Genomic DNA, 57,671 nt, shown 5'->3' on the forward strand with positions numbered 1-57,671 from the left:
ATGTCGTCGTCTACAAGTTCTCGGAGTTTACGGGTAATCATTGTCCCCATATTGCGAGCATCAACAAATAAAACCTTGCCTTTCTGTTTCTTATTTCGATTTAAAAACCATAAAGAAACCGGAATCCCAGTTGTGTAAAACAGTTGAGCCGGAAGAGCTACTATTCCCTCAATCAGATCAGCTTTAATGATATTCTCTCGAATAGAGCCTTCTCCTCCTGTTTGAGAGGACAAAGATCCATTTGCTAAAACCATCCCAATTTTCCCATTTGGGGACAGATGATGAATCATATGCTGCAACCATGCAAAGTTGGCATTGCCGGCAGGAGGAGCCCCAAACTTCCAACGTACATCCTCTTGCAATTTGTCCGCTCCCCAATCACTGAGATTGAAAGGAGGATTAGCCATAACAAAGTCAGCTTTTAATGTTGGATGTTGGTCATCGAAGAAAGTATCTGCATAGAATTTCCCTAAATCGGCCTCTATTCCATGAATAGCCAAATTCATGTGAGCCATTTTCCATGTAGTAGGGTTGCTATCTTGACCAAAGACTGAAATGTCATTAATATTCCGTTTATGCTTTTCAATGAACTTGGCAGATTGAACAAACATTCCTCCAGAACCACAAGCAGGGTCATAAACTCGACCACTATAAGGTTTCAAAACTTCTACCAAAGTTTTAACGATACATGCCGGTGTGTAAAACTCTCCAGCTAATTTACCTTCTGCTTCTGCAAATCTGGAAAGACAGTATTCGTAAGTTCGTCCAAGAATATCTTTGTTATCGCCGTGTTCCTTCATATGGATGTTAGTAAACAGGTCAACAACATTACCAAGTCGTCTTTTATCTAATTCTGGACGTGCAAAGTTCTTGGGCAGAATCCCCTTCAATCGAAGATTCTCTTTCTCTATCATACGCATTGCATTGTCGATCGTTGTTCCAATCTCTGCGGTATGAGCAGCTTCTGCTATTATATTCCAACGAGCTTCTGTAGGAACAAAAAATATATTTTCTGAGGTGTATTCATCCTTGTCTTCTTCAAAACCATCTCCCTCCTCTATCAAAGTTTGGTATCTTGCTTCAAAACAATCTGAGATGTACTTTAAGAATATTAATCCTAATACAACTGACTTGTATTCAGAAGCATCAAGATTACCTCTTAGTAAATCTGCTGCTTTCCAAATCTCTTTTTCAAAGCCTATCTCTGCCGTATTTTTCTTAGCCATATTTTACTTTTCCTTTTTATTATCTACAATTAAATCCTTCACACTCACCTGTAGTAATTCCGCAATCTGGTGCAACATTTCCAAACTCGGTTGCTGCCGATTACAAGCATAAGCATTTATAGAACTGAAACTTTTACCGAGTTTTTCAGCTAACCACGTCTGCTTAATTCCTTTTTCGTCAAGCACTTCTTTTATTCTGTTTAATTCCATCGGATTGTTTTTCGGTGAAACATATAAAATGTAGCCACAAATATAGTGTAAATTTTGCTATAAAAATAAAGCAAGGACAAATATCCTTGCTTTATTGCTTCTCGTTTTCAGAATGTTACTTGTTTAGTTTCAATTTTTCGGCTTCGCGCCTTAGCCGTTCCGCCTCTTGCTCTTTCAACCTTGCTTGTTCCAATCGTTTGACCTCTTCTAATACTGCTTTCTCATACTGCTTTACTTGTTTTTGGATAACCTTCACCTATCTCTCTTGTAATCAAAGATAAAACTCAACCTACTTCCCAATACAAAACCTCCCAAATATATTCCCCAATATCTCATCGGTAGAAATTTGTCCGGTTATTTCTCCCAGGTAATGCATACATTCGCGAATATCCTGCGCAATGAAATCACCCGACAAGTTCAAATCCAGACCATCAGAAACACGCTTAATCGCCTCCAGCGCATTTTGCAACGCTTCATAATGACGCATATTAGTTACAATGACATCCTGGTCTCCGATATCGGGAATATTAGCAGCGTCTACCAGCATATCTTCGAGTGCATCTGTCCCCTTCTGATATTTAGCAGAAACAAAAAGGCGGTCGGGAATTTCATCCTCTAACAGCTTCTCCTTCTCCGTTTTCCTGTCTGACGAAATTGCATCCACTTTGTTGAACACAAGGATTACCTTTTTGCCCTCCGTGAGAGGTAAAATCTTCCGCCCCAATTCTTCTATATGGCCGTTTGCCGTTTCAGCATCCACTATCCACAACACAATACTCGCCTGTTCTATCTTTTTGAAAGTCCTTTCTATTCCTATACTCTCTATTTCGTCGAGAGTGTCGCGTATGCCGGCAGTATCGATCAACCTGAAAGTCAAACCCTTTATATTGATCGTATCTTCTATCACATCTCTGGTAGTACCGTGAATATCAGACACGATAGCCTTTTCCTCATGCAAAAGCAAATTCAACAAAGTCGATTTCCCCGCATTGGTTTCGCCTATTATAGCAACAGGAATACCATTCTTAACCGCATTGCCTATACTAAACGACTCGGCCAGCTTTGCTATATGCTTGCATAAATAGAAAGCTGTCTCTTTCAACTTCTCCCGGTTTGCAAATTCGACATCCTCTTCCGAAAAGTCTAATTCAAGCTCGATGAGAGACGTAAAATTCAACAATTCTGTCCGTATCTCTTTCAGCTTATCGCTAAACCCTCCCCGCATTTGGTTCATCGCCAGGCGGTGCGTGGCTGCCGACGACGATGCTATCAGGTCTGCTACCGACTCGGCTTGCGACAAGTCCATTTTGCCATTGAGAAAAGCCCGCTGGGTAAATTCTCCGGGCTTGGCCAAAACGGCTCCTTCCGAGATAAGCAATTGTAGAATGCTTTGCTGGATATAAATAGAACCATGACACGATATTTCTACCACATCCTCGCCCGTAAACGAATGAGGGGCTTTAAAAACACTAACCAAAACTTCATCCAAAACCGAATCATTGCCTACAATAGAACCGAAATGGACTGTATAGCCCTTTTGTTCCGATAGCTTTTTTCCTTCCGGCGATCTAAATACGGAATCAACCTTTTCTATACATCCTTTACCCGATACACGGACAACTGCAATTCCTCCCATGCCTGCCGGAGTAGAGATCGCAACTATTATATTACTTTCTTGCATAAGATACCTCTTGAATAATTATCAAAGATACTCATAGTGAAATTATCTTCGACCATCTTCACCTCAAAAAGTAACAAAAGTAACACTATTCCCACCTTTTCTCATTGTTACTTTTCCCTCTCCCTTCTCGTGGCTTTGCAGCTCTCTCCCTTTGGAGAGCAGGGGGTGAGGTGGAAAAAAAGTAACAAAAGTAACACCTATTACCCCATTTTCCATTGTTACTTTTCCTCTCCCTTCTCGTGGCTTGCGGCTCTCTCTCCCCTTGGAGAGAGCGGGGAGAGAGGTGAAAAAAGTAACAAAAGTAACACCTATTACCCCATTTTCAATTGTCACTTTTCCCTCTCTCTTCTCGTGGCTTTGCGGCCCTCTCTCCCTTTGGAGAGAGCGGGGAGAGAGGTGTAAAAAAGTAACACAAGTAACACCTATTACCCCATTTTCAATTGTCACTTTTTCCTCTCTCTTCTCGTGGCTTGCTGTCCTTTTCCCATGGAGAGAGCGGGGAGTGAGGTGGGAAGAGACAAAGCGACACCTATATAGATAAATTTTTTCGACTTCGATTGCTCAAAATATATTATTCCTTACCCCCTTTACCTGTCCGACGGTTCTACACCCGCAAACTCGTAAAGAAACTCCGCTATATTGCCATAACCACCCACACCCAGCTTCTTGCGGATGTTCGACTTCTTCATCTGCACAGTATTCAGGCTGTAGTTCAATATAACCGCCATCTCCGCATTGTTCAGCTTGGCAAACTCAAGGCAACATATCTTCACTTCTGTTTCGTCTAGTTTGGGATAAGCCTTCCGCAACCTGTCGGGAAAGCTGGCATACAAGTGGTTCATCGAGTCATAAACAAAGTTCCAGTCGAAAGACTTTTCTCCATACACTATTTGTTTCACCCTTTTCAATACACCTTGCCCCACCATTTTCTCGTCTTCGCGCAGGTAAGTCTCTATCAATGCCATCTTGGTGTGGATATCGAAATGTTGCAGCAGCGTTTTCTTAAACGAATCATCTTTCTGGCTGAAATCTTTCGTCATCTGCCTCATATCTATCACTATACGCTCGGCATCGGCCTTGGCTTTTGCCTTTTCCGCCAACAGCTTATAAAAGAGGATTATCAACAATATGAGGCACAGACCCAATCCCATAGCGGTCATATAAATCATATTCTTTTTTATCTCCAATTCGTTCTTCTGATTGCGCAAAAACTCGAAATTATACTTTTGTTGCACTTCATGGATCGCCTGGCTGTTTCTCTTCTCCAACACTTCGAATAGTTCTTGTGTATAGTCTTTATGATGCGCCAATGCTGCTTTATAGTTCCCCTCATTCATTTCCATCCGCGTCTGCAACTGATAAATTCCACACTTGATAGAATATTTATCCTCCTTATCCAGCAACTCTAAAGTCTTGTTTATATAATAATTAACGGAATCTTTATTCTTCTCTTTTTCAAAACAATAAGCCATAATAGAGTAATATCTTACTTTGTCCTCATCTTTGGAGTAAGGGAGGTATTCCCTAATATACTTTTTCGCTGAATCTGTATCTCCCTTCTTATTTAAAGAAACTGCGATATTGGGAATAATATGAGCCAGTTCGGAAGAATCGTTATGTATTTTCGTTAGTTCAATACTTTTGTCGAAATAATAAAATGCACTGTCAAGGTTATCCTTCAATACGTACACCATACCCAGCTTGTTAAGGGATATTATTTCATTTTTATGTTTTCCTGATTCCCGGAAATAATTTAATGCACCCTTAAATTGACTGATAGCTTTGTCTTTCATACGCTGCTTGTAATACAACTCTCCTTCATAATATTTTGCCAAGCCCGCCAGAGCATCGTTTTTTGTCTTTATTGCCAGATTCTCTGCCTCTACATACATCTCCATCGCATCTTTGTGTTTATTTTGCTGCATCATCAAAACCCCCGAATAGAAAGAGGCTAAAGCAGCATATTCGGCATCACCTTTGTCATTAAAATAATCCCTTGCGCCAAGGATCAGGATATCCAGAGTAAGCAAACTTTTATTATTCTTATCTCTCGCCTGGGCATACAACACAATATACCTGTTGTAGCCATCTTGTTTCAGCCGTGCAGGCTGAACATCTACTTCCAAAATATTGAGAGCGCTATCCGGATGCTGTTCCATAAGCTTTTCGGCTTTCTTCATAAGCATCTCTTCGTTGTTTTCTTTCGACTCACACGAAAACAGCAGCAACAGCAAACAAAATGTAGCCAATAAGTGTATTTTAATTACATTCATAACAAAAATTTATTTATTTTTTTGCGGATATCTTATTTTTCAAACGAAAATGCAAATAACAGGAAAAAAGTACAATTAAAAAATAAAATATAGAACTAAATTCATTAAAAAAAATCTATATAAAGCCCTCTGCGAATATAGACAAGATACTGCAAGCAAACAACTTACCCCTATCCGGGGGAACAAAAATCTATATCGGCAAAAAATCTATTGTTTTTCCTTTTTTTATGCTATAGTTTTGTCTCGGAAATGTACATCAGGAGTGGCTCTTACGTAGCCCATTGTCCTGCACTTTTTTAACTAACACGATCAAGAAATTATGAAGAAGACCTTTTTACTAATTGCATTGTTTGCCTTCCTTGGATTGGGCAATATAAGTATAGGCAATGCTAAAAATGTCGCCCCCGAAAACGACTGGATTGATACAATATTCGATATTAACGACGAATGGGATGAACTTTGGCCGGGAGAAATAATGACTAGCGGAAGGCCTACTCTTACTAAAATACCAATGTTTGTTACACTAAGGGTATTCCAAAACAGCTCGTACCTGAAAGTCAACTATCTGAAAGAAAAAGGATTGGGCATAACAATAAAAGATGCTGAAAGCAACATAGTTTATTTAGCTACATATACACAAGACGAATCAAACGAGATTTTAATAGAAACATTCGGATTCGATTCGGGAAAATATCTGATGATATTCTCCAACGAAGAAGGTACACCTTTTGCAAAAGTGGATGTGACAATACAATAAAAGATAAAAACTATTCCCTTTACTTAGCTTATTTACAATTTTTTAGGGAAGTCTTTTGCAACAGCTATTTCTTCATAAATAGCAAGGAAAAGAGCGAGTCGGGAGATTCGCTCTCTCTTTTTTTACAATGTGTTTATCCTGCCAATCCTACTCCTGCGAAGTGCGGGAAGTGCTATATATTTTAGAATTTATAGCCACCTTTATTTCGAAATACGAGTAATCATCAGGCACTTCCGATTTCACCGATGAAAGCGGCGTTTTCTCGTCTACATCTCCCAGTTGCGAAAGCAGAAAACCCAGCCTGTCTTTATCCACCAACAGCAAAGCATCTAGTTCGCCTGTGCGTACAAAACCCGCTAAGTGGTTTTCTACAGTAGTTTTGGTAAGGTTGCGTTCCGCCGCTATTTCGGCAATCGGCTTTCCTTCGTTGAATAGTGTGAGCGAAATCCGCTGGGTATCACCCTTTTGCATACGGGGTTTCTTTTCCGGTTCTTCGGGCGGAGTGCTCTTTTGAGGCTGTCTCTGCTCCGGTTGCAACCTATTGAATATCAATCCTTCGGTAAGCATGAGATCGCCATAGTACACCCGTTCCAGCTTTTCGAGCAGGCGATGCAATGTCTGACGGATTTCGTTCGCCTTCTTCAAGTATTGCTTCACTTTCGAGGCATTACGGAGCGAGTCGAGGTGTTCTTCTACAGGCAGTATAATATGTTGTTGCACATCGCGGTGAAAATAAGCGATTCCCTTCTGCACCCTCTCCCTCAGATGCTCTACATCGGGCACGGGAGCAGAAAGAATACGGTCGAGTTCTTTGACGAAATTTCCTGCAATCTCTTGTTGCTCTACGGCACGGCTGCACATCTGTGCCATCATGGCTTGCGTCTCTGCCTGACGCGGTATCTTCTTTTCCGACGCCAGTTCGTACAATGCGTGCAGTGTGCGTACAAACGGCGACCAGTCGAAATATCTCTTTAGCTGCTGCGCGCAATAGCGGGGTTTATCCTCTATCAGTATGTCGGAAAGAATGCCCTGTTCCTGCTCCATCTTGGCAAACTCGATAGCGAAGGGATCGGTAGATATACTTTGTGGGGTGATGGGCGAAAAAAGCACGATTCCATCGAGAGTTGTACACCTGCTGAGTGCCACATATACCTGTCCGGCGGCAAAAGCCTGCCCGGCGTCTATCACCACGCGGTCGAAGGTCAACCCCTGGCTCTTGTGTATGGTTATAGCCCACGCCAGGCGGATAGGGTACTGGCTAAACGAGCCGAGCTCTTCCTCCTCTATCTCTCCCGATTCGGCATTGAGCGTGTAGCGTACATTGCGCCAGGTGTCGCGCTCCAGGTCCATCAGGTGTCCATTTTGGAAACAGACCTCTATCTTGTCTTCTTTCAGGCGGGTGATGGTAGCCAGTTTGCCGTTGTAGTAGCGGCGTTGCTCGCCGGCATCGTTTTTCACGAACATCACTTGTGCGCCTTCTTTCAGCACAAGGTCGTGCTCGGTAGGGAGCGAATTTTCGGCAAAGTCGCCGGATATATTTCCTTTGTAGACAAATGCTTTAGACGACAGCCGCGCCAGTTCTTCGCTATTGATGCGCTCAGCCTTGTAGTTGTGTGTGCAAAGGACAATATATTTGCCGCCTTCGGGTAGGCGGAAGGAGGGATTGTATCGCCTGTTGAGCAAGTCGAGGTCGCTGCGGGAGGTGCAATTGTTGCGTATGCGGTTCAGTATGTCGATAAACTGCTGGTCTTGCTGGCGGTATATCTTTTTCAGTTCGATATACAGCAACGGAAAATCGGCCAGCACCTGTGCATGGAAGAAAAACGGCGACGGATAATAGTGTTTTAGCTGCTCCCATTCGGCAGCCTGTACTACCGGCGGCAACTGAAACATGTCGCCGATGAAAAGGATCTGCACACCACCAAAGGGCTTCTGATTGTTGCGGTAGCGGCGAAGCAGGTAGTCGATGGCATCGAGCATATCGGCACGCAGCATACTCACCTCGTCGATAATGAGCAAATCGAGTTCGCGCAGCATCTCTATCTTCGACCTGCGCAACTTGAAGTGGTATTCGAGTTTTTTCTTCCCTTCCATATCGGGAATAAACGGCTCGAACGGCAACTGCAAGAGGGAGTGCAGGGTGACGCCTCCCGCATTGATGGCAGCTACGCCGGTGGGGGCGGCTACAATGATATTCTTGTCGGAATGTTCTTTAATATAGTGCAGGAAAGTGGTCTTTCCCGTTCCGGCCTTCCCCGTAAGGAAAACACTGCGGGATGTGTAGCGTACTATATCGGCGGCAAGGTTGAAGACTGTATTTACAGAGGGCTGTTCCATCTTTTTAATTTATTAGACTTGCAAATATAAGGTTTATTTTCGTACATTTAGGGTGTACAAAAATAGTACTGCCATGAAGATTAAGCTGCTGTTTACGATTATCCCTATCATCATATTTTATTCTTGTGCAAGCACCCGGTATTTAACTATAGACATACGCGAACCGGCATATGTTTCGTTCCCTGCCGAGGTGACGAAGGTAGTGATAGTGGATAATAGTTCGCCCGACTTGCAGGGTAATAAAGACGATTCCCGGACGGGGATATTGCCGGTGGACAGCGCACGGGAGATATTGGTAGAATCGCTTACGCTATTTATGAATGAGGAGAACTATTTTTCGGAAGTTGAACTTTATCCTTATAAGACAAACCGCAACAGGGAGGTTACCCCGTTGACTAAAAGAAAGATAGAGCACATCTGCAAAGAAAAAGGAGCTAATGCGCTGATTTCGCTCGACTTGTTTGCTATTGCCGCAGAAATTGAAGCCGGAGACAATGCTTATTTCAGTTACTACAGCGTTTTGCAAACAAAGCTAGGCACTATATTCCGTGTGTTTTCGCCACAAGGAGAAGAGTATAGCACCGCTTTTGCCTATGTGGATAGCCTGTTCAGAACAGACGAGCGGGACTGGAGCCGCTTGAAAAGCAATTCTTCTGCCATAAACGAGCTTTTAGTAGAAACAGTGGTGACAGGAGCCGACAAGCTTACCAGCTATTTTATCCCTTCGTGGAAAAAACAGGAGAGATGGTTTTATACCGACAATTCATCGCAGATGAAAGCCGCACAAACCTCTCTGGAAAGTGGCGACTGGACAAATGCAGCCAAGATATGGGGAGACTTGCATGGCAAAGAAAGCAATGTTAACAAGAAGGTAAAGCTGGCTTCGAACCTCGCCCTTGCGAATGAATATCTGGACGATATAGGCAATGCCGTAGCCTGGATTAATACAGCTTTCGACTTATTGACGGGTAAGAATATGTCTTCCGAATTGCCCTTGCAAATACTATCATATAAAAACATTCTTGAAAACAGACAAAAAAACAGGCCCAAACTGCTTGAACAACTTGGGCTTGAGGAGGTATTTGAAGTAGAGGAATAACTACATTCTGTCGGGCACTTCGATGCCGAGCAACGACATTCCGCTTTTCACAGTTTTGCCTACTTCTTCCGATAGTGTCAGCCTAAAGCTACGGAGTGCTTCATTTTCTTCTTTCAGTATAGAGAAGTCGTGGTAAAACTGGTTGTATTCTTTTACCAGATCGTAAATATAATTCGCTATCAAAGCAGGATTGTATTCATCGCCCGCCTGTTTTACAATAGCGGCATAGTCGGCAACCATCTGGATAAGGCCTTGTTCCTTTGCTGTCAGGTCAGTATCGAGAGGAAGAACGGCAGGAACATCGAGCCCCTGTTCTTTTGCTTTGCGAAGAACAGAACAGATGCGCGCATGGGTGTATTGGATAAATGGCCCCGTATTGCCATTGAAGTCGATAGACTCCTTCGGATTGAAAGTCATATTCTTTTTCGGGTCAACTTTCAGGATAAAGTACTTCAAGGCTCCCATGCCTACAGTGCGGGATATATTGTCGGCTTCAGCCTCGCTGATACCATCTAGTTTACCCAGTTCTTTCGATGTCTCCTTTGCCGTAGCAACCATTTCGTCTACCAGGTCGTCGGCATCTACGACAGTACCTTCACGCGATTTCATCTTACCCTCAGGCAATTCGACCATGCCATAGGAGAAATGCAGAAGCCCTTTTCCAAATTCGAAGCCCAGTTTGTCGAGCAGGATGGACAATACTTGAAAATGGTAGTTTTGTTCGTTGCCTACTACATATATCATCTTATTGATAGGATAATCGTCGAAACGAAGCTTTGCTGTCCCAATATCCTGTGTCATATATACGGATGTGCCATCGGCACGAAGCAGGAGTTTATGATCGAGCCCGTCGCCTGTAAGGTCTGCCCATACAGAGCCGTCTTCTTTTTGGTAAAAGACACCCTTTTTCAGCCCCTCCAGCACAGTTTCTTTTCCATCGAGGTAAGTCTGCGATTCGTAATATATTTTATCGAAATCTACACCGAGCTTTTTATAAGTCTCGTCGAAACCGGCATATACCCACGAGTTCATCTTTTCCCACAGGGATACTACTTCCATATCTCCGGCTTCCCACTTGCGAAGCATTTCGCGGGCTTCGGCCATGATAGGGGCTTTTGCTTCCGCTTCTTCTTTCGACAAGCCCGAAGCCTGCAACTCTGCCAGTTCCGCTTTGTAATGCTTGTCGAACATTACGTAGTAATCACCTACCAGATGGTCGCCTTTTTTGCCTGACGATTCGGGAGTCTCTCCGTTGCCCCATTTCTGCCATGCCAACATGGATTTGCAGATATGGATGCCTCTGTCGTTTACAATGTTGGTCTTTACTATCTTATTTCCATTTGCCTTCAGCACCTCGGCCAAAGCAAAACCAAGCAGGTTGTTGCGCACATGCCCCAGATGAAGGGGTTTGTTGGTGTTCGGCGAAGAATATTCTATCATTACAAGAGGGGAGCTTTCGGTTACCTCCGTTATTCCGTAATTGGCAGTCTGATGTATTTCGTTCAATTTGCCAAGCCAGAAACCTGTAGCTATCGACAAGTTGAGAAATCCTTTTACTACATTATACTTAGCCACTTCCCCGGTGTTGGCTTCGAGCCACGCCCCTATTTCCTGCGCGGTTTGCTCAGGGCTTTTTTTCGACATTTTCAGAAATGGAAAAACAACTAACGTCAGGTGTCCTTCAAATTCTTTTCTTGTTTTCTGTATAGATACCTGTGCGGCATCTACTTCCTGCCCATATAATGCGGAAATAGCTTTTATTACCGATTCCTGTATTTTATTTTCAATATCCATATGCAATTTTATTCGTTTGTCTGCAAAATTATAAAAAAATGCCGGACAAAAACTTTGCCCGGCACTTTATATTATCAATATTGTAACTAATGCCCCCTGAATAATTAAGGGAAACTCTGTATTTCTGCGTTACGGGCTTGTATTTCCTGCAAGGGAATGTCTTTTTGCAGTTGCTCCAATTCTTTTTCCTTAATCAACAAATCGGTCGACATTGCGGAACGCCTTTCTTCGTTAGCCGAACTATAGTCGATACGCATCCGCGAAAGTTCTTCGTTCAGTTCTTTTTCTTTCGCCTTCAGTTGTATCACATTAAAGTAGATGTCGCGTGCCGCTTCGTTTCTGAAATCCGTAAACATATAATATGTATATTGGTCGTTGATAACAAATTCAAAGTCTCTCGCTTGTTTTGTCTCTTCTTTTGGCGACTTCCGTGCCAATGTAATCAACGAAGAATAATCGGCATCGGGTTGCCACGAATTTTTGATAGACGATATACGTGCCCGCCCTGCTATATACTTTTCATCCGTATTATCCAGTATTTTTACTATCTGATTGGGGATGAACGTATAAATGCAGACCTTGCCGTCGGGCTGATCCCGGTCTGTAGCAAACCATCCTACGCCTTTTTCTTCGTCGATCACCATCATATAATCGTTGCAGATAGAGTTGAACGGCATATTCAGGCGTTCGGGGGTAAGGAACGAATCGTTGTTCATATTGTAGCGCGAAACAAACAGGTCGTAGCCTCCGAGAGAATCTTCGTCTTTTGCTGCAAAGTAAATGGTAACACCATCGGCCATCATAAACGGATGATTGACATCGCCTGTCAATCCGAAATTGTTTGAGGAAAGTTTCTTCTCATTACCAAAGTCTTTCAATAGCTTTTCCATCGAAAAGAGGGTATATCCGGCTGTGCTATCGGGCTGCCCGTAATATATCTTGTTTTCTTTCTCGTTGAAATATACTGTAGAATTGACATTCCGGTTCGCATTGAACACTTTGTTGAAATACTCCAACCGCCCTGAGCTATGGCTCATTTTATAGGCAGACAGGAAGTCTGTTTTGTCTACCACAATACTGTCTATTATCTGGATGTCTTCGGTATTATAGGCCATACGGCGCAAGCGCGACAACCGGCTTCTTTTGCCTTCGAGGCGTTCCATAGCGGCATCGTATTTCGCAATATCATCCTTCTTTCGCCGTGGTTGCTTTTTGAACATGGTTTCATATTTATCGAAGGAAGAAGCGGCTTCTGTAAAGCGGAAATCCAGTGTATATATCTGCCCCAGATAGTAGAATGAGTCCTGTATGTTTTTTTGTGAGGCTACAAGCAGGCATTCTTCCGCCTTGGCCAAATTGCCTCCTGTTTCGAACAGGCAGACTCCATACCAGTGATTCAGGTTGGGGTCGGCAGGTTTTGCCTGATATTCGGTTTCGAATACAGGTAAAGCCTTGGCATATTCCCCTTTCAGGTACAACTGTTTGGCTTCTGCCAGTGTTTGCGAATATGCAGAAGATAAGACGCAAAACAGGAATGATATATATACAATTGCTAATTTCATATAATATGTTTTATACTTTAACGGTTTCAAAGATAAAAATTTATGTAATAGCAGGCTGCTCAAACCCTAAACAAATTTCACAAACAGGCACTCACCTTTTCTTAAAACCATTTTTGCCTCCTCATCCACAAATAGGTTGCCAAAGCAATTACAGCCAGGATAATCCACGATACCAGATAGCCATATTTCCAGTCCATTTCGGGCATAAACTTAAAATTCATGCCCCAAACACCGACCATAAACGTAAGAGGGATAAAGAGGGTGGAAACGATTGTCAGCCGTTTTATTATTTCGTTCATTTTCAAATTATTATTGTTATAATAAAGATCGAGAAGCGAGACTAGGGATTCGTGCAGCGACTCCAGGTCGCCCAGTGTAGCCCTCATACGGTCGTCGAAGTCGTTGAAATAAATAATATTCTCGTCAGCCACCAGCTTGTTTGTATTGTGGAGCAGGTTGTTAAACTCTTCCCTGAGCGAGACTACCGACCGTTTGATATGTGTATAACTAACCCTGCAACCGTGCAGAAAGCTTAGTGTATCGATCCTACCCTGTCCTTCTATCAACCGGGTTTCTAATTCTGCCATACGGTCTTCTATATCCATCACCGTATTCATATTGGCGTAATTGACAGCATTGAGAAGAACGTAGAGAAGATAATCGGCTCCTTTTTGCCTTATCACCCCGTTTTTTTCTTTTATACCATCCTTGGCTTCATCGAATATAGGGCAAACTTCTTCTTGAAAACTGACAACAAAGTCTTTGCCCAGAATAAATCCGATTTGTATATCATCGAGCGTACCGGTTGTCTTATCTTGATAAAAATATGATAGCAGTGCATAAGTAGCCTTATCATAAGTAACCATCTTGACTACTTGCTGGTCCGACAACAAATCTTTAGCATCGAATATATGCAAACCGAATTTCCGGCATAGCTGACTGATAACCGAAGCATCGGATATGCCGGTCACCCTGAACCAGTTGACTTTACCGGCGGCTATGTAATTGTTCAGAGTGGGGATACATTCGAGTGCGATGGGCTTTATTTCCGCTTGCGATGGGTCGTACTGTATCAATTCTATAGAAACCGGGACATCCTTATCTCCGAAATAAGCAGCCTTTCCCGATAAATAGCCGGATGAATGCTTCCTGTTCGATTTTCTGCGTACCTGCTTGTTCATGCTACTAGTGTTAAATCTTTTGGATTATAACAAATGATCAGGATGCTTTGTTCCAATTACATTTATAAAACAAACGTTATATATAGTCCGACAGATTACGGTTTAAAATAAAATACTATATTTGTAGTGATAAGAAACTGGTCTGGAATCGACAAATTTTTATAAACTAATAGGACTTGCACCGCCAATGAAAGAGGTTCTGGAAATACTTAAAAAGAAAAAACTACAATTCTTCTTCCTGTTTTATATTCTCCTTCTGGTTCCTATATTAAGCCCGATGGCTCAAAACCTGACCATAATGGACAATATAGGAATATTTGCCGTATGTGGGCTTCTGTTTGTCGCCATATCCATACTGTCTCTTTTTATCAGCTCCAAAAGCGAGAAAATCATTTATTCCATACTGCTGGCTATATCCATCATTCCGGGGTCTATCTATCTGGCATACTTGCTGTTTGCGGGAGTATTGCTAGAGCAGAACAGTGTTACCAGCCTGTTCGAAACCAATCCCGACGAAAGCAAGGAATTTGTAGCCTACTACCTTAGCATATGGGTTATCACGGGTGTGTTGATATACGCAGCCATACCGATAGTAATGATATGTTCGATGAAGTCTTTCAAACGCTTGCGGGTGAAAGATTATAAAGTATTATTTTTCTCGTCCATTATTATAATTGTTTCTATAATAAGTATAAATAAGCTATCGCAATCCGTCTATTTTATAAATATATACAAATCTTTCATTTCGTATAAAATACGGACAAAGAAAGAAATCGAAGCCATAAAAGACAGGCAAGACTTTGCCTACGAAGTAAAAACTATGCCCGGCGATACTGTGCCCAAAACCATAGTTGTAGTAATAGGCGAATCGCTCAACAAGTACCATATGTCGCTATATGGGTACGAACGAAATACCAACCCCTTGCTATCGGCATATGGCGACAGCCTGACCGTTTACAGCAATGTAGTATCGCCGCAGGTACACACTATTCCGGTAATGCGCTCGGTACTATCAATGGCCGACTTCGAACATCCTGAATATTTTACAAAGAAACCGTCGGTATTCGAACTGTTCAACAGAGCCGGATACAGCACTTACCTTATCAGCAACCAGGAGTTTAGCGACGAGTGCAGGTCGAGCTACGATATCCTGCTCACATTGGCTCAGAACAAATACAATGTGGCCAAACACAAACAACACGACGACATCTGCTTGCCGGTACTGGACAAAATACTGGCACAAAAAGACAACAAAAACAAACTGGTAATCATACACCTCATTGGCAGCCATATGGCTTATGAATTCAGGTATCCGAAAGAATATATCCGGTTCAATCACCTGAAAGACGGGTTGGTTGCCGACAAGCCTTTCTGCGACAAGAAAGCAAAATCGACTATCGACAAATATGACAATTCGGTGTTGTACAACGACTACGTTATAAACAATATCATTACCACCCTCAAGAAACAATGCGATAGGAACACCGCCATGATATACTTTTCCGATCATGGGGAAGAACTGTACGACTATCGCGAGTTTGCAGGTCATGCCTACGAAAAGGTGTCGCCGCCAATGTGCGAAATACCATTTATGATATGGATGTGCCCACTATTTAAGGCGATGAGAGAAGACCTCGTATTCGACGGCAACCGCCCATACTCGTCCGAAGACCTTGTTTATTCCATATCCGATATAGCAGGGCTGAACTATGAAGATTATAACGACACAAGAAGCCTTTTCTCGAAAGGTTTTACTCCTCGTGAACGGTATGTAGGAAAAAAGAAGTATGAAGCCATTGTCGAAAAATTCAGATAACAGCGATATTGTAATCATCTAAATTGATTATCTTTGCATCCGATATGGAAAAGCTGATAAAGAAAAGTATAATACTCGTTATTGCTGCCGCTGTGTTTTTTACAGGCGCGGGAATAACTATTATGCACTATTGCTGCTCTTCTATGTCGTATCGAGCCGTAACTGTGATACAGCAACATACATGTTGCGCACATACGGGCAACAATGCTGCAAATAGCTGTTGCGACGAAAGCCAAAAAGCTTGCGCACACGATAGCGACGGTGCACATAAGCATTGTACCTCTACCCGCCTTTCTATCGACATAGATGCGGCATCTTTCAGGCCACATATCGCCCTGCCTTTTGTCTGGGTGTTAGATGTATTGCCTGTGTTTACCCAATTGCTCAACTGCGATTTAGATTCGCATATACAACACCAACAAAAAGAAAATGCTCCCCCCAATATACCTCCCCGGGAGTACTTGTCTATTATCAGGGTTCTGATTATTTGATCCTTTAAGTTATTAATCCATTTTGTTGCAAGCTGCCAAAAGCCTGTAACGCAAAACTGTATTTAATAATTTAACAGCATACAAATAATGAAAACTCTAAAACTACTCATACTCTTGCTTATATTGCCATTATTAGCCTTTGGCAAAGACATATTGAAAGGATACGTTGTCGACCAGAACAAGCAGCCGCTGATTGGCGCATCTGTTCGCTGGGAAGACGAAAAAACAGGCGTCATTACCGACGAAAAAGGCTATTTTGAAATAGCCGGCGTTGTACATAAAAACCATATGCTATTGGTATCGTATGTAGGATTCAATGACAAATCGGTACACTTACACGATTTCTCCCACGAGCTGACTGTTGTACTCGAAGAAAACAACGAACTTGCCGAGGTGGTAATAGAAAAGACGCCTCCGGGAACCATCAAATCGCGTAAGCAACTGCTCAATACAGAAAAGATAACAACAAAGGAACTGCACCGCGCCGCTTGCTGCAACCTGTCGGAAAGTTTCGAAACCAACCCCTCTGTCGATGTCTCGTTTAGCGATGCCGTAACAGGCGCAAAACAGATACAACTGCTGGGGCTTGCCGGAACTTATGTACAAACCCTGACCGAAAACTACCCTAACTTCAGGGGAAGCGCCTCGGTCTATGGACTGGATTATGTACCGGGGCCGTGGATGGAAAGCATACAGGTATCGAAAGGGGCGGCATCGGTAAAAAACGGCTATGAGTCTATCACCGGACAGATGAATGTGGAATATAAGAAACCGGATCATGCCGACCCGTTGAGTCTCAATGTATTTACCAGCGATGCCGGACGCTATGAAGGAAATGCCGATGCAGCTTTCGCGTTAAGCGACAATGTAAGTACAGGGCTATTCCTGCATTATTCGAACGAGACTGCAACCCACGACGACAATGACGACAGCTTCCTGGACTCTCCCAAAAAGCACCAGTTCAATATGATGAACCGGTGGCACTACACATCCGGGAAATATGCAGGGCAAGCCGGATTCCGGTTCTTGCAGGATTACCGTACCAGCGGGCAAACCATGCACACTCTCAACGATGCTTCAGTAAACAAGGATAACCCGTTCGAGATATCTATAAAAGCCAACAGGGGCGAGTTTTACTCCAAGAACTCATATACCTTCGACGAAGAGCTAAACAGCAACATGGCATTGATAGTTACAGGCTCGTACCACGACCAGAAATCGCAGTATGCAGGACAAAGGTATAATGTATATGGCAACAACCTCTATGCCTCGCTAATGTTTGAGATAGAACCAACTCTGGAACACCGCCTTAGTGCAGGCTTAAGCCTGAATTGGGACAAGTATAGCCAGACTATCGACCTTTTCCAGCCGATAACTGTACAGCCTGACAAAGAGACTACCAGCGGCGGATATTTGCAATATACATTCAACAAGAACGACAAGTTTATTGCCCTTGCCGGCATCCGTGCCGACTATAGCACATTGCATAAGAAGACATTCGTAACCCCTCGCCTGCACCTTAAATATATGCCGTTCGAATGGCTGAATATGAGGGCTTCGGCAGGAAAAGGCTACCGCACTGTATTCGTTATGCCCGAAAACAGCTTCTATCTGGCAAGCAGCCGCAAAATAGAAATAGCAAACAACCTGAAACAAGAATCGGCCTGGAACTATGGTACAAGCATCTCTTTCCACATACCGATCGGCGGCGAAGAGCTTACCATATCGGGAGAATGGTACAGGACAGACTTCGACAATCAGGTAGTTACCGATGTAGACAGCGACCCGCATAAAGTTCAATTCTACAATCTGGATGGAAAATCGTATGCCAATAGTTTTCAGGTAGAAGTATCATATCCCCTGTTCAAGGGCTTTAACATATTGGGAGCGTATCGCCGAACAATAGCTAAAACCGAATATCAGGGAAAACTATTGAAGAAACCATTGGTGAGCGACTATAAAGCATTGGCTACCGCATCGTACGAAACTCCTCTGAGTAAATGGGTATTCGACCTCACCGCCCAGTTCAACGGTGGCGGACGCATGCCTGCTCCGGATGCAAATAACCCTTTGTGGAAAAACACATTTGGCTCGTACACTATAATGAATGCCCAGATAACAAAGAACTTCCGCACATGGAGCATTTATGCCGGGGCAGAAAATATTACGGATTTCAAGCAGAAGAATCCGATAGTATCGCCGGAAAACCCATTCGGAAACGACTTTGACGCAACAATGGTGTGGGGGCCTACAATGGGACGCAAGTTTTATGTAGGGCTTAGGTACACAATAGGAAAATAAGCGAAAGATCTGATATACAAGAAGAAGGTGTCCCAAATGTAATAAGGGGCACCTTCTTTATTGTCGGCTCGACTCTATATAGACTCATTGGTAATACTCAAATTCAAACGACAGGCTATCATATATTTCCCGTTTCAGTGGGTCTTCCTCATCTTTGAATGCAGCGAGTTTTTGCAGTATAGTATCGCCTTCTTCTTTCGATTGCCTGCCGATATGCTTAAGCGCAAGAATTGCAGCATTGCGCAAAAATATATCGGAAGAAATAATATCGTCGAGAATGTATTTAAACTCTTTTGCCTGCACAGGCTCTAAGGTTTTCGAAAGCGACAACCGGGCCAGTAGCCAGTATGCAGTAGTACGTATATTCTCTTCCCGGCTATTTTTCCAGTCATATATCAGTTTATTTGCAAAGGCTAGATTCTGGAAAAGGTTTGCGCACACCTGCTCTCTGATCTCCTGGTTCGGTATTTCCTTTACCCACATCTCTGCATCGTGCTCTGTAAAAGCCGATAGTGGATAAAGTATCGTTGCCAGAATCTTGAGTTCGCGCACATCTTCCTTCCATAAGGTATTCGCCAGCCGTGCATCAGCATCGTAGTGTCGGGCTATATCTTTTATTTGCTGGATAACAAGTCCGAAGTTCAATTTATAGGCCATCCCTTTCTGGCGCATACTCGAAGAAGTCACTCCATTCATTGCCAGACGGCAACGTTTGCGCATATCGCGTATAATATCTGTATGCATATTACTTATACTTCAAAGTCTACAGCCTTCCTATCCATTACAGCCTCTCTGATAAAGGGCAGCAAAGCCTGATGCAATGGGTGGTTTTGATATATATCGAGGTTTTTTCTTTCTGCCAGTTCCGAATACAGCACTACATCGAAATTGCCATTGCCCAGAAAATCTATACCGACTTCGATATGCAATAGGCCTTCTATTTTGCCTCTCAATGCTTCCAGCTTTTCTTTAACCAATAAGGCATTGGTTTGTTTGTTGTTTATATGTTTGACCATAATCTTGTTTGTTAGAATGTATTGGTAAATAGTAGAGCCTGTTTAAAGGATATCTAAACAGGCTCTAAGTTATAATGTGTCTTATTTGAGGAGTCCGGCTATTTTTTCACTTGCCTGCCCGGCAGTCAGTCCCCGCTCCAGTATTTTTCCGTCTTTATCCAATAGTACCAAATGAGGTATTGAATTAACTCCATACGCAGCTGAAAGGGCGCTATCCCATTTTTTCAGGTCGGATATTTGCGGCCACGTTATTTTCAGCTCTTTAATTCCGGCTATCCATTTCGCGTTGTCGTCATCTAAAGAGATCCCCACTATTTCCAGGCCTTTATTCTTATATGCTGCGTAAAGTTTCACCAACTCCGGCGTTTCTTCTTTGCATGGAGAACACCATGAAGCCCAGAAGTCGACCAATACATATTTTCCCTTACCTACATAGTCGGAAAGGGCAGCATCTTTTCCTTCAGGAGTTTTGCCTTTCAGGTCGGTATATACTTTGCCTATCGATGTAGCATCGAGTATAGCTATGCGGGCATCTATTTTTTGAATACTCTCACTTGTTTTATACTCAGGCTTTACATTGGCAGATAACTCTTTCATCTGGTCGAGTGAGAACATATACGAGCGGTTTGCCAAGAAATAAGCACCTAACTGGTTGCCTATATTTGCTTTCACAAAGTTGAAAGTAGCTTCTTTGGCTTTGTCGGTCAACTGCTTGCTTTCTTCTTTCAGCACTTTGATGTTAGCAGATGTAGTGTCTGCCTTAGCTCTTTCGCCCAACAATCTTCGTTGAAGGTTTAAATCCTGCAATGTAGATGCAAACAGTTGGTACGAATTGTTGAGAGACGTACCTTCTACTGTGTTTATAGTATCGAGCGACAATTTGATATCGCCGGCTTCGACTACAACAAGGGCAGGTTTTACAAATTCAGGGCTATTGTCCAATACTACAAAATGCACTGTCGGCCCTTCTTTAGCCAATCCTTTGAATATAAACTGGCCGTCTACAATATTGGCTGTGTCGATTGTTACTTTATCTTTCCAATTGGGAGCCAAAGTCTGTAAAAAGACTTGTTGCCCATCATATTTCCCGTTAGGAGCTTTTCCGGTGATGGTAAATGCTTCCTTTTCGGCACACGATGCAAGAAGCATTGCCGCAGCAGAGATAAATAATATAATCTTTTTCATATAACTTGCAATAAATAAATAGATTAATAAATACTTGTTTTTTTATCTTGTTAGTAGTTAGAACAACAAAGTCAAGCAAATTGTTTTTTGGGCGGCTTATTTTAGTATTTCGGTTACTTTGTCTGCCAAGTCTTTATCTTTAAGATCTTTACTTACAATTACTCCCTTCTCGTTTATAAGGATGGAATGAGGAATGGACAGTACATTGTAGATATCTACAGCCTTACCTAAATCGTCGGCCAATTGTACCCATTTCATATTGTAACTCTCTATGCCATTTAGCCATACCATGCGGTCGTCGTCTATAGATATGCCGATAATCTCCAGGCCTTTGTCGCGGTAGGCGTTGTATAGTTTATTCAGGGTTTCAACTTCCTTTGCTACATTCGGATTTCCCGCAGCCCAGAAATAAAGGATGACACACCTATTCCCTTGTATAAAGTGGGATATAAGACGCGGCTCACCGTTTATATCTACTAAAGATACATCGGCAAAAGAGTCTCCGATTTCCGGCACTACCCTGTTCAACTGCTCTTCTATTTTCATCATCACAGGATGGGCTTTAAATGTGCTGTCAGACAAAGCGTATAACTCCTTTATCTGCTCTATCGAAAACTTGCTGACGTCTGACAAGAACAATAGCTTACCTGCTTCGCTGTTTATATTAGATTTTACTACATCGAAATATGCCGACGACATTTCCTCCTGCAACTTGGCCATCCTGGTTACAGCATCTTGTCCGGCCGAGTCGAGTGGAACTGCTTCTACCGAGCCAGCGTCCTGGGCTTCCTGATACAATTTTGTAATATTGTTTTGTATTAAATGTACCTTGTTCAGCTTCTCATTACCAGTGCTTCCTGCCAGCGACAATCCGCCTCTTTCGTCGAAAGCTATTTCCAGTTTTCCCGGCTCTAATATCAATGTGCCGATAGGTGTATATTCTTCTACAGCCGGCAATTTGCCTATCGAGATAATGCCGAGAGTAGGTTCGCCGTTGAGAACTCCCTCAAAAGAGAATGCTTTATTTTTTATTATCGCAGAATCTACTACAGAAGTGGTTTCTGCGTTGAGGCTGTCCATCTTTTGCAGATAGATAGTTTTTCCATCGAAGATAGTATCGGCAAAGCTTCCTTTTATGGAATAGGAATCCTTACCTTGGCATGATATTAATATCACTATTGAAACAAGTGAAAAGGCTATAGCTAGTTTTTTCATTCAATAAAACAATTATCGTTATTACTACTGTATTCTTATCGCAAAGATAGACAATTACTTATTTAGACAAACCGGAAGCCGGGTTGTAATTAGGGTAAACCCATGAAATTTATTTGGACTCAATTCTGAACTTTGTAGGGCGAACTGAAAATCGACGGAGTCAATTATCATTCGCCTGCGGATTTTCTCTATTTCAGGCGAATGATAATTCGCCCCTACAGCAGCCAAAACTGAAATGTCATTTTTCAAGGGTTTGCCCGAGATTGTAATTCAACGAAATTCCACCTTGCCGTTTCCATTACCTGCGCTATATCGTCTTTGATAAAGGAAATCACAGGCTGCACCGAATCTATATTTATTTGTTGGTCGAAATACAAAGCGCCCCTCAAGAAATTAGAACGGTTGTCTGTCATATAAAATTGTAAGGGAGAAGCTACATCTCCTTCTATTGTGTACAATTTTCCATAAACTCCGGACGAAGGATTCTCATAATCTGTTTGCAATATGCCCGATGATTTTGCCATGTGGCTATATGCTAAGTGGCGGCTGTCTTCTATCAGTTCCGGCAATTTCGATTTTGGTGTTTGTATATAAGTGCAAAAGATTTTGGCGTGGAACTGACGGTATATAATATTGAACCATATCTCTTTCTGCCCTCCCTCATCTTTCCTTTGCTCCTCTTTTACAGTTGCATCCGAAGGATAATAAAAAGAAATATGGCCATTATTATAACTTACAGCAGATATGCTTTCTCTTTCTATACGGGGATAACCATTCGGCTTTGGCGTAGTATCGCTATTACACGAAAGAAGGATAATCATACCAATACAAAGGATGTATTTTGCCATAGGTTATACAACTGTTTTAGAATGGCAGGTCGTCATCGTCGTCCACATTGCTCTGAACCGGATAAGATGGCGCACCCTGATTGTTGGATTGCATTGGCGGCACATCGTTGTCTTGTTCGCGCCTTCTGCCTCCGAGCAACTCCATGTTGTCGGCATATATTTCATACACATAACGTTTCACGCCGTTAGCATCGTCGTAGGTACGCGAGCGGATTTTTCCCTCTACATATACTTGCGAACCTTTTCTTACAAATTGTTCGGCAACCTTAGCCAAGCCTCTCCAGCACACTATGTTGTGCCACTCCGTGCGGTCGGGTATCTGAGTGCCATTTGCAGCGGTATAGCCCCTTTCGGTGGTTGCCAGTGTAAAGTTAGCAACTACACCTCCGTTGTCGAAATATTTTACATCAGGGTCTTTTCCTACGTTACCTATAAGTACGACTTTGTTTACAGACATGTTTTTATGTTTTATGGTTGATCGTTATTTGCGCAAATATAGTGAAAAATCGGGTTCGAGTGTTCAATTCCTCAAACAAGAATGATGAAGCCTGTCCGGGTTTTCGAACAAGCTTCGATCGACATATTTCCATCTTATTTTTTTATATAATCTTGCAAAGCCTTCACATACTGTTCAAATGCGTCTATTCCAGTCTTTGTTATCTTGCACACGGTTTTCGGTCTTTTGCCATCTATAAACTTGTTGACATTTATATATCCTGCTTCGCTAAGCTTCTCTATCTGTACGCTCAGGTTTCCGGCCGTGGCTCCCGTTTTTTCCTTTATATAGACAAAGTCGGCTTCTTCGACAGACAACAGCAATGAGATTATAGCCAGACGCAGCTGTGAATGTAATAATGGGTCGAGCTCTTTAAACATCCTTTTCAGCCTTTTTATTCAACATATGCCCCGGAACCGACAAGCCTGCTACAGCACAAACAGCGAGGAGTATAAATTGGAAATTAGGGTATCCCAACAGGTAAGCCACTCCGCACAGCAACGCTCCTGTCCAGAAAACAGCAGCGCCATATATATAAGGGCGGTAGCGTGTGGCAATAGCTGTTGTATATTGTGCTGCGCCCATCATTATCAGCAATGTAGGGGTGATGACAATACCCAGATAGCTGGATTTAATCGCATAGGCAGTAACGAAGACTACTGCCAAGAATATGGCGACTGAAATAGGAAATGCTATCCATATAGCACTTACAATAGCATCTATATGAGTTTTCACAACCTCTTCTTTCTTTCGCTTGTAGTCGATAAAATTGGCTATTACAGCCATCGGAAACATCAGCATCCATACCCAAAACGACTGTAGAGGGTTGTCCAGAGTATAGATCAGTATGAAATTTAACAACGCTGTACAGGCAACAAAGTAACCGCAGAATATAGAGGAGTTAGCTGCTCCTTTCCTGAAATTGTTGCGTGCATGGCCTATCATTTCGTTAATGATTCTGAGGCTATCTTGTCCGGTAAAATTCTGTTCCATAATAGTAAGTCTTTCTTTTGTTTTGGCTTTCGGACTTTAACTCTTAGTAGTCGGAAGCCACAAAGTTAATTATTTATATCAATCGGCCGGTGAAAATTAATGTAAACATCCCTGTTACTTTTCCTACACTGACCCTGTTTAAAACCCGCATTCCCTTAACCTATTTTCACAATATATAGTTAAAAAGTAACACTTGTAACACATTTTCTTCACTTTCTCATTGTTACTTTTCGTGGCTTTGCCTATTTCCCTCTTCGGGGTAGAGCTGTTAAGTTCTGATTTCTTATTACACTGAGAAACATTGAGCATAACAGTGAGGTTCACTGAGATTTTTTCTCCCTCAGTGTTTCTCAGTGGCTTCTTCGTGTATCTCAGTGTCATATTTTATTTTTTTAAAGTATTATTTCGTTTAGAACTTAACAGCCCTGCCCTTTGGGGGGATAAAGGGGGGCTTATATAGATAAACTTTTCAGCTCTCGATCCACATTATTTAATTGCAGACATAAGGTTTATCTCTATCCTGCTGTCTCCTTTTACTTCAAATTTGCATTCCTCGAAGCTAGGCGGACGCTTGATTATTGCAGGGTCTACATTGTTGCTGAAACCATATTTCTCGGTCGGTATGCCCCATTGCCCCATATCCAGTTTTCCGTTTTGGTTTTCGTCCTGAAAGATTGCGATTGCATATTGTCCGTCTGCTACATTGTCGAGGCCGACTTCCATAATATTATTACTTATACCTACTATCTTGCCCGAATAATTGTTCTTGCCCAGAAATGGCGACTGAGCATCATACAGAGCTACGTATAGGCTTCCTGTAGGATTATCAATTCCACTTATTTCTAGTGTCAATTTACTTTGGGCATTTACACTGGCGATTGCTGCAAAGATTAATGCGATTGGTAAGAATACAAATTTTTTCATAACTGCAATATTTAAATGATTAATATATCGCAAATATAAATCAGTTTATATTATAAACCAAATTATTTTATAAATAATTTTACACAATCTTCAAGGCTTGTAGAATATCATTTTGCAAATCTTCCATATCTTCCAATCCGACTGACAAGCGAAGCAGATTATCTTCTATCCCCATCACCATTTTCATATCGGGCGAAAATGTACCGTAGATAGTCGATTCGGGATGTATAATAAGGCTTTTGTTATCGAAGAGATTGGTTGCGCGGCGTATTATCCGCAGGCGATCCATAAAGCTGTAGCAAGCCTGCTTGTCCTTTAGGCAAAAGGTAAGCATTGCTCCCGGATTGCCAATAAACAATTCGTCCGAAATAGCTTTGTAGGGCGACGACTCCAGCCGGGTATATCCCACTTTCATCACTTCGGCATGCTGTTCCAGCAGTTGAGCCAGATGATATGCCGACGCCGACATCTTTTCGAAACGCAGTTGCAATGTTTCCATCCCCAACGATTGCAAATAAGCGGCTTCGGGATCCATAGCCGCCCCTATATTGCGGGCGATCTCGCGTTTCAGTTTGAATGTAAATTGAGACACGCCATCCGTCTTTTTCACCGATTTCAGGCGTTGGTTATGCTCCCAGTCGAATGTGCCATAGTCGAGTATAGCACCGCCGATAGAGGTGGCACCGCCCGAAATATATTTGGTAGTAGAAACCACTTCGATATCGACACCGGCCTTGCGGGCATCGAAGCCACACCAGGGCACAATGGTAGTATCGACAATAAGAGGAATATTCTGCGCTTTCAATACTTTCGAGATTTGGGGCAGGTCGGCAACCTCAAGATGGGGGTTGGTTATCAGTTCGCAGAAAAAGGCACAGGTATTTTCATCAATAGCGGACGCTATTTCTTCGATATTGTCCGTATCTACAAACCTGACCTCTACGCCAAAAGCTTCGAGTGTAAACTTAAAGAATGAGAAAGTATTGCCAAACAGATGTGGGGAAGTTACGATATTGCTCCCGGCATAGGCCAACGCCAGAAATGTATTGGATATGGCTGCCATACCCGAAGCCACCATCTGCACATTTTCCGCACCTGAAGCTGCTTTTATCTTTTGCTCAAGATTCTCTACAGTGGGGTTTGTGATGCGGCTATAGGTATGGGAAGGAATATCTTCCCTGTACTGGAACGCGGCAGCAATGCTTTCCGAATCGGGAAATTCGAATGCGGCATTGCGATAGACAGGCATTGTGATAGACCGATGGGCATCTTCTTTGCCAAAACGCTCGTTTATTATGCGTGTAGAAAAACTTTTTTTCTGAAAATCCTTGTCAGCCATTGATATATGACATTATATGTTTTGAGATTCAAAGGTAGAAAGAGTTGATGAATAACACACATTTACATTGTGCAAAATACTATAAAATCACTCCCAGAAATCGAAAAAATGATGAACCGGGCCATGACCTTTCCCTATTTCGTATGCCGCTCCGGCAACAATGGACTTATTGATATAATCTTTTGCTTTTGTAGCGGCTTCGTTCAACGACAGTCCGTGAGCAAGGAATGCTGTTATAGCCGACGAGAAAGTGCAGCCTGTACCATGTGTGTTCTTTGTATCAATACGCTGAAATGGCAGTTCTATAATATCTCCGGTTTCGGCATTGTAGAATACATCGGTCAGCTTATCTTCTGTAAGATGCCCTGCTTTCAGCATCACAGAGACTTTATTCCCACACGACAAGTCTTTGATGACATAAGGTAAATCCTGCTGGCTTTTTATCTTCGCCCCAAGCAGTATTTCGGCTTCGGGTATATTAGGCGTAATGACGCGGACAAAAGGGATAAGCTCGTTTTTCAATGTGGAGATAGCTTCGTCCTGCAACAGTTTGTCGCCCGATGTGGCAACCATCACCGGATCGAGTACAATGTTCCTTATATCATATTTTGCCAGCGTATCCCTTACCGACAATATCAATTCCGATGAATGGAGCATACCTATTTTAATGGCATCTGCGCCGATATCGTCCAATACGGATTTTATTTGCCCTGCAACAAAAGACACAGGGATAGGATGCACACCTGTCACCCCTACTGTATTTTCGTCTACTACGGCCACAATAACCGTAGCCCCGTAGCAACCACAGGCAGAGAATGTTTTCAAATCGGCCTGGATGCCCGCGCCGCCGCTGGGATCGCTTCCCGCAATGGATAGTGCAGTTTTATAATGTTTCATTTTTCTAAATAATCTTTGTTTTTACACCGCCCACTCTTCCAATCTCCATGCACTATCCCAGAACAGCCATTCCATACGCGAACACATCACATAAGCTTCGGTCATGGCTTGTCGCTGTTCTTCCGTACATTTACCCGCCAGCTCGTCACATATGGAGATAGCCAGCTTAACAGATTGTTCAAAAGCGTCTCCACCATAGGTATCTATCCAACTTTGATACCGGTTTTCTCCTTTCGTCTGGTTTGTCAATATATAATCGCCAACCTCCTTGTAAATCCAAAAGCAGGGTAAAACCGCTGCTGCCATCACCTCAACCGGAGCGATAGCTGATTGCTTCTGCAGGAAAGAAGTATATAGTAAACAACTTGGCGACATTTCAGGTTTATCAGTCCGGGCGATTTGACTAACAAAAGTTTCGTGCAATGCTTTTTCCACAGCCATGCTATCGCCTGCGAAATGGATAAAGGCTTCGATATGTTCCGGCTTTTTTAGCTTTGATGCAATGCTTGTCAGCACTTTCCCATATTCGGCAAGGTACAAGGCATCTTGCTGAATATAGAATGTAAATTTTTCGCGGTCTAGCGAACCGTCCATTAATCCCTGTATAAAAGGTTGTTCCAATATCTTTCTATAAGTAGGCTCTGCTGCCAGCCATGCCTGTTCACTCCATTTCATATTTATTTCTTTTTGGTATTATCTACTATATTCTTCAACTCTCGTGCTGCTTGCTGTGGGTCGTTGGCCGACATTATTGCCGATACCACAGAAATGCCATCTGCTCCGGCTGCGATTATTGCATCTGCATTAGCTTGGTTAATACCGCCAATGCCTACCGATGGATGCCTGCTAATTCTTGCTATTTCCCTGATACCTTCCAAACCCAGGGCGGTAGCTGTATCTGTTTTTGTCAATGTGCTGAAAACGGGGGATATCCCGATATAATCGACATCTAGCTTATTTGCATCTATCGCGTCCTGCACGTTTTCTACCGATAGTCCTATAATCTTATCTTTGCCCAACAAGCGGCGGGCTACATCGTAAGGCATATCGCTTTGCCCGATATGAAGCCCTTCGGCATCGCAAGCCAAAGCAATATCCAACCTGTCGTTTATGATAAGAGGGACATTGTAAGGTTGCAGACAAGCTTTTAGCTGCATAGCCAGATTGTAAAATTCTAGTGTGGAAGCATCCTTTTCCCTCAGTTGAACCATCGTTACACCGCCTTTCACCGCGGCATGTACGACACCGACCAGCGGACGCCCCAAAGCCAGCAACCTGTCTGTAACCAGATATAAGCTTAAATCTGATGATTTCATTACTTGATATTATTCTTTATAGTCTCACCATTCAGGTTATATAATTCATCGAGGAAATTGACTTGCAAACTTCCATTACCCGACGACTTCGTGGCAGCAATCTCTCCGGCGATGCCCATCACAGCCATCCCGTGCGTTGCAGCTTGCAGCATATCGGGGTTTATGGCAGCAAAGGCGGCAACTACAGCCGTTGCAGTGCAGCCCATACCCGTAACACGCGCCATCATCGGGTTGCCATTTTCTACTGTGCTTACCCGTTCGCCGTCTGTTATGTAATCGGTTTGCCCACTGATAACAACCACCGCGCCGGTTTGTTTAGCCAGCAGTTTAGCCGAATCGAGGGCAGAGTCGGACGAATCGGTACTGTCTACACCTTTGGTCTGTACATTGCTATTGCACAGCGCTATTATCTCCGAAGCATTTCCCCTGATAATGGATGGCTTACATTCGTCTATTATTTGTGTGCAGACCCTGTTGCGATAAGGTGTTGCCCCTGCTCCTACAGGATCGAAAACGATGGGCGTGCCTTTTGCCAATGCTGTCTTTCCGGCTATCAGCATAGCTTCTACCCAAGCGGGTTCTAATGTACCGATATTGACGACAAGGGCAGAGGCTATACTTGCCATATCGGCTACCTCCTCCAGCGAGTGAGCCATTACGGGCGATGCGCCGATAGCCAGCAATCCGTTGGCTGTGTTGTTCATCACTACATAGTTGGTAATATTATGCACCAGTGGCGATTTAGACCTTACGGCATTCAGGTCGCGAATCAAATCTTGTGTATTTATCATTATTGAGTTTTTAGTTAATAGTTTACAAAAAAAAGCCGCTTCGCAGGATACGAAACGGCTGATATTAATATAATGTTTAAAACTTATATTCCTCTAAAAGCTACCGTTTCCCTACGATGTCAATTACAACATATCAGGTTCAAGGGTTTAATCTCAGCCCTCCATTCAGAAGGACACCCCTAACGAGCGATGCAAACTTACGAAAATTATTCTAATCGAGGAGTTTTATTTCTCAGAAATTTTGATGTGTTTGTCCTATCAGAAATTAGAGTTTCTTCCTTTTTCTATTCTTTATTTGCAACCAACACCGGCTTTATCTTTATTTGCAATACATGCACAAAGGGCAACCGGGATATGGGATTTAGGTTTGCTTCGGTAATTCTGAACAAGTAATATACATTGTTCATTTTATCTTCTACAAAATGGATCACCCTGTTGTCTACGGCAAACACATCGCTTTTAGAGCTTTCGGTAGAACAATAAACAGGTTCGGAATTATCATTTTCCTGTATTTGATAGATAGTACCTCTTGCCGAGTCCGTCACCTTCAGATAATAGGGGCATCCCTTCAGATAGTTCCCTTGCTTTGTCCATCCCGACGCCTGTTTTTCCCATTTTACTAAAGCATAGTCGCTCGATTCGGCCACAGCCTGGTCGATGGTATTGAAAAGCCCTGTCCCATCCAGCGACAATACAGCAAACCGGCCTACGGTATTGTTTTCTGATTTTAGATTAATAAATTGTTTCTGGGAATCTACATAGGGTGTTAACAATCTGGTGCTATCCACTATATTTGTGTCGGCGAGTGAAGCCGAACCAACCGCCTTCTTGTCGTATGTCAGAAATGCGAAATAAGAAATAACGGCAACCACAATCTCTATTATAAGCGCCAGAAACAATTTCTTTTTATACCATTCCGATATCTTTATCCAATCGGGAATACTCAATACAGCGAGGGCTGCGGTCAATCCAAAGACGACTAATATTGTGTATTTTAAAACCTCTTCAAAAACCATAGCATGAAATAGATTTACAGGTTAACGATACATTTGACTTCCACACCTACAATATTAATAAATTTTACTTAAATAGCCTACAATTATCATAATGTAAATCAGGGCAAAATTATCATTCGCCCGCAGATTTTCCCTATTCCGGGCGAATGATAATTCGCCCCTACAGTAGTCAAAACTGGAATATCATTTTTTCATGCGTTTGCCCTGTAATGTAAATCAATTTCTTTTGCCAAAACTGTCATTTTGGCAAATGGATCTCTTTGGCAAATATTTTGAACGAATTTTATTAATGAATTGTTATTGATAAAGAAAGGATTAAAGAGCTGAAATAAAATCGGATTACTTTATCTATAAGATTTGATGTGCCGGTATGCCAATGCGAAGAGGGAGAAAAAGTAACGATTGAAAATGGAGTAATAGATGTTACTTTTTCAACAGTAAAACATTATAAATAAACAACATATGAATTTCAATAATTTCACAATCAAATCTCAGGAAGCCATACAAAAAGCCGTTGAGATAACAAGAGAGAAAGGACAACAATCCATAGAGCCTGCACACCTGTTATTGGGAGTGATAATGACCGGGGAAAATATTGTCAATTTCCTTTTTCAGAAATTGGGTGCCAATCCGGGGCATATCACCTCCCTACTCAGCAAAGAGACTGATTCATTCCCCAAAGTTTCGGGTGGAGAGCCATACCTCAGCCGCGAAAGCAATTCGGCTTTGGACAAGGCTGCCGATTATGCAAAGAAGATGGGTGACCAGTTTGTTTCCATCGAACACCTGCTGCTCGGTATATTATCAGGTAAAAGTTCGGCTGCACAAATGCTGAAAGACGCAGGCATATCGGAGAAAGACCTACAATCAGCTATCGGCGAACTGCGACAAGGCAGCAACGTAACCAGCCAATCGACAGAAGATACTTACCAATCGTTGGAAAAATATGCCATCAACCTGACGCAGAGGGCACGCGACGGCAAACTCGACCCCGTGATTGGACGCGACGATGAGATACGCCGTGTATTGCAAATACTGAGTCGCCGCACCAAAAACAATCCGATACTGATAGGCGAACCGGGTACAGGTAAGACCGCTATTGCCGAAGGGTTGGCTCACCGTATCGTTCGCGGCGATGTTCCCGAAAACCTGAAAAGCAAGCAAATATACTCGCTCGACATGGGTGCTTTGATTGCCGGGGCAAAATATAAAGGAGAATTTGAAGAACGGCTGAAATCGGTAGTCAACGAGGTTACGAAATCGGAAGGCGAGATCATCTTGTTTATCGACGAAATACACACCCTTGTGGGAGCAGGAAAAAGCGAAGGTGCGATGGATGCCGCCAATATACTGAAACCGGCTTTGGCACGGGGCGAACTGCGTTCTATCGGCGCAACCACATTAGACGAGTATCAGAAATACTTTGAAAAGGACAAAGCCCTCGAACGCCGTTTCCAAACCGTAATGGTAGACGAGCCAAGCGAAATGGACGCTATATCCATCTTGCGCGGATTGAAAGAGAAGTATGAAAACCATCACAAGGTGCGTATCAAAGATGAGGCGATTATCGCTGCTGTACAGCTATCGAGCCGCTATATTACCGACCGCTTCCTTCCCGACAAGGCTATCGACCTGATGGACGAGGCTGCCGCGAAACTCAGGATGGAAGTGGACTCTGTACCAATGGAACTGGATGAGAAAAGCCGCCGTATAAAACAGCTCGAAATAGAAAGGGAAGCTATACGCCGCGAAAACGACAAGGCGAAGGAGGAAGACCTGTCGAAACAGATAAGCGCACTGAAAGAAGAAGAAAAAGACCTGCAAGCCAAATGGCAAGCCGAGAAAGATGTCATCAATAAGATACAACAAAACAAGATAGATATAGAAAATGCCAAGTTTGAAGCAGATAAGGCCGAACGCGAAGGCGATTATGGAAAGGTTGCCGAACTGCGGTATGGCAAACTGAAAGAACTGGAAGACGGCATAGAAAAACTACAAGTACAGCTTCGCGAAATGCAGGGCAGCCAGGCAATGGTGAAAGAAGAGGTAGACTCGTTCGATATAGCCGATGTGGTTTCCCGCTGGACAGGCATACCTGTAAATAAGATGCTGCAAAGCGAACGCGACAAGTTGCTCAATCTGGAAGATGAATTGCACAGGCGGGTAGTTGGGCAGGATGAGGCGATTGCTGCCGTATCGAATGCCATACGCCGCAGCCGTGCCGGATTGCAAGACCCGAAACGCCCTATCGGCTCATTCATCTTTTTAGGAACAACAGGGGTTGGCAAAACCGAACTGGCAAAGGCGCTTGCCGAGTTTCTCTTCGACGACGAGAATATGATGACGCGTATAGACATGAGCGAATATCAGGAAAAATTCAGTGCGACCCGCCTTGTTGGAGCACCTCCGGGATATGTTGGTTATGATGAAGGCGGACAATTGACCGAAGCCATCAGGCGGAAGCCTTATTCTGTTGTCTTATTCGATGAGATAGAAAAGGCTCACCCCGATGTATTCAATATCCTGCTGCAAGTGCTGGATGACGGGCGTCTGACCGACAATAAAGGGCGTGTGGTAAACTTTAAGAACACCATCATCATTATGACATCGAATATGGGTTCGGGGCTTATACGCCAGAACTTTATGGGCATCACCCCTAAAAACCGGGACGAGGTGGTTGAGAAAACGAAGAACGAGGTGTTGGATATGCTGAAAGTCAATATCCGCCCTGAGTTTTTGAACCGTATCGACGAGATCATTATGTTCGAACCACTCAATGTAAAAGAGATAGAACAAGTGGTACGGATACAACTGGACGGCGTTGTGAAGATGCTCCAAAAGAACGGCGTACAGCTAGAATTTACAGACGAAGCTATTGCCTGGATTGCCCAGATGGGATTCGACCCTGAGTTTGGGGCTCGTCCTGTGAAACGGGTAATTCAGCGAATGGTACTCGATACGCTGTCGAAACAATTGTTGGCTGGAACGATAAATAAGTCAACTCCGATTATTATTGATATGAAAGACGGGGAGCTGAGTTTCGGGAATTAACAGGTTTTGCACTTTTCTATGCCAGCACCATTAACTTTGCGTGTGGGGTATCCAGCCACCGAAAACGGCGTAGGATGAAAAAGAACATTTTATAGTTAGAGCCTATTTACAGCAATTTGCTATGTGCAATTAGCATTATTGGAGATATAATTGAATTTGACTACTTTTTCTATTATTTGTAAAAGATTGCTTCCTGCTTTTCAAATAAAAAATAGTACTTTTGCACTCTAAACGGATAAAATCAATTTTAGCAGTAATTTGCTGATAAATATGAAAATTCAGATCATAAACGGGCCAAATTTGAATCTACTGGGGAAGCGTGAGCCGGACATCTATGGCAACTCTTCGTTCGAGTCTTATTTTGCCCATCTTCAGCAAGAGTATCCCGAGTGCGAATTGTCATATTTCCAGTCGAACCACGAAGGAGCGATAATAGACAAATTGCACGAAGTTGGTTTTTATACCGATGGTGTCGTGCTGAATGCAGGCGCATACACACACACATCGATTGCTATCCACGATGCGATAAAAGCTATTACAACACCGGTTCTCGAAGTCCATATATCCAATATACATGCACGCGAAGAATTTAGGCATAAGTCGATAATCGCCCCGGCTTGTCAGGGCTCGATGGTCGGATTGGGGTTGTTGGGATATGATCTGGCGATAGACTTTTTTGTGAAAAGATTGAAAACAAAGTAAAAAAACGAAAACAGGAGGTTGCGATTATATCGCATATAAATATAAACCTGCTAACTTGCTGTTTTTTAACCGAAATAATTAGAAAGAACTATTATATTAAATAAATTTCCATTTATGACTCAGAAAAAGACGAAAATTGTAGCTACAATTTCAGATTTGCGATGTGATGTTGATTTCCTGCGTTCCCTTTACAACGAAGGAATTAATGTAGTAAGAATGAACTCGGCTCACATGACCGAAGAAGGCTTTGTTCAGGTAATGACAAACGTACGCGCCGTATCTCCTCATATCGGTATTATGATGGATACAAAAGGTCCTGAAATCCGTACTACCAAAACAGCTACAGATGCAAAGATAGCTGTTAAGACAGGAGATAAAATCAAGGTTGTGGGAGATTTAGATTTTCTTTCTACTCAGGAGCAAATAGGTGTATCTTACCCAAGCATCGTTGCAGATGTGCCCGTAGGCAGCATGTTGTTGATCGATGATGGCGAAACTGCATTGAAAGTTGTAGACAAGACTGCTGAGTACCTTCTTTGCGAGGTTCAAAACGATGGAACAATCGGAAGCCGCAAGAGTGTGAATATTCCGGGCGTAAGCGTAAACCTGCCTTCTATCACAGCTAAAGATAAAAGAAGCATCGAAATCGCTATCGCGAACAAGGCTGACTTCATTGCCCACTCTTTTGTGCGCCACAAACAAGACGTACTCGATGTGCAAAAAATCCTTGACGAGCACAACAGCCCTATCAAGATTATCGCTAAGATCGAAAATCAGGAAGGCGTTGACAATATAGACGAAATCTTCGAAACAGCTTATGGCGTGATGGTTGCCCGTGGCGACTTGGGTATCGAAGTACCACAAGAAAACATTCCTGCTATCCAACGCTTGCTTATCCGTAAAGCTGTAGAATATAAGAAACCTGTTATCGTTGCAACCCAAATGTTGCACACAATGATAGAAAACCCACGCCCTACCCGCGCTGAGGTTACCGATATTGCTAATGCAGTATATTATGGTACTGACGCTGTGATGTTGAGCGGTGAGACTGCTTATGGTAAATACCCAGTAGAGGCTGTTCGCGCAATGGCTCAAATCTGTGCTACTACAGAGCAATCTAAACTAGACGAAAAAGCTATTCCTGTTCCATTCAAAGATTCGGAATACGACACCACCTCTTTCCTTGCAAAACAAGCTGTAAAAGCAGCTACCCAATTGGGAATCTCTGGTATTATTACCGATAGCTACACCGGACGTACAGCACGCACTATTGCTGCTTTCCGCAGTAAATGCCCTGTATATGCTATGTGTTGCAGCGAAGAAGTTGCCCGTCAGCTTTCTGTATGTTACGGCGTAGAAGCTACATATCAGGAATCTACAGGTTACACTACTCACAAACACAAAGAGTATTTCCTTAAGGCATTGAACGGATTGCTCGACAGAGGTCTGATAAAGAAAGAAGATCAGGTTGCTTACCTTAGCGGATCATTCGGCGAAGGAAAAGGAACATCATTCCTCGAAATCAATCAAGTGGGCCGTGTAGTAGATGCTTCAGATGCATTTGAAGTTCCGGTAGACTAATTTCAGTTTTAAGGAATAAGACATAATTACTTTAGCAAAACTACAGCATGGATAATAGGATGTTGTAGTTTTGCTTTTTTCGCATATACACTTTTTACACAACAAATGGAAAATACTCAAACAAAAATCGGACAAGAAGGGGATACTATGAATTTCTCATATGCCACAAGGGCAATGAATATAAATCCAGACACAGAACAAATAGAAAAATACGATGAATATCCAACCAAAGGCTCCCCATTGCAATATACATTCATCTTTCTCACTGTGCTTATATTGGGTGGGGCAATATATCTTTTCGTCACCGGGCATTGGATATTGGGAATAGTAGGTGTATTGGCTACTCTCATCTTTACATTCCTGTCTTATGCCTTCAATAGCTCTCTGAGAAGAGAAGTTGCTTATAAAGACGGACTACTTATTCCGGCAATTATAACCTCTGTCAGCCCTCTCGAAATACTGGCTTTGGCAGATGTATCGGTCATCGAAACATCAGAACCTATATATGGGGTTCGCAAGATGAAGGTAAATAACCTTCCAAATCAAGAAATAGTAAAAGGCGAGAAAGTGCCTTGTGCGGCTCTTTTCGGAGCAGGACACAAGGGATACCGCCGGATGTTCGAGCCTCGTCCTATATGCTGGGGGTATAGTGATAAAGATTTAATAGCGCAAGCCACTCAGGCAATAACCGAAGACAAACCCGAGGGCAACTTTGATGACGAATGGGCTATGCTTAGCGCAATTGAAGCCAAATATGTTGATATAATAAAAGATGAAGATCTGACATTTTTCGATAAAGATTTGAATCTGAAAGAGATTTAAATCCCACTCCTACTTATATTTAGAGCCTGTTAAATATAGTATTTACACAGGCTCTTAAACTAATTATTATTTCTTAGGAGGCTGTTTTGCCCCGCTCTTTTTAATAGAAACCGAGCGTGAGGCTTTAGCCCGAGATTTAGGTTTGTTTGCAGCTACTTTTTGTTTGCCTACCCTTAAACCACTACCTGTTTTTTTCTTTTTCTTTGGTTTGCGGGCAACTTCATTTTCCTCAAAAGAATATTCCCCCTCATCATCGGGTTTATTTTTTACAGTATTCTTTGGTTTAGGATGCTTTTTCTCCATCTGGGCAGCAATGCTCGCTTTCCTGTAATCTGTCTTTATATCATATTCTTTCAAGGCTCTGTTGATAGCCTTATTGCTGTTTGCCGGCTTTTTGGCTGTTGCTGTTTTTTCCGAGTCTTCGAGCAGGTCGAACAATCCCTCTAACTCGGCAGGAGTAAGATCGCGCCAGTTCCCTTGTCCCAGATTGCCTAGTTTTATATTCATCACCTGTATGCGCTCCAGTTTGGTGACCTCATAGTCGAAATATTCGCACATACGCCTGATTTGCCTGTTCAATCCCTGAATCAGCGAAATCTGGAACATATACGGGTTTATCTGCTTTATTTCGCACCTTCGGGTTACACGGTCGAGTATCGGTACACCCTGCGCCATACGTGTGAGGAAATCTTCGGTGATGGGACGGTCTACTGTTACCAGATACTCTTTCTTATGGTTGTTGCCTACCCGTAGTATCTTGTTTACAATGTCGCCATCGTTGGTGAGCAGTATCAAACCCTGAGAATCTTTATCCAAGCGTCCTATCGGGAAGATACGCTGTTCGTGGCGGATGAAATTTACAATATTGTCTCTTTCCTGCGGGTCGGTAGTGCTTACTACGCCTACTGGTTTGTTCAGCATGATATATACCGGTTCTATATCGTTTACTATAAGTTCTCCGTTTACCTTTACTTTCTGTCCCGGAAGAACACGCATACCAATCTCGGCTCGCCTTCCGTTTACAGTAACTTTGCCGTTTTCGATAAGTTTGTCAGCCTCCCTGCGCGAACAAAATCCTGAAGCGCTTATATATTTATTAAGCCTATATTCCATTTTCTTTGATTGTCTAATTTGCTGCTAATTGCTTTTGTCACAATTAACAGTGCAAAGGTAATCACAAGTATGTCAATATCGTACAATTTGGCTGTTATATTTTAACGAGGGTGGCAAAAGTATGCACTAGCCTTATTCTTTTGATGCTGGAAAAGAAGATTTTAGAGTGAACGGGGAAAATTAGCCGGAAACAGGCTCTTAGAAGTCATCTCTACTTTTAATAAAACCACGGAGTTGTGGAAATATAAAAATAAAGCAATATCATTATATTCCACCAGACTCCGTGGTTAAGTGTTTAAATGGGTTTATTATCCTTACGCCTTACTGCAATGAATTACATATCTTTTGATTAATTTCCCTCATTCTGTTTTCTTCCACTTTAATCACTTTGCGGTCATACGTTATCAACCCGTTTATTTCGCCTTCTACATCAGTGGTTTGTGTGTAGACAGCACCCGATATGCCTCTTGGTATAAGTTTAAGAAGATCGTCACCATACTTAATATACTGGTCGGTAACTTCTTTTACATTTTTGAACTGAACATAGCCCCAGTTTTTATCGGTTTGCCACAAGTGCCCTTGTAGGGGAAGTCCTATTCCGCCATATTCGCCAATTACAGTAACGCGGTCGGCGTCATACATCATAAGCTCAGGGCCCGGATATTTGTGATAGTCAAGCATATCACCTACTTTCAGGTAATGATTCCCCCCGCTCGATGGGTTCACCAACCGTGAAGGATCGTAGTATTTTGTCCACTCCACTACTTCTTGTGTATTATGCTGTCCCCATGCTTCATTGAACGGTACCCATACAGCGATGGAAGGATAAGGCATCAGATAATCCATAATCTCTTTCCACTCTTTGCGGAAATTGGTTTCTGACTCAATAGAGTGCCTGACTTCTTTCCCATCGAAATAACGATGCATCACCCATTGGGGGCTTTCGTCTCCATTAGGCATATCCTGCCAAACGAGGATTCCTAAACGGTCGCAATGCGTGTACCAGCGTGCTGGCTCAGTTTTCACATGCTTACGGATCATGTTGTAACCCAAATCCTTCGTCTTCTTAATATCGTAGGCCAACGCTTCGTCGGTAGGCGCTGTATAAAGCCCGTCGGGCCACCATCCCTGATCGAGCGGGCCAAAGTGAAAGATGTCTTTGTTGTTTAACTGCATACGCACGATGCCATCAGAGTCGCGTTTCTTCGAAATTTTACGCATAGCCGCATAGCTGTTCACTTTATCTACCGTTTTGCCCTTTTCTATTAGTGCAACGTCGAGGTCGTAAAGGAATGGGGAGTCGGGAGACCATAACTTAGCATTCGGCACAGGGAGGTCTACACTTTCGCCTGCAACGCATTTTGCAGAAGCAATCACTCTATTGTTCTCTTTTAGAGTTATCTCTATTATATCGGATGGCGAAGTATTTTTAGTACACACTTTCACCCTCAGGTTATTCCTGTCTATATCGGCGACAGGTGTTACGCCAGCTATATACTTGTTGTTGACGGGTTCGAGCCAAACTGTTTGCCATATACCCGAAACAGGGGTGTACCAGATGCCGTTAGGATTAACATTCTGTTTCCCTCTCGGAATATAACTCTGGTCTGTAGGATCCCATACCTTTACGACTAATGTCTGTTCGCCCGTAGTGAGAAATGGAGTAATATCGAAACAAAAAGGAGTGTACCCACCTGTATGTGAACCTACCTTAATATTATTGACATAAACTTCGGTTTTCCAGTCTACCGCTCCAAAGTGGAGAAGGGTGTTTTTTCCTTTCCAGCCCGGAGGTACAGTAAAGGTTCTTTTATACCATAATTCGTTATCTTTTCCCAGTTCTTTTTGTACTCCTGAAAGACTCGACTCAATCGCAAACGGAACCAAAATCTTTCCATCGAACTGCCGTGGTTCGGTTTGTCCTGCCGGACGGATAGCATAGTCCCATAGTCCGTTGAGGTTCTGCCAGTCTTTTCGTTCCATTATAGGACGCGGATATTCCGGCAAAACATTATTAGGGTCGAGCGTTTCGGCCCACGGCGTCTTGATTTTATCACCAGCAGGACTCCATTGCCCAAAGAGGCAAGCAGTTTGCAGCAGTAGCAGAACTATAAGAATGTTCGTTTTTTTATAACACATTTTACTTACTGTTTTTTTATTAAAATATTTTATAATTGTCTCAATTTATGCTATTCAGCAAATCGGTTTTTCCTTCGTTCACAAGCTTTAGGACAAGTTCGCCGAACAGTGTGTTTTGCCATGCAAACCATGCGCGGGTAAAATTGTAATGATCATCCACGTTGAACGATTCGTGCATGAAGCCTGTTCCGGCATCCGTTTTCATCAGTAGCTCGATACATTGTTTTATTTCCGCATCGTTTTGGCTGGTAAATGCTTTCATCATTATGCTCATAGGCCATGCCATATTGTACCCGATATGAGGCCCGCCAATACCTTCCCCATCTTTGCCCCGGAAGAAGTATGGATTGTCTTTGCTCCATACAAATTTTCTTGTATTCTGATAGATAGGGTCATTCACATCTACATCGCCCAAGTAAGGCATTGCCAAAAGGCTCGGCACATTAGCATCATCCATAAGATACTGATTGCCAAAACCGTCGACCTCGAAAGCATAGATATCACCGTACTTCGGATGGTTGCATACTGCATATTTTCTCAAAGCAGCCTCTACTTCGTTTGCCAAATCGACACATTCTTTCGCTTGCGACGGCAGATTGCTTACTGCTGCTAATATTTCTGCAGCTTTGCGCAACGAGCTTACAGCAAAAAAGTTGGACGGAACCAAAAACTGAAAAGTTGTGGCATCGTCAGACGGGCGGAAGGATGATACGATCAGCCCTACAGGGTTTACGGGATTGCCCAAGCCGTTGTTGTTTAATGTATCGAGCTGCCTTTCGGTTTTGCGTTGAAATTTGTAAGGCGTGCTCCCATCTTTGCGTTGTTGTTCTTTAAACGTCTTGAGTATATTGGCTATAGCCTGCAACCATTCGTCGTCGAAGATACTGGTATCTCCTGTCGTTTTCCAGTAATGGTAAGCCAAACGAAGCGGATAGCAAAGAGAGTCTATCTCCCATTTATGCTCGTGGAGCTCGAGTTTCACATCCGTGAAGTCGCTCATCCACTGATGATCCGGGTTAGGGTCGTGCGGGTCGAGGAAAGCATTGGCGTAAGGGTCGATGTTGATGCACTTGAACTGGCGGCGGATTACACCAGCCAACATTGCTTTCAGTTGGGGGTCGCTGTTTGCCAACTGTACATACGGCCATACCTGTGCGCCCGAGTCGCGCAACCACATGGCGTGTATATCTCCGGTGTAGACCAGTGTGTCGTCTTTGCCGTCTGTCTTGTAATAACGCACCGTGGTGTCGAGCGTATTTGGAAAACAATTTTCAAACATCCATGCCAATTTCGGGTTCTTAAGAAGCTTTTTCACCCTGCTTATTTCATTTTCTACGGCTTTGGATGTAAACAAACGGTCTTTCTTGTCGGGCCGGTTGGTCTTATACTCTATATCCGGATTTGCGATACTTGCCACATTGGTATTGTCTTTTGGTAGCAAAAGAGGAGATGAATATGTATTACTGCCAAACGAAAGAAGGGTTATTGCACTACATAATAATACTGTTTTTTTCATATCTTGCTTTTGTAATATTTATAGGTTTAATACTGATAAACGGGCCAGCATTTCTACTATTGCCGCTTGTGTAAGCAACCACTTCTTAGCGTCTTTTTGTTCTCCGCTGAGGTCCACATTTATCAATCCGTGCTCATCTTTTGAATGTTTCCATGCATAATCGAGGCTTTTATCAAAGGCTTGCAGGTATTCTTTGTTATTGTCTAAATGGAACAGTTCGATAAAACCTCTTAGCATAACTGCCGTAAACCACACATCTCCGTTGTTTATCATGCGGAAGTTTTCGTTTTCCTTTCCTTTGTGCTGTTTATTTGTGTACGGCTACCACTGTAATTTGTCTGTGCATCGCCTTCGTCGATAGGAATACCGAGCTCGGCATCTGTCCTTATTGTTTTGGCATCCGACGATTTCTCGTTCAGCACTTCCTGTGAAATACCTGCCATAGCCGACAGCCTGTGGTTGCCCAAGGTCTTATTATAATCCAACATCAACTGAGTATTGATAAATGTGCCTTTGAACGAATAATTTTCGGCATCGTTGGTCGAACGTTCGGTTTTTGTCGGAGTACTGTCTGCGCCTGAACCATATGCATAAAGGTCGTATTGTGTCCTCCTTATAAAGCGAGAATTGGACGTAAGGTCGTAACCAAATACTCCCCTGATTTTCAGGTCGTCTAATATTTTGTAATCGAGAGATATACCCACATTTACAAAGTCGTTGTTGTGCTTGTTATACCCTCCTTGTTCGAACAGGGCGGCAGCATTTCCTCCTACCGATTGTTCGACATATCTTCCATCGGGAGTTTTTACTGCATTGTAATAATATCTTGGTGTACTGTTGGCCCCGGATATTTTAAAACCTCCCCCTTCATCACCTTTTGCATTTTCGCGGGTATATCCGAGAATTACATTCAGTTTGAAGCGATTGTATTCGGTTGTAATATTCGACCTCAGGTTGTATCTGCTTATACCATAATCGGGGCCTATAAAATTACTTTCCTGATCGAGGTATCCTCCGGAAACCATGTATGTCGTATTTTCAGAGCCTCCCGAAACACTTACATTATACGACTGATGCAGCGCATTTTTGAATATATAATCTACCATCCAGTCGGCATTTCCTTTATTATACAGGTCTTCTATCTCGGAAGGGGTGAATGCCGGAGATTTTCCACCGTTAGTCAACGCCGTATTTATCATTGTTGCATTTTGCCAGCCGTCGAGTGGCGTATATAATATTTTGGGGGTTTGCACTCCGACCATTGAGTTAAAACGGATTTTAGGCTTGGTGTTTTTTTCTCCCTGTTTGGTGGTTATGATGATAACCCCTCCGGCCGAACGCGAACCGTATATTGCTGCGCTACCGGCATCTTTCAGTACGGATATGCTGGCGATATCGGCAGGGTTCAATTTATTCATATTGCCAAGGTTTGTTATCAATCCGTCGATTACCACCAGCGGATCGTTGTTGGTTGTCGTATTTATACCACGGATATTTATATTCATGGTATTGTCGTTAGGGTCCATACTACGCTGCTGTATTGCCAGCCCCGGAGAGGTTCCTTGCAAAGCCTGGGTTATATTGGCTACCGGACGGTTTTCGATAGAGCGTGATGTAATTTGGTCGGCTGCCCCGATGATATGCTTGCGCGTTGTAGTTCCATAACCGATAACTATCACTTCATCCAGAACTTTATTGTCTTCTTCCAGAACGACATTCAGTTCTTTCTGTCCGGCTACTTTCAGCTCTTTGGAGACGAAGCCGATGTAGCTGAAAACGAGTTCATCGTTGTTGTTACAAGTGATGCTGTAGTTACCGTCCATATCCGTTATAACAGCATTCGTTGTTCCTTTAACGGTAACACCCACGCCTATAAGCGGCTCTTTTTTCACATCTATTACCCTGCCTTTGATAGTTACAGGCAGGTTGCTCGCATTTTGTGCATGTGTCTTGAGTGGTATGCTGCTAAACAAGCAACATAAAAAGACAAGAAGAATTGGAATTTTAATTTTAATCATAATTATTCAATAAAATTTTAAGATTAACTTACATACATACAAGATTGGAAGTATTTGTCATAGGCAAAGATTTGTTAGGATTTGTTGTGTCAAAGTTATTGGGATTTGCATCTATCTTTTCTGCCGATCGGTTCAATGTAGTTCAAATGTAGCGCCAGCCACATATAACAAGCTAAATCACAACGACTTGAAAACAACGCAATATTAAAATAATGTAGTAGATAATTTATGAATTTTAGCTTTCTCGCATCATTTATGAAGCATTTTTTGTAAAACAGATGAAACGACAACCCATCATCTAAATACTTTTGTTATGAAATCTGGAGAGTTGTATTATTTTTGTATTTTTGATAAAGGATGTGTCCCCTAATTTATCAAGAAACGATAATTCACCTTATACCTGCCAACGTAATATGAAAAATTCGCTGTTAATTATATTCCTTGTATGCTCCACTTATGCAGGCAATGCGTATAACAAGCAACTCGATTCGTTATTGCATGTTTTAGACAAAACTATTCAGGATAAAGATATATATACAAAAAAGAAAGAAGCATATATCGATGGCCTGAAAATGAGGCTGAACTCGTCTACTAATGCAAATGACAAAATCTCGATAACAAAGGAAATATGTCTCGAATACATTGTATTTATGACAGACTCGGCACTTTTATATACCCGAAAGCTAGAGAAATATGCAATGCAGACAGGTGATTATGAAGAATATACTGATTCTGAACTATTCCGTGTCCGCATATTGAAAACAATGGGATTGCTAAAAGAGTCTTCAGATATATTAGACAAGATTGATACACTGAGGATATCCGATAATTTGAAGACGTTTTATCTGTACACCAAACTATCTGTTTCCAACCTGCTAAGGGACGCTTCAGAAAACGACGAAGAAAAAAAGAAATATAAGGCCGTTGCCGATTCGTTGAGAAATCGGTTGGTCGTTGGCGAGGTGCTGTCTCCTTTAGATTATATATATGTGAACACCGAGCGGCTCATAAAAGAGAGAAAATACGATCAAGCGTTGAAAGAATTGGATGATGTATATTTCAAGATGAACATTGAAGAGCGGGATGCTGCTATACTGGCATTCGCCATAGCCAATGTATATGCAGAGATGGGCGACAGAGATAAGGTTACGGAATATTTTGCACGATCGGCGATAGCCGATATCAAAAGCGGAGTAAAGGAATATATATCGCTCCGCAAGTTGGCAGCCTTAATGTTTGAGTATGAAGATATAAACCGGGCATATAGCTATATGAAATGTTCGATGGAAGATGCTATATTCTACAATGCTAGGCTTCGGACGCTCGAGTCGGCCGAAATGTTTCAGTTTATCGACAAGGCTTATCAGACAAAAGAAGATCAACGCCAGACACTATTGATGACTATTCTGATTATCACATCTGTTATGTTGACTTTTATATTCATTATCCTAATATATGTATATAAACAAAAGAAAAAATTGTCGATAACTAAAGATGAGTTATCCAAGTCGAACGAACTCATCAAGGAAAGCAACCGGAACCTACTGGATGCCAATATAATAAAAGAAGAATATATTGGTTTATACATCGCCCATTTTTCCGACTATCTTTCAAAAATAGAGAAATTCAAGTTGAAAGCCCAGAAAGTGGCTAAAACACAGGGCGAACAGGCTTTGCTAAAATTTATCGATTCGTCATTAGATCCCAAAGATAACCTCGAAGAGTTTTACAAAAGCTTCGACGAAACGATATTGCGGTTATTCCCCAATTTTGTAGAAGAAATGAATAAGTTACTCTTGCCCGAAGAAGTAATAAAGCTTAAGGCCAACGACAGTTTGACTCCCGAACTTCGTATTTTCGCCCTCATTCGTTTGGGCATTACCGATAGCATAAAGATTGCCTATTTTCTACGGTATTCCACCTCCACTATTTACAATTACAGGACAAAAATGAGAAATAAGGCCGCAGGAAACAGAGATGAGTTCGAAAATCAGGTGATAAGAATAGGGCTTGAAAAAATATGACCCCAACAGGGGTCAATGTTCTATTTCTTAGCGACTCTTAGAAAGTATATCCTGTTTTTATCCCCAATAGTTCGATACCATGACTACCATCTGCATGGCTTGAGTTTTTCTCATAGGAAATCCTGCAGAAAATATAATTGTCTTTTTTCAGTTTAAAATCGACTCCTGCGCTAATGTAAGGGCCATGATATTTTCTCACCAATTCGAGCCTTGAATCTTCGGATTTTGACGGATCGTCAAGATCTGTCTCTTTCAGTTTGTTGCCTAGCAAAGTACTGTAACTATACCCGCCTTCTAATGTCGGTTTTATTTTCCCCGTCTGGAAAGTGTATCTGAATCCCAATTTTCCTGAGAAGGAGAACTCATCCAGTTCGAGGCGATAGTTATAGTCTCTATATCCGTTAGCTACAGAGTGGTATCTAGCATATCCATCGAAACTCCCTTTTAGCTTCGAGAAAGAAGCATCCAAGACAACCCCTACCGATTGCGATATGCGTGGAGCGTATAACACAACTTGTCCTCCAACGAGAGGATTAACCTTTGTCATATCGAAATTCATATCGGAGTTATACCAGATGAATATTTCTGATGATAGCAAATAATTTGCTCCTGCATATAGCGAGAACTTGAATTTAGCTTTTCTCTTATTACCATCTCCGAGAAAGACAACACAGGCCTCGCCCGTAGCACATGTCGTATCATGATATTTCTTCACCAGATTTATCATCGATTTATGGTTAAAATCGATTTTCCCGGCCATTTCTGCAACCGCGGGAGTATCCTTGAACAGATAGGCTAATATTCCACGGTACTTTACGTCTTTTCTATAAAATTCTTTGCCGTCTTTCTTGTCGAGAACATCAGCCTGCTTGGTTACATAGGTCGCCACGCCGTCTTCTTCAAGAATGTAATAATTTTGCTTCTCGGAAGGATAGAAATAAAGATTCATAACCCCTTGCAATAGATATTCGACAAATACCAGCTGTGAATTTCCATCTATATTTATCTCTTTGGATGTGTAATATGTTTCTTTGTCTTTTTCATTCCATATCCTGTAGCCGGCAATTTCTTCGGGGTGGAAAGATTGGGTTTCGGCTCCCGGTTTTGTTTTGAAATAACATACCTTAGCATTTGTTTTATCTGCCTTATAGTCGATAATCCCTTTTATGGTATCCCCATTATTAGATAATATATACCCTTCTTTATAGTTTTGGGAATTGACAACTAGCGGAATAAAGAAAATAACTATGAAAAAAAAGTGTTTCATTGTATATAAAATTTTAGGTTGTTTGAGCAACTGTCCGTGAATATCACAATTTAGTTTTCATCTAAAAAAACAGAAGTTTTTCGTTTATTTTCGCCCCCCTTCACGGAAGAAAAAAATTATCTCAAAAACGATTCTAAAAATGGAAACGATATATTTCCTAACAGTTACTAAGAGATACGCGAAGATATAAAAAAAATCACAGAACGCGTCTTCCCCAGGGCAAACGCATGAAAAAATGATATTCCAACTTTGACTACCGTAGGGGCGAATTATCATTCGCCCGCAGATTTTCCTTATTCCGGGCGAATGATAATTCGCCCCCACAAAGCTCAGAATTGAGTTTGGATAAATTTCATGCGCTTACCCTGGCTTCTTCCCCTGATTTCTTGCTCGTTTTTGGCAAAGTGCCTATCTTCGGCATTCTAACTAAAAAATATCGATCGACGATGGCTTTTGACAAAGATGACGCAATAGAAGAATACGTCCTTTCGCATATCGACGAAGAGGGCGATTTACTGAAACAGCTCAACAGGGATGCACATGTCAACCTGTTGAAGCCCCGTATGCTCTCCGGGCATCTGCAAGGTAGGATGCTGAAAATGTTTTGCCGTATGATGCAGCCTAAGTATATTCTCGAAATAGGTACTTACACGGCTTATGCCACCCTTTGCCTAGCCGAAGGGGCAGCCGATGATGCTGTAATCCACACGTTGGAGGTAAACGACGAATTGGAAGATTTCATAATGAAATACCTGCATAAAACGAAATTGAAAGACAAGATCCATCTGCATATCGGGGATGCCATGCAGATAATACCTACATTAGACTGTGTTTTCGACCTCGTATTTATCGACGCCAACAAACGGCATTATATCGAATACTACGACCTGATTTTCGACAAGGTACGTCCGGGTGGGCTTATCGTAGCCGACAATACCCTGTGGGACGGTCATGTGCTGGAAACTCCGAAGCCATCCGATAAGCAAACCATAGGCATCAAGGCCTTCAACGATATGGTGGCAAAAGACGACAGGGTGGAGAAGGTGATCCTGCCAATCCGCGATGGGCTGACTCTTATATGGAAAAAATAGTACAGGCAAAAAAACATTTCACCTAAAATACTTCCTGCTCATAACTCATAACTTCTAACTTATCTTTACCTTTGTAGGCTAAATGAAAATATAATGGATAGTACAAGACAACAAAAAATAAACCGCCTGATACAAAAAGAACTGAGCGAAATATTCCGTAAACAGACCCAGCAGATGCGTGGCATACTGATTTCGGTAAGTGTAGTAAGAATAAGCCCCGACCTGGGTAATGCAAAGGCTTACCTCAGCATCTTCCCTTCGGATAAGGGCAAAGAGATACTGGAAAATATACGGGCTAATGTAAAAGCTGTGCGCTTCGACCTGGGACAGAAAGTGGGCAAACAACTGCGCATCATTCCCGAACTGTCTTTCTATCTCGACGATTCGCTCGATTACCTCGAAAACATAGACAAACTGCTGAATAAGGACAATAAAAAAGAAGATTAAACCTTGAACCTTCCGTTACACATAGCACGCCGTTACCTTTTTGCTAAAAAATCGCACAATGCCATCAATGTGATATCTTTCATATCGGTATGCGGCATTGCTGTGGCTACGGCTGCACTGGTGTGTGCGTTGTCGGTTTTCAACGGGTTCACTTCTGTTGCCGCTAAAATGTTTAGCGATTTCGATCCCGAATTGCAGATAGCTCCGGCACAAGGCAAAGTTTTCAACCCCGATAGCGAAGCATTGAAGGAAGTTTACGCCCTGGAAGAAATAGATTTTATTTCCCAGTCCTTGGAGGAAAACGCGCTGGCCATGTACGGCGACCGGCAAGAGCCTATCCTGCTGAAAGGGGTTTCTCCCCAATTCGAACATCTGGCAAATATAGACACCCTGATAATAGACGGGAGTTTTGTATTGAGGGAGGGTGATACCGACAATGGAGTGATAGGTGCAGGCCTGGCAATGCTCTTGGGTGTACGTGCCAACTTCCGCGAGCCTGTGGAGCTATATGTACCAAAGAGAAATGTACGTGTCAATCCGGCAAACCCATCATCGGCTTTCGACAGAAATCATATTTTCATAAGCGGAGTCTTTGCGCTCAACCAAGCTAAATACGACGATCAGATGTTGATAGTACCTATCGAACTGGCTCGCGAACTGCTGAGGTACGATTCGGAAGTGTCGTCTTTGGATATAAAACTGAAAGAGGGGGCAAGCGTAGGTGAAACAAGAGAAAAAATAAAAGCTTTGTTGGGCGAAAACCTACTTGTAAAAGACCGCTTCGAACAACAGGAAGATATGTACCGCATGGTAAATATCGAAAAATGGGTGACATTCCTTATCCTTGCCATAATCCTTATTATTGCAGCCTTCAATGTAGTGGGGTCGCTCTCGATGCTTATTATAGAAAAGAACGATGATATTGCAATCCTAAAAAACATGGGAGCCAGCAACCACATGATAACCCGCATCTTCATGTTCGAAGGATGGCTTATAAATATGGTGGGGGCTGTCGCCGGTTTGGTTTTCGGGCTAGCTATATGTTTGCTGCAACAGCACTTCGGACTGCTTAAATTAGGATCGGGGCAAGGCGAATTTGTGGTAGATGCCTATCCGGTAGTAGTATATGCTCTCGATGTATTGCTGATATTTATAGCAGTATCGGTGATCGGCTTCTTTGCAGTGCTGTATCCGGTAAATAACTTGAGAAAGCGTTTGCTACAGCATTAACTGCCAAAATTCGACATCTATCAGTCTGCCGAATTTTATACCCGATTCCCTGAAATTCCCGATCAGTTTAAACCCGAATTTTTCATGCAACCTTTGGCTTTGCTCGTTAGGCAACGATATTACGCCGATAAGCGAATGGATATTTATATCTTTGGCCCGTTCTATCAGCACGTTGTAGAGTGAACTTCCCATCCCGCTGCCAATGGCATCCTTGTCGAGATAGACGCTTGTTTCCAGTGTTATGTCGTAGGCCGCTCTTTCCCTCCAGTTGCTCAGGTAAGCATAGCCGATAATTTTCCGGTCTTGCTCACCAACGATGAAAGGAAAGCCTTTTGCCCTTATTTTTTCTATACGTTTTATTATATCTTCCTTCGTTACCTTGTCGTATTCGAAAGTAACAATGGTTTCCTTTATATAATAATTGTATATATCGGCAATTTGCTGCGCATCGGCTGTTGTGGCGTCTCTTATCATCTACATTTCGGTTCCTGTTACCTGAGGCGGTATCTCGTCACTGTTCGGGCTTAGTTGCACAGGCGGGTCGGCAGAAACTATGCTATCTACTATATATTTGGTATAACCACGCCACGGCAAAATGCCGAAATATTCTTTGTAATGAAGTTTTACATTTTGTCCGCTGAGCGACATCAGTTTATCGTATAGTTCACGGTTTTCTATCGAGAACTGAAATTCGTTCGATTGCAGCCCTTGCTGTCCCGGACGGAATCCCGATTGTATCAGTTCGCCTTCGAAAGTCTTAAATATTATGCCTTTATGTTTTACATTATTCAAGATCCCGGCTTTTACCCCCGAGTCGCTGAATGGTACATAAAACCAAATATATCCGAATATCAGCAGTCCGATAAGGAGAAATGTACCAATAATTAACAATGCTTTTTTCATATTTTTATCTATATTATAAGAGCGTTATTTGTATAATTGTTAAAACCAATAAGATTCTGTTTTGTTCAGAAAGCAAAGATATTCATATTTTTAAACTATTTTTGCTGTATTGTTCGAAATATTAGAGAGAAAAGGAAAGGTAACAAATCCTGCATTTTCAGTTTTTCTGGCAAATGTGTTACTTTTGTTACTTTCTTATATGGTTAATGTTGATAATCAAGCTATTCTCATTTTGTAAAAAGTAACAACTATGATAATAAAAGACGCTCAGTTTGTAATAAGTAACACCGATTGGCAGAAATGCCCGCAGGATGGGAAACCCGAATACGCATTTATCGGAAGGTCTAATGTTGGCAAATCGTCGCTGATAAACATGCTTACCAACCGCAAAGGGCTGGCTATGACCTCGTCGAAGCCGGGGAAAACCCAGTTGATAAACCACTTCGTAATTAATAACGAATGGTATCTGGTAGACCTTCCCGGTTATGGATATGCCCAGCGGGGCAAGGAAGGCAGGGAACGCATACGCACTATTATAGAAGATTATATACTGGAGAGGATGGAGCTGACATGCCTTTTCCTACTGCTGGATTGCCGGCACGAACCTCAGAAGATAGACCTGGAGTTTATGGAGTGGTTGGGCGAATCGGAAGTGCCTTTCGTTATCGTCTTTACCAAGATAGACAAATTGAGCAAGAGCAAGCTGAAAGAAAATATCGACCGCTATGTAGAAAAACTGCATGAAACATGGGAAGAGATACCGCCTGTATTCTATACATCGTCGGAGCACAAACTTGGCAATGAGGAGATACTCGACTATATAGACGGCATAAACAAAAGCCTGAAAGGATGAAAGAAGGAATAGATATCCGTTTTATGAAGCGTGCTATCTCTTTGGCAAAGAAAGGGGTAGTATCGGGAGGAGGCCCTTTTGGGGCAGTGATAGTAAAGGATGGGGAAATAATAGCTCAGGCATACAACAGGGTAACCCTCGACAACGACCCCACAGCCCATGCCGAGGTGTCGGCTATCCGCAAAGCGTGCAAGAAGCTTAAGACGTTCGACCTTTCGGGTTGCGAGATATACACCTCGTGCGAACCTTGCCCCATGTGCCTGTCGGCAATCTATTGGGCGCATATCGGCAAGATATATTACGCCTGCACAAAGGAAGATGCCAAAGCCGTAGACTTTGACGATTCCTTTATCTACGAGCAAATAGACCTGAAGCCGGAAAACCGCTCCATACCTGCTGTCCACTTGTTGCGCAGCCAGGCATTAGAAGCTTTCCGGATGTGGGAAGAAAAAGACGATAAGACTGAATATTAGCCAAAAGATTTAACCTAAACCAAGAATAACCATGTTATTAGTACCCAAAGTAAAACCAACAGATTTAGACAATAAGGAGTCCGTTCTTGCTGCTCTGGCAAATGTAAAGATAAATAAGATAGCCACAGTAAACTGGCCCGGCCAGTTCCCGGCAAAGCCTACCGTTGCTTTTAAGATTGCACACACCGGCGATCATATATTGCTCCAATATCTTGTGGAGGAAGACGAAATATTGGCACTGACCAAAGAAGACAATGGTCCGGTATGGACAGACTCGTGCGTGGAGTTTTTTATCACTTTGCCGGGATCGTCCAATTACTACAATCTGGAATGCAACTGCACAGGCACAGCATTGCTTGCTTTCCGTCCGGGACGCGAAGGCGCAGAACACGCCAACAAAGGTGTAATGTCGCTTATCAGCCGTTATCCAAGCCTGGGGAATGAACCGATAGACAAGAAGCATGGCGATTTCAAATGGAACTTACTGTTGGTAATCCCTGCCGCCACATTCTGGAAATCCAAGCTGGAATCATTCGATGGCATCAAGGCTAAAGCTAATTTTTATAAGTGCGGCGACAACCTGTCTGTACCCCATTTCCTGTCGTGGAACCCTATCAGGATAGAGAATCCCGACTTTCACAGGCCGGAGTATTTTGCAGAACTCGATTTCGAATGAGAGGTTAAGATTTTGTTACAATCGGGTTAATCTGCATATATAGAGGGTTATAGATATTTTTATTTTTGTGTTAAAATATGTTTTAGCCTATGTATTTTTTTTTATCTTTGCGCTGCAAAAAAGATGATAGCATCATCTATCTTTCTAAACATGACATATTTAAACATTTATGAAAAATAATTTATTCGATAGGTTTAAACCTAAAGAAAACAAGTTTTTCCCTTTAATGACGGGTATGGCAGAGGCTATACTCAATGCATCAGACCTTATTATTGGATGCGTTCAGGCGACCAGCCATGAAGAGGCGGTCGATTTCTACAAAAAGATAAAAGAGCAGGAACGCAAAGCCGACAGCATCCAGAATCAGATATTTGAAGAACTGAACGAAACTTTCATCACTCCGTTCGACCGGGAAGATATAAACCATCTATCGGCCACATTAGACGATGTTACAGATTTAATAAACAGTTGCGCCAAACGCATCATGCTCTACAGTCCGAAAGTGATGCCCGAAGCGGCTGTCCGTCTGGCTATGTTCGTGCGCGAATCGGCAGGATTTCTCGGCAAGGCGATAGACGAACTGGATGTGCTGAAAAAAAGTACCGATAATATAAAAGAGTATTGCGAACAGCTAGGTACAATAGAAAAGAAAGCCGACGATGTATATGAGCACTTTCTTATCGACCTTTTCGAAAACGAAACTGATGCTATCGAAGTAATCAAGCTGAAAGATATCCTCCACGAACTGGAACGGGCGACCGATGCAGCCGAAGCGGTAGGTAAAATCATAAAAATGATGATCGTTAAGTATTCATAACAGGAAGAAGATGACTTTATTAATAACAATCATTGTTTTAGCAATAATATTCGACTTTATCAACGGATTCCACGATGCAGCTAATTCAATAGCCACCGTTGTTTCAACGAAAGTACTCACTCCTACACAAGCTGTTATCTGGGCTGCATTTTTCAACTTTGTAGCTTACTTCATAGCAAAGCTCATCCTTAAGGATTTTGGGGTTGCGAAAACAATTTCAGATACAATAGAGTTGAATGCCTTTAAAGATTCGATGCCATTGGTTTCGGTAGTATTGGTCGCTGCGTTGACTGCTGCTATAATATGGAATCTCATTACATGGCGTCTGGGTATACCATCTTCCTCTTCACATACGTTGATTGGAGGATTGGCAGGAGGAGCCATTGCTGCTTGTGGGTTCAGCGCGATACACAGTGGTACAATAGCTCTAATCGTTGCATTTATAGTTCTTGCTCCGGTTATAGGTATGGTAGGAGGAAATCTGATTACTTTGTTGGTAATGCATCTAGCTAAGAAGATGAAGCCGGCAAAAGCTGAGCGTTGGTTTAAGAATCTACAATTAGTATCATCAGCAGGATTAAGTATAGGACATGGTCTCAATGACTCTCAGAAAGTAATGGGAGTAATCGCTGTAGCTTTAGTCGTAAATCAGCATTTAGAAAACCTGCCAAAATGGATGAAAGGTTCGGATGCTACTTATATGATGAATAATCATGAATGGATTGCTTTGGCCTGTTTTGGTGCTATTGCATTAGGAACAATATGTGGCGGATGGAAGATAATGAAAACTATGGGTAACCGTATTACTAAAATTACGCCAATAGAAGGATTTTGTGCTCAAACAGCAGGAGCATTGACACTCTTTGTTACAGAGAAGCTTCATGTGCCTGTAAGTACAACTCATGTCATTACAGGAAGTATCATTGGAGTAGGTTCTATAAAACGTTTATCGGCCGTTCGTTGGGGAGTAACTAAAGATTTGCTTGTGGCATGGGTTCTGACTATTCCCGTTAGTGCAATAATGGCAATGCTTTGCTATTATGTATTGGAACTTATTATAGAATAAGATATTTTTTTAGATAAAGCCGTATCGGCAAAGTCGATATTTGCACCCGAAGAGCAGATAGTCAATTTAGACTATTGCATTATATATTGAAAAACAGTATCTTTGCACCGCTTTTTGAAGCAAAATAAATGTTTAACAATTTAATGATACTGATCAGGACAGGCGCCAGATCGAATTTTGAATGATTGATAATTTAAAAAATGTACAACCAATCGAAGATTTCGATTGGGATGCGTATGCAGAAGGTGATTCTTATTCAGCGAAAAGCAGAGAAGAATTAACAGAAACTTATGACCAGTCGTTGAACAAAGTAAACGACAAAGAAGTGGTTATGGGTAAAGTAACCGCTATGAACAAACGTGAAGTTGTTGTTAACATCGGTTACAAATCAGACGGTGTTGTTTCTATGAACGAATTCCGTTACAACCCGGATCTGAAAATCGGCGACGATGTAGAAGTCTACATCGAAAGCCAGGAAGACAAAAAAGGACAGCTAATCCTTTCGCACAAGAAAGCACGTGCTACACGCTCTTGGGATCGTGTCAACGAAGCTCTTGAAAAAGACGAAATTATCAAAGGATTTATCAAATGCCGCACTAAGGGTGGTATGATCGTTGATGTATTCGGAATCGAAGCATTCTTGCCAGGTTCTCAAATCGACGTGAAACCAATCCGCGACTACGATGTATTCGTTGGTAAAACAATGGAATTTAAAGTTGTGAAAATCAACCATGAATTCAAAAACGTTGTTGTTTCGCACAAAGCTCTTATCGAAGCTGAACTTGAACAACAAAAGAAAGATATTATTTCGAAACTCGAAAAAGGACAAGTGCTTGAAGGTACAGTTAAAAACATCACTTCTTATGGTGTATTTATCGACCTTGGCGGCGTAGACGGACTTATCCATATCACAGACCTTTCTTGGGGACGTGTTCAACATCCTGAAGAAGTGGTTAAACTGGATGAAAAAATCAACGTTGTTATACTTGACTTCGACGACGACAAGAAACGTATCGCTCTCGGCTTGAAACAACTTACTCCACATCCTTGGGATGCTCTTAGCGCAGAACTTAAAGTTGGCGACAAGGTGAAAGGTAAAGTTGTAGTTATGGCAGACTATGGTGCGTTTATCGAAATAGCTCCTGGTGTAGAAGGCTTGATCCACGTTTCGGAAATGAGCTGGGCACAACATCTACGCAGCGCACAAGACTTTATGAAAGTGGGCGACGAAGTAGAAGCTGTAGTACTTACACTCGATCGCGACGAGCGCAAAATGTCTCTGGGTATCAAACAACTGAAACCAGATCCATGGGAAAACATCGAAGAAAAATATCCTGTGGGAAGCAAGCATACTGCAAAAGTTCGCAACTTCACTAACTTCGGCGTATTTGCTGAAATAGAAGAAGGTGTAGACGGACTTATCCATATCTCAGACCTTTCTTGGACTAAGAAAATCAAACACCCTAGCGAAATCACTCAAATAGGAGCTGATATCGAAGTTCAAGTGCTTGAAATAGACAAGGACAACCGTCGTTTGAGCCTGGGCCACAAACAACTTGAAGAAAACCCTTGGGATGTATTCGAAACTATCTTTACAGTAGGTTCTGTACACGAAGGAACAGTTGTAGAAATGGTAGACAAAGGTGCTGTAATCTCTCTTCCTTACGGTGTTGAAGGTTTTGCTACTCCAAAACACTTAGTAAAAGAAGACGGTTCGCAAGCCAAAGTTGACGAGAAACTAGAATTCAAAGTAATTGAATTCAACAAGGATTCTAAACGTATCATTGTTTCTCACAGCCGCGTGTTCGAAGACGAAAAACCTGAAGCTAAAGAAGCTGCAGCAGAAAAGAAAGCTAAAAGAGCTGCGAAGAAAGAGAAAGAAGAAGCCCTTCCTCAATCTAACATGGAGAAAACAACTCTAGGTGATATTGAAGAGCTTGCTGCTTTGAAAGAGAAACTTTCGGGCGGAGATGCTAAATAAGAAAGATTAATCTCTTATTATAATTAGAAATAAGCCATCCTGAACAGGATGGCTTATTTTATTAAGTGAAAACACTCGTATTCAAACAATTAGCACAAAATCATCAGTGCTTTAAATTCAAGAAGAGGCTATTTCACCCTACAACTTTTCTTTAGCCCCATTCCTTTTCGGATACACGATATGCTCCATCAGAAACACAGTTATCACTCCCATTACAAAGCCATTGCATAATATAGGGCGTACCAACGATGGTATCTGCGCCGAAGCCTCTTTAGGCATAAAAGATATAAGTATGGCAACCATTAGAGGCAAGCCGATTATAGCCCCGTCGTTGAAATCGGCAACAGCCTTATTGCGTACACACATCCCCAATCCTGCCGAAAATTGGCTGATCATAACATACAACAGGATAGTACCCATCACCACATTGGGAATAGAAAGCAGAAGTTCGATCAAAGGATAGGTAAATGCACAGATAATCAACAAAATTGCAGTAGGGATAAACGGAAAACGAGAAGCACACCCTGAAGATGCTATTATTCCGGGACTCGAAGAATAGTCGATAGACCCGACCACCCCCAGAAAGCCTGCGAATATATTGGAAACACCCATTACAGCCACTCCGCGGTCTTGACGCTTCTGCAAATCTTTGGCATTTACCATTTGCCCTACAGCCTGTATCGAACCCAACTCGTTTATCATAAGGGCTATCGTGCAAAAGACAAAAGCCAGGATTACCCCTGCATCAAACTCCAAGGCAATGAATAACGAGGACTGGGCTTTACCGGCAAGCCCTACCCCATCCTGCATTACAGGCAAGCCTTCTGTAGACATTATATTGTAAGCCAATGAAGCAACCAATATACCGATAACCAATGTGATGGACTTCCACATCCCTTTCAACAGATGATTGAGCAACAAAAGAGCTATGCTTGTAATAAGGACGAAAAGCAGGTCGAAAACGGCAGATGAGGTGTCTTTAAAAATCAGATTGACAATTGTCGGCCCAAGGGTTATGGGAATCAGCAGCATAATCACGATTATTACCCTCGAAGTAAATACCCGCTCAAAATATTTCAGCAGTCCAAACACAGTTATCAGCGTCAGCAGTATGCCTCCTATAATAATTGCTGTATA

The 57,671-nt window shown here is 42.4% G+C and carries 52 protein-coding genes, 1 pseudogene and 1 riboswitch (2 of these 54 running past the window's edge); of the genes and pseudogenes, 19 read left to right on the top strand and 34 right to left on the bottom strand.

Annotated features, from left to right (window positions below; genetic code table 11):
- The 6 genes from D0T57_RS00700 to D0T57_RS00725 all read right to left on the bottom strand — a co-directional run.
- Positions 1 to 1,226: the 5' portion of a class I SAM-dependent DNA methyltransferase gene (locus D0T57_RS00700; RefSeq protein ID WP_163269842.1), read on the bottom strand. Its footprint begins 280 nt before the window's first position; 1,226 of the gene's 1,506 nt are visible here — the first part of the coding sequence; its start codon is at positions 1,224 to 1,226; its stop codon lies off the left edge, out of view.
- Positions 1,227 to 1,229: 3 nt separating this feature from the next.
- Positions 1,230 to 1,436, bottom strand: coding sequence for a helix-turn-helix domain-containing protein (locus D0T57_RS00705; protein ID WP_163172620.1), 207 nt, complete (start codon positions 1,434 to 1,436; stop codon positions 1,230 to 1,232).
- Positions 1,437 to 1,551: 115 nt separating this feature from the next.
- Positions 1,552 to 1,692 (bottom strand): hypothetical protein, encoded by a 141-nt coding sequence (locus D0T57_RS00710; RefSeq protein WP_163269844.1) that lies wholly within the window; start codon positions 1,690 to 1,692, stop codon positions 1,552 to 1,554.
- 33 nt (positions 1,693 to 1,725) lie between these two features.
- Positions 1,726 to 3,117 (bottom strand): tRNA uridine-5-carboxymethylaminomethyl(34) synthesis GTPase MnmE, encoded by a 1,392-nt coding sequence (gene mnmE, locus D0T57_RS00715; RefSeq protein ID WP_163269846.1) that lies wholly within the window; start codon positions 3,115 to 3,117, stop codon positions 1,726 to 1,728.
- A 63-nt stretch (positions 3,118 to 3,180) separates the two neighbouring features.
- On the bottom strand, positions 3,181 to 3,564 hold the full coding sequence (locus D0T57_RS00720; protein ID WP_163269848.1) for a hypothetical protein: 384 nt from the start codon (positions 3,562 to 3,564) through the stop codon (positions 3,181 to 3,183).
- A 140-nt stretch (positions 3,565 to 3,704) separates the two neighbouring features.
- Positions 3,705 to 5,390 carry a hypothetical protein gene (locus tag D0T57_RS00725; RefSeq protein WP_163269849.1) on the bottom strand — a complete coding sequence of 562 codons (1,686 nt, stop codon included), beginning with the start codon at positions 5,388 to 5,390 and terminating at the stop codon, positions 3,705 to 3,707.
- A gap of 319 nt (positions 5,391 to 5,709) precedes the next feature.
- Between D0T57_RS00725 and D0T57_RS00730 the strand changes: the two genes are divergently transcribed.
- Positions 5,710 to 6,147 carry a hypothetical protein gene (locus tag D0T57_RS00730; protein ID WP_163269851.1) on the top strand — a complete coding sequence of 146 codons (438 nt, stop codon included), beginning with the start codon at positions 5,710 to 5,712 and terminating at the stop codon, positions 6,145 to 6,147.
- Positions 6,148 to 6,294: 147 nt separating this feature from the next.
- Here D0T57_RS00730 and D0T57_RS00735 read toward each other — a convergent pair whose 3' ends face one another.
- Positions 6,295 to 8,484, bottom strand: coding sequence for a helix-turn-helix domain-containing protein (locus tag D0T57_RS00735; protein ID WP_163269853.1), 2,190 nt, complete (start codon positions 8,482 to 8,484; stop codon positions 6,295 to 6,297).
- Positions 8,485 to 8,557: 73 nt separating this feature from the next.
- Here D0T57_RS00735 and D0T57_RS00740 point away from each other — a divergent pair, with 73 nt between their 5' ends.
- Entirely contained in the window at positions 8,558 to 9,583 is a 1,026-nt protein-coding gene (locus D0T57_RS00740; protein WP_163269855.1) for a DUF6340 family protein, read from the top strand.
- On the opposite strand, the gene argS is transcribed toward D0T57_RS00740, so the two are convergent.
- The 3 genes from argS to corA all read right to left on the bottom strand — a co-directional run bounded on the left by argS (position 9,584) and on the right by corA (position 14,120).
- Positions 9,584 to 11,377, bottom strand: a complete 1,794-nt coding sequence (gene argS / locus D0T57_RS00745) for an arginine--tRNA ligase (RefSeq protein ID WP_163269857.1) — start codon at positions 11,375 to 11,377, stop codon at positions 9,584 to 9,586.
- 104 nt (positions 11,378 to 11,481) lie between these two features.
- On the bottom strand, positions 11,482 to 12,939 hold the full coding sequence (locus D0T57_RS00750; RefSeq protein WP_163269859.1) for a tetratricopeptide repeat protein: 1,458 nt from the start codon (positions 12,937 to 12,939) through the stop codon (positions 11,482 to 11,484).
- Between the two features lie 101 nt (positions 12,940 to 13,040).
- Positions 13,041 to 14,120 (bottom strand): magnesium/cobalt transporter CorA, encoded by a 1,080-nt coding sequence (gene corA, locus D0T57_RS00755; RefSeq protein ID WP_163269861.1) that lies wholly within the window; start codon positions 14,118 to 14,120, stop codon positions 13,041 to 13,043.
- Positions 14,121 to 14,307: 187 nt separating this feature from the next.
- Here corA and D0T57_RS00760 point away from each other — a divergent pair, with 187 nt between their 5' ends.
- The 3 genes from D0T57_RS00760 (at position 14,308) to D0T57_RS00770 (ending at position 18,728) form a co-directional block, all read left to right on the top strand.
- Positions 14,308 to 15,936 carry a sulfatase-like hydrolase/transferase gene (locus D0T57_RS00760; protein ID WP_163269863.1) on the top strand — a complete coding sequence of 543 codons (1,629 nt, stop codon included), beginning with the start codon at positions 14,308 to 14,310 and terminating at the stop codon, positions 15,934 to 15,936.
- Positions 15,937 to 15,980: 44 nt separating this feature from the next.
- The gene (locus D0T57_RS00765; protein WP_163269865.1) at positions 15,981 to 16,427 is read left to right on the top strand and encodes a hypothetical protein; all 447 of its coding nucleotides are present in this window, start codon (positions 15,981 to 15,983) and stop codon (positions 16,425 to 16,427) included.
- An 87-nt stretch (positions 16,428 to 16,514) separates the two neighbouring features.
- Complete coding sequence (locus tag D0T57_RS00770; RefSeq protein ID WP_163269867.1) at positions 16,515 to 18,728, top strand: TonB-dependent receptor; 2,214 nt, start codon at positions 16,515 to 16,517, stop codon at positions 18,726 to 18,728.
- Between the two features lie 84 nt (positions 18,729 to 18,812).
- Here D0T57_RS00770 and D0T57_RS00775 read toward each other — a convergent pair whose 3' ends face one another.
- From D0T57_RS00775 to D0T57_RS00845, 15 genes are all read right to left on the bottom strand, one after another.
- Positions 18,813 to 19,472, bottom strand: a complete 660-nt coding sequence (locus D0T57_RS00775; RefSeq protein ID WP_163269869.1) for a DNA alkylation repair protein — start codon at positions 19,470 to 19,472, stop codon at positions 18,813 to 18,815.
- Positions 19,473 to 19,477: 5 nt separating this feature from the next.
- Positions 19,478 to 19,744, bottom strand: coding sequence for a Dabb family protein (locus tag D0T57_RS00780; protein WP_163269871.1), 267 nt, complete (start codon positions 19,742 to 19,744; stop codon positions 19,478 to 19,480).
- An 81-nt stretch (positions 19,745 to 19,825) separates the two neighbouring features.
- The gene (locus D0T57_RS00785; RefSeq protein ID WP_163269873.1) at positions 19,826 to 20,929 is read right to left on the bottom strand and encodes a TlpA disulfide reductase family protein; all 1,104 of its coding nucleotides are present in this window, start codon (positions 20,927 to 20,929) and stop codon (positions 19,826 to 19,828) included.
- 96 nt (positions 20,930 to 21,025) lie between these two features.
- Positions 21,026 to 22,144, bottom strand: a complete 1,119-nt coding sequence (locus tag D0T57_RS00790; protein ID WP_163269874.1) for a TlpA disulfide reductase family protein — start codon at positions 22,142 to 22,144, stop codon at positions 21,026 to 21,028.
- Between the two features lie 245 nt (positions 22,145 to 22,389).
- Positions 22,390 to 22,992, bottom strand: a complete 603-nt coding sequence (locus D0T57_RS00795) for a hypothetical protein (RefSeq protein ID WP_163269876.1) — start codon at positions 22,990 to 22,992, stop codon at positions 22,390 to 22,392.
- 16 nt (positions 22,993 to 23,008) lie between these two features.
- On the bottom strand, positions 23,009 to 23,449 hold the full coding sequence (locus D0T57_RS00800; protein ID WP_163269878.1) for a single-stranded DNA-binding protein: 441 nt from the start codon (positions 23,447 to 23,449) through the stop codon (positions 23,009 to 23,011).
- A 134-nt stretch (positions 23,450 to 23,583) separates the two neighbouring features.
- Complete coding sequence (locus tag D0T57_RS00805; protein WP_163269880.1) at positions 23,584 to 23,868, bottom strand: transcriptional regulator; 285 nt, start codon at positions 23,866 to 23,868, stop codon at positions 23,584 to 23,586.
- Positions 23,861 to 24,481, bottom strand: a complete 621-nt coding sequence (locus tag D0T57_RS00810) for a hypothetical protein (protein WP_163269882.1) — start codon at positions 24,479 to 24,481, stop codon at positions 23,861 to 23,863. Before D0T57_RS00810 ends, D0T57_RS00805 begins: the two co-directional genes overlap by 8 nt.
- Positions 24,482 to 24,967: 486 nt before the next feature.
- Complete coding sequence (locus tag D0T57_RS00815) at positions 24,968 to 25,405, bottom strand: DUF2141 domain-containing protein (protein ID WP_163269884.1); 438 nt, start codon at positions 25,403 to 25,405, stop codon at positions 24,968 to 24,970.
- Between the two features lie 79 nt (positions 25,406 to 25,484).
- The gene (locus tag D0T57_RS00820) at positions 25,485 to 26,744 is read right to left on the bottom strand and encodes an aminotransferase class I/II-fold pyridoxal phosphate-dependent enzyme (protein ID WP_163269886.1); all 1,260 of its coding nucleotides are present in this window, start codon (positions 26,742 to 26,744) and stop codon (positions 25,485 to 25,487) included.
- Between the two features lie 87 nt (positions 26,745 to 26,831).
- Entirely contained in the window at positions 26,832 to 27,641 is an 810-nt protein-coding gene (gene thiD / locus D0T57_RS00825) for a bifunctional hydroxymethylpyrimidine kinase/phosphomethylpyrimidine kinase (protein ID WP_163269888.1), read from the bottom strand.
- A gap of 21 nt (positions 27,642 to 27,662) precedes the next feature.
- Positions 27,663 to 28,316, bottom strand: a complete 654-nt coding sequence (gene tenA / locus D0T57_RS00830) for a thiaminase II (protein ID WP_163269890.1) — start codon at positions 28,314 to 28,316, stop codon at positions 27,663 to 27,665.
- Between the two features lie 2 nt (positions 28,317 to 28,318).
- Positions 28,319 to 28,957 carry a thiamine phosphate synthase gene (gene thiE, locus D0T57_RS00835; protein WP_163269892.1) on the bottom strand — a complete coding sequence of 213 codons (639 nt, stop codon included), beginning with the start codon at positions 28,955 to 28,957 and terminating at the stop codon, positions 28,319 to 28,321.
- On the bottom strand, positions 28,957 to 29,748 hold the full coding sequence (thiM, locus tag D0T57_RS00840; RefSeq protein ID WP_163269894.1) for a hydroxyethylthiazole kinase: 792 nt from the start codon (positions 29,746 to 29,748) through the stop codon (positions 28,957 to 28,959). The genes thiE and thiM overlap by 1 nt, the downstream gene beginning before the upstream one ends.
- Before the next feature lie 91 nt (positions 29,749 to 29,839).
- Positions 29,840 to 29,939: riboswitch (TPP riboswitch) on the bottom strand.
- Positions 29,940 to 30,032: 93 nt separating this feature from the next.
- A complete protein-coding gene (locus D0T57_RS00845) occupies positions 30,033 to 30,764 on the bottom strand; it encodes a hypothetical protein (protein WP_163269896.1) in 732 nt (243 codons plus the stop codon).
- Between the two features lie 462 nt (positions 30,765 to 31,226).
- Here D0T57_RS00845 and clpB point away from each other — a divergent pair, with 462 nt between their 5' ends.
- The 4 genes from clpB (at position 31,227) to D0T57_RS00865 (ending at position 36,920) form a co-directional block, all read left to right on the top strand.
- Positions 31,227 to 33,815: an ATP-dependent chaperone ClpB gene (clpB, locus tag D0T57_RS00850; RefSeq protein ID WP_163269898.1), complete on the top strand. Its 2,589-nt coding sequence runs from the start codon at positions 31,227 to 31,229 to the stop codon at positions 33,813 to 33,815.
- Between the two features lie 270 nt (positions 33,816 to 34,085).
- The gene (gene aroQ, locus D0T57_RS00855) at positions 34,086 to 34,517 is read left to right on the top strand and encodes a type II 3-dehydroquinate dehydratase (protein WP_163269900.1); all 432 of its coding nucleotides are present in this window, start codon (positions 34,086 to 34,088) and stop codon (positions 34,515 to 34,517) included.
- Positions 34,518 to 34,631: 114 nt separating this feature from the next.
- A complete protein-coding gene (gene pyk / locus D0T57_RS00860; protein ID WP_163269902.1) occupies positions 34,632 to 36,098 on the top strand; it encodes a pyruvate kinase in 1,467 nt (488 codons plus the stop codon).
- Positions 36,099 to 36,203: 105 nt separating this feature from the next.
- Positions 36,204 to 36,920, top strand: a complete 717-nt coding sequence (locus D0T57_RS00865) for a DUF3239 domain-containing protein (RefSeq protein WP_163269904.1) — start codon at positions 36,204 to 36,206, stop codon at positions 36,918 to 36,920.
- 66 nt (positions 36,921 to 36,986) lie between these two features.
- On the opposite strand, the gene rluF is transcribed toward D0T57_RS00865, so the two are convergent.
- The 5 genes and pseudogenes from rluF to D0T57_RS00890 all read right to left on the bottom strand — a co-directional run bounded on the left by rluF (position 36,987) and on the right by D0T57_RS00890 (position 43,706).
- The gene (gene rluF, locus D0T57_RS00870) at positions 36,987 to 38,033 is read right to left on the bottom strand and encodes a 23S rRNA pseudouridine(2604) synthase RluF (RefSeq protein WP_163269906.1); all 1,047 of its coding nucleotides are present in this window, start codon (positions 38,031 to 38,033) and stop codon (positions 36,987 to 36,989) included.
- Between the two features lie 321 nt (positions 38,034 to 38,354).
- Positions 38,355 to 40,172, bottom strand: a complete 1,818-nt coding sequence (locus D0T57_RS00875) for a glycoside hydrolase family 2 protein (RefSeq protein ID WP_163269908.1) — start codon at positions 40,170 to 40,172, stop codon at positions 38,355 to 38,357.
- A gap of 40 nt (positions 40,173 to 40,212) precedes the next feature.
- The gene (locus tag D0T57_RS00880; protein WP_163269910.1) at positions 40,213 to 41,688 is read right to left on the bottom strand and encodes a glycoside hydrolase family 125 protein; all 1,476 of its coding nucleotides are present in this window, start codon (positions 41,686 to 41,688) and stop codon (positions 40,213 to 40,215) included.
- A gap of 18 nt (positions 41,689 to 41,706) precedes the next feature.
- Positions 41,707 to 41,973: pseudogene (locus D0T57_RS00885) on the bottom strand (alpha-1,6-mannanase); the annotation flags it as partial.
- On the bottom strand, positions 41,958 to 43,706 hold the full coding sequence (locus D0T57_RS00890; protein WP_163269913.1) for a SusC/RagA family TonB-linked outer membrane protein: 1,749 nt from the start codon (positions 43,704 to 43,706) through the stop codon (positions 41,958 to 41,960). The gene D0T57_RS00890 and the pseudogene D0T57_RS00885, both read right to left, overlap by 16 nt.
- Before the next feature lie 413 nt (positions 43,707 to 44,119).
- On the opposite strand from D0T57_RS00890, the gene D0T57_RS00895 reads away from it, so the two are divergent.
- Positions 44,120 to 45,730: a DUF6377 domain-containing protein gene (locus D0T57_RS00895; RefSeq protein WP_163269915.1), complete on the top strand. Its 1,611-nt coding sequence runs from the start codon at positions 44,120 to 44,122 to the stop codon at positions 45,728 to 45,730.
- Between the two features lie 37 nt (positions 45,731 to 45,767).
- Here D0T57_RS00895 and D0T57_RS00900 read toward each other — a convergent pair whose 3' ends face one another.
- Positions 45,768 to 46,997 carry a hypothetical protein gene (locus D0T57_RS00900; protein WP_163269917.1) on the bottom strand — a complete coding sequence of 410 codons (1,230 nt, stop codon included), beginning with the start codon at positions 46,995 to 46,997 and terminating at the stop codon, positions 45,768 to 45,770.
- 446 nt (positions 46,998 to 47,443) lie between these two features.
- On the opposite strand from D0T57_RS00900, the gene D0T57_RS00905 reads away from it, so the two are divergent.
- From D0T57_RS00905 to D0T57_RS00915, 3 genes are all read left to right on the top strand, one after another.
- Positions 47,444 to 48,088, top strand: a complete 645-nt coding sequence (locus D0T57_RS00905) for an O-methyltransferase (RefSeq protein WP_163269919.1) — start codon at positions 47,444 to 47,446, stop codon at positions 48,086 to 48,088.
- A gap of 93 nt (positions 48,089 to 48,181) precedes the next feature.
- On the top strand, positions 48,182 to 48,535 hold the full coding sequence (gene rbfA / locus D0T57_RS00910) for a 30S ribosome-binding factor RbfA (protein ID WP_163269921.1): 354 nt from the start codon (positions 48,182 to 48,184) through the stop codon (positions 48,533 to 48,535).
- Between the two features lie 3 nt (positions 48,536 to 48,538).
- Positions 48,539 to 49,765 (top strand): FtsX-like permease family protein, encoded by a 1,227-nt coding sequence (locus D0T57_RS00915; RefSeq protein WP_163269923.1) that lies wholly within the window; start codon positions 48,539 to 48,541, stop codon positions 49,763 to 49,765.
- Here the strand turns inward: D0T57_RS00915 and D0T57_RS00920 are convergent.
- A complete protein-coding gene (locus tag D0T57_RS00920; RefSeq protein WP_163269925.1) occupies positions 49,754 to 50,239 on the bottom strand; it encodes a GNAT family N-acetyltransferase in 486 nt (161 codons plus the stop codon). The two genes, D0T57_RS00915 and D0T57_RS00920, sit on opposite strands and share 12 nt — an antisense overlap.
- Complete coding sequence (locus D0T57_RS00925; protein ID WP_163269927.1) at positions 50,240 to 50,668, bottom strand: hypothetical protein; 429 nt, start codon at positions 50,666 to 50,668, stop codon at positions 50,240 to 50,242.
- Positions 50,669 to 50,918: 250 nt separating this feature from the next.
- Between D0T57_RS00925 and yihA the strand changes: the two genes are divergently transcribed.
- The 6 genes from yihA to rpsA all read left to right on the top strand — a co-directional run bounded on the left by yihA (position 50,919) and on the right by rpsA (position 56,534).
- Positions 50,919 to 51,521 carry a ribosome biogenesis GTP-binding protein YihA/YsxC gene (gene yihA, locus D0T57_RS00930; protein WP_163269929.1) on the top strand — a complete coding sequence of 201 codons (603 nt, stop codon included), beginning with the start codon at positions 50,919 to 50,921 and terminating at the stop codon, positions 51,519 to 51,521.
- The gene (locus tag D0T57_RS00935; RefSeq protein WP_163269931.1) at positions 51,518 to 51,994 is read left to right on the top strand and encodes a nucleoside deaminase; all 477 of its coding nucleotides are present in this window, start codon (positions 51,518 to 51,520) and stop codon (positions 51,992 to 51,994) included. The genes yihA and D0T57_RS00935 overlap by 4 nt, the downstream gene beginning before the upstream one ends.
- Positions 51,995 to 52,025: 31 nt before the next feature.
- Complete coding sequence (locus D0T57_RS00940; protein ID WP_163269933.1) at positions 52,026 to 52,670, top strand: carbohydrate-binding family 9-like protein; 645 nt, start codon at positions 52,026 to 52,028, stop codon at positions 52,668 to 52,670.
- Between the two features lie 169 nt (positions 52,671 to 52,839).
- Entirely contained in the window at positions 52,840 to 53,487 is a 648-nt protein-coding gene (locus D0T57_RS00945; RefSeq protein WP_163269935.1) for a DUF47 domain-containing protein, read from the top strand.
- Positions 53,488 to 53,497: 10 nt separating this feature from the next.
- Positions 53,498 to 54,553 (top strand): inorganic phosphate transporter, encoded by a 1,056-nt coding sequence (locus D0T57_RS00950; RefSeq protein WP_163269937.1) that lies wholly within the window; start codon positions 53,498 to 53,500, stop codon positions 54,551 to 54,553.
- 184 nt (positions 54,554 to 54,737) lie between these two features.
- Positions 54,738 to 56,534, top strand: coding sequence for a 30S ribosomal protein S1 (gene rpsA, locus D0T57_RS00955; RefSeq protein ID WP_163269991.1), 1,797 nt, complete (start codon positions 54,738 to 54,740; stop codon positions 56,532 to 56,534).
- Positions 56,535 to 56,672: 138 nt separating this feature from the next.
- Here rpsA and D0T57_RS00960 read toward each other — a convergent pair whose 3' ends face one another.
- A protein-coding gene (locus D0T57_RS00960) for a uracil-xanthine permease family protein (protein ID WP_163269939.1) crosses the window boundary here: on the bottom strand, positions 56,673 to 57,671 show its 3' portion. The gene runs 294 nt beyond the window's last position; 999 of the gene's 1,293 nt are visible here — the last part of the coding sequence; the start codon falls outside the window, past its right edge; it ends in the stop codon at positions 56,673 to 56,675.

This window comes from Dysgonomonas sp. 511 (assembly GCF_010501105.1).
Lineage (GTDB): Bacteria > Bacteroidota > Bacteroidia > Bacteroidales > Dysgonomonadaceae > Dysgonomonas.

What these genes read in the sequence shown, in the direction of transcription:
- D0T57_RS00705 (WP_163172620.1), bottom strand. Translation starts at nt 1,436, where the DNA reads ATGGAATTAAACAGAATAAAAGAAGTGCTTGACGAAAAAGGAATTAAG.
- mnmE (WP_163269846.1), bottom strand. Translation starts at nt 3,117, where the DNA reads ATGCAAGAAAGTAATATAATAGTTGCGATCTCTACTCCGGCAGGCATG.
- D0T57_RS00725 (WP_163269849.1), bottom strand. Translation starts at nt 5,390, where the DNA reads ATGAATGTAATTAAAATACACTTATTGGCTACATTTTGTTTGCTGTTG.
- D0T57_RS00730 (WP_163269851.1), top strand. Translation starts at nt 5,710, where the DNA reads ATGAAGAAGACCTTTTTACTAATTGCATTGTTTGCCTTCCTTGGATTG.
- D0T57_RS00735 (WP_163269853.1), bottom strand. Translation starts at nt 8,484, where the DNA reads ATGGAACAGCCCTCTGTAAATACAGTCTTCAACCTTGCCGCCGATATA.
- D0T57_RS00740 (WP_163269855.1), top strand. Translation starts at nt 8,558, where the DNA reads ATGAAGATTAAGCTGCTGTTTACGATTATCCCTATCATCATATTTTAT.
- argS (WP_163269857.1), bottom strand. Translation starts at nt 11,377, where the DNA reads ATGGATATTGAAAATAAAATACAGGAATCGGTAATAAAAGCTATTTCC.
- D0T57_RS00750 (WP_163269859.1), bottom strand. Translation starts at nt 12,939, where the DNA reads ATGAAATTAGCAATTGTATATATATCATTCCTGTTTTGCGTCTTATCT.
- corA (WP_163269861.1), bottom strand. Translation starts at nt 14,120, where the DNA reads ATGAACAAGCAGGTACGCAGAAAATCGAACAGGAAGCATTCATCCGGC.
- D0T57_RS00760 (WP_163269863.1), top strand. Translation starts at nt 14,308, where the DNA reads ATGAAAGAGGTTCTGGAAATACTTAAAAAGAAAAAACTACAATTCTTC.
- D0T57_RS00765 (WP_163269865.1), top strand. Translation starts at nt 15,981, where the DNA reads ATGGAAAAGCTGATAAAGAAAAGTATAATACTCGTTATTGCTGCCGCT.
- D0T57_RS00770 (WP_163269867.1), top strand. Translation starts at nt 16,515, where the DNA reads ATGAAAACTCTAAAACTACTCATACTCTTGCTTATATTGCCATTATTA.
- D0T57_RS00775 (WP_163269869.1), bottom strand. Translation starts at nt 19,472, where the DNA reads ATGCATACAGATATTATACGCGATATGCGCAAACGTTGCCGTCTGGCA.
- D0T57_RS00780 (WP_163269871.1), bottom strand. Translation starts at nt 19,744, where the DNA reads ATGGTCAAACATATAAACAACAAACAAACCAATGCCTTATTGGTTAAA.
- D0T57_RS00785 (WP_163269873.1), bottom strand. Translation starts at nt 20,929, where the DNA reads ATGAAAAAGATTATATTATTTATCTCTGCTGCGGCAATGCTTCTTGCA.
- D0T57_RS00790 (WP_163269874.1), bottom strand. Translation starts at nt 22,144, where the DNA reads ATGAAAAAACTAGCTATAGCCTTTTCACTTGTTTCAATAGTGATATTA.
- D0T57_RS00795 (WP_163269876.1), bottom strand. Translation starts at nt 22,992, where the DNA reads ATGGCAAAATACATCCTTTGTATTGGTATGATTATCCTTCTTTCGTGT.
- D0T57_RS00800 (WP_163269878.1), bottom strand. Translation starts at nt 23,449, where the DNA reads ATGTCTGTAAACAAAGTCGTACTTATAGGTAACGTAGGAAAAGACCCT.
- D0T57_RS00805 (WP_163269880.1), bottom strand. Translation starts at nt 23,868, where the DNA reads ATGTTTAAAGAGCTCGACCCATTATTACATTCACAGCTGCGTCTGGCT.
- D0T57_RS00810 (WP_163269882.1), bottom strand. Translation starts at nt 24,481, where the DNA reads ATGGAACAGAATTTTACCGGACAAGATAGCCTCAGAATCATTAACGAA.
- D0T57_RS00815 (WP_163269884.1), bottom strand. Translation starts at nt 25,405, where the DNA reads ATGAAAAAATTTGTATTCTTACCAATCGCATTAATCTTTGCAGCAATC.
- D0T57_RS00820 (WP_163269886.1), bottom strand. Translation starts at nt 26,744, where the DNA reads ATGGCTGACAAGGATTTTCAGAAAAAAAGTTTTTCTACACGCATAATA.
- thiD (WP_163269888.1), bottom strand. Translation starts at nt 27,641, where the DNA reads ATGAAACATTATAAAACTGCACTATCCATTGCGGGAAGCGATCCCAGC.
- tenA (WP_163269890.1), bottom strand. Translation starts at nt 28,316, where the DNA reads ATGAAATGGAGTGAACAGGCATGGCTGGCAGCAGAGCCTACTTATAGA.
- thiE (WP_163269892.1), bottom strand. Translation starts at nt 28,957, where the DNA reads ATGAAATCATCAGATTTAAGCTTATATCTGGTTACAGACAGGTTGCTG.
- thiM (WP_163269894.1), bottom strand. Translation starts at nt 29,748, where the DNA reads ATGATAAATACACAAGATTTGATTCGCGACCTGAATGCCGTAAGGTCT.
- D0T57_RS00845 (WP_163269896.1), bottom strand. Translation starts at nt 30,764, where the DNA reads ATGGTTTTTGAAGAGGTTTTAAAATACACAATATTAGTCGTCTTTGGA.
- clpB (WP_163269898.1), top strand. Translation starts at nt 31,227, where the DNA reads ATGAATTTCAATAATTTCACAATCAAATCTCAGGAAGCCATACAAAAA.
- aroQ (WP_163269900.1), top strand. Translation starts at nt 34,086, where the DNA reads ATGAAAATTCAGATCATAAACGGGCCAAATTTGAATCTACTGGGGAAG.
- pyk (WP_163269902.1), top strand. Translation starts at nt 34,632, where the DNA reads ATGACTCAGAAAAAGACGAAAATTGTAGCTACAATTTCAGATTTGCGA.
- D0T57_RS00865 (WP_163269904.1), top strand. Translation starts at nt 36,204, where the DNA reads ATGGAAAATACTCAAACAAAAATCGGACAAGAAGGGGATACTATGAAT.
- rluF (WP_163269906.1), bottom strand. Translation starts at nt 38,033, where the DNA reads ATGGAATATAGGCTTAATAAATATATAAGCGCTTCAGGATTTTGTTCG.
- D0T57_RS00875 (WP_163269908.1), bottom strand. Translation starts at nt 40,172, where the DNA reads ATGTGTTATAAAAAAACGAACATTCTTATAGTTCTGCTACTGCTGCAA.
- D0T57_RS00880 (WP_163269910.1), bottom strand. Translation starts at nt 41,688, where the DNA reads ATGAAAAAAACAGTATTATTATGTAGTGCAATAACCCTTCTTTCGTTT.
- D0T57_RS00890 (WP_163269913.1), bottom strand. Translation starts at nt 43,706, where the DNA reads ATGATTAAAATTAAAATTCCAATTCTTCTTGTCTTTTTATGTTGCTTG.
- D0T57_RS00895 (WP_163269915.1), top strand. Translation starts at nt 44,120, where the DNA reads ATGAAAAATTCGCTGTTAATTATATTCCTTGTATGCTCCACTTATGCA.
- D0T57_RS00900 (WP_163269917.1), bottom strand. Translation starts at nt 46,997, where the DNA reads ATGAAACACTTTTTTTTCATAGTTATTTTCTTTATTCCGCTAGTTGTC.
- D0T57_RS00905 (WP_163269919.1), top strand. Translation starts at nt 47,444, where the DNA reads ATGGCTTTTGACAAAGATGACGCAATAGAAGAATACGTCCTTTCGCAT.
- rbfA (WP_163269921.1), top strand. Translation starts at nt 48,182, where the DNA reads ATGGATAGTACAAGACAACAAAAAATAAACCGCCTGATACAAAAAGAA.
- D0T57_RS00920 (WP_163269925.1), bottom strand. Translation starts at nt 50,239, where the DNA reads ATGATAAGAGACGCCACAACAGCCGATGCGCAGCAAATTGCCGATATA.
- D0T57_RS00925 (WP_163269927.1), bottom strand. Translation starts at nt 50,668, where the DNA reads ATGAAAAAAGCATTGTTAATTATTGGTACATTTCTCCTTATCGGACTG.
- yihA (WP_163269929.1), top strand. Translation starts at nt 50,919, where the DNA reads ATGATAATAAAAGACGCTCAGTTTGTAATAAGTAACACCGATTGGCAG.
- D0T57_RS00935 (WP_163269931.1), top strand. Translation starts at nt 51,518, where the DNA reads ATGAAAGAAGGAATAGATATCCGTTTTATGAAGCGTGCTATCTCTTTG.
- D0T57_RS00940 (WP_163269933.1), top strand. Translation starts at nt 52,026, where the DNA reads ATGTTATTAGTACCCAAAGTAAAACCAACAGATTTAGACAATAAGGAG.
- D0T57_RS00945 (WP_163269935.1), top strand. Translation starts at nt 52,840, where the DNA reads ATGAAAAATAATTTATTCGATAGGTTTAAACCTAAAGAAAACAAGTTT.
- D0T57_RS00950 (WP_163269937.1), top strand. Translation starts at nt 53,498, where the DNA reads ATGACTTTATTAATAACAATCATTGTTTTAGCAATAATATTCGACTTT.